52 protein-coding genes and 2 tRNA genes (2 of these 54 cut by a window edge) are annotated in these 57,220 nt (G+C 59.1%); 23 read left to right on the top strand and 31 right to left on the bottom strand.

From position 1 onward, the window contains the following. Positions 1-541, top strand: the final stretch of a protein-coding gene (gene acnD / locus ACN0RV_RS00545; protein ID WP_417344617.1) for a Fe/S-dependent 2-methylisocitrate dehydratase AcnD. It extends 2,072 nt beyond the left edge of the window; the window shows 541 of its 2,613 coding nt (coding positions 2,073-2,613); the start codon falls outside the window, past its left edge; its stop codon occupies positions 539-541. A 58-nt stretch (positions 542-599) separates the two neighbouring features. Continuing rightward, a complete protein-coding gene (gene prpF / locus ACN0RV_RS00540; protein WP_417344615.1) occupies positions 600-1,790 on the top strand; it encodes a 2-methylaconitate cis-trans isomerase PrpF in 1,191 nt (396 codons plus the stop codon). A gap of 338 nt (positions 1,791-2,128) precedes the next feature. Here prpF and ACN0RV_RS00535 read toward each other — a convergent pair whose 3' ends face one another. The 7 genes from ACN0RV_RS00535 to ACN0RV_RS00505 all read right to left on the bottom strand — a co-directional run bounded on the left by ACN0RV_RS00535 (position 2,129) and on the right by ACN0RV_RS00505 (position 10,087). Next, positions 2,129-2,749: a cupin domain-containing protein gene (locus ACN0RV_RS00535; protein ID WP_417344613.1), complete on the bottom strand. Its 621-nt coding sequence runs from the start codon at positions 2,747-2,749 to the stop codon at positions 2,129-2,131. Positions 2,750-2,903: 154 nt separating this feature from the next. Beyond that, positions 2,904-3,962: a porin gene (locus ACN0RV_RS00530; protein ID WP_417344611.1), complete on the bottom strand. Its 1,059-nt coding sequence runs from the start codon at positions 3,960-3,962 to the stop codon at positions 2,904-2,906. A gap of 134 nt (positions 3,963-4,096) precedes the next feature. Further along, positions 4,097-5,059 (bottom strand): formate dehydrogenase subunit gamma, encoded by a 963-nt coding sequence (locus ACN0RV_RS00525; RefSeq protein WP_417344609.1) that lies wholly within the window; start codon positions 5,057-5,059, stop codon positions 4,097-4,099. Positions 5,060-5,117: 58 nt separating this feature from the next. Next, positions 5,118-5,711 (bottom strand): TorD/DmsD family molecular chaperone, encoded by a 594-nt coding sequence (locus ACN0RV_RS00520; protein ID WP_417344607.1) that lies wholly within the window; start codon positions 5,709-5,711, stop codon positions 5,118-5,120. After that, the gene (locus ACN0RV_RS00515; protein WP_028107974.1) at positions 5,708-6,256 is read right to left on the bottom strand and encodes a 4Fe-4S dicluster domain-containing protein; all 549 of its coding nucleotides are present in this window, start codon (positions 6,254-6,256) and stop codon (positions 5,708-5,710) included. Before ACN0RV_RS00515 ends, ACN0RV_RS00520 begins: the two co-directional genes overlap by 4 nt. 10 nt (positions 6,257-6,266) lie before the next feature. Next, complete coding sequence (locus ACN0RV_RS00510; RefSeq protein ID WP_417345373.1) at positions 6,267-8,471, bottom strand: molybdopterin-containing oxidoreductase family protein; 2,205 nt, start codon at positions 8,469-8,471, stop codon at positions 6,267-6,269. A gap of 653 nt (positions 8,472-9,124) precedes the next feature. Then, on the bottom strand, positions 9,125-10,087 hold the full coding sequence (locus ACN0RV_RS00505) for a LysR family transcriptional regulator (protein WP_417344605.1): 963 nt from the start codon (positions 10,085-10,087) through the stop codon (positions 9,125-9,127). A gap of 471 nt (positions 10,088-10,558) precedes the next feature. Between ACN0RV_RS00505 and ACN0RV_RS00500 the strand changes: the two genes are divergently transcribed. Next, entirely contained in the window at positions 10,559-11,536 is a 978-nt protein-coding gene (locus ACN0RV_RS00500) for a LysR family transcriptional regulator (RefSeq protein ID WP_417344603.1), read from the top strand. A gap of 90 nt (positions 11,537-11,626) precedes the next feature. Then, positions 11,627-12,313: a pseudouridine synthase gene (locus ACN0RV_RS00495; RefSeq protein ID WP_417344601.1), complete on the top strand. Its 687-nt coding sequence runs from the start codon at positions 11,627-11,629 to the stop codon at positions 12,311-12,313. A gap of 49 nt (positions 12,314-12,362) precedes the next feature. On the opposite strand, the gene ACN0RV_RS00490 is transcribed toward ACN0RV_RS00495, so the two are convergent. Together ACN0RV_RS00490 and ACN0RV_RS00485 are read right to left on the bottom strand one after the other, a co-directional pair. Continuing rightward, the gene (locus ACN0RV_RS00490) at positions 12,363-13,496 is read right to left on the bottom strand and encodes a glycerate kinase (RefSeq protein ID WP_417344600.1); all 1,134 of its coding nucleotides are present in this window, start codon (positions 13,494-13,496) and stop codon (positions 12,363-12,365) included. A 280-nt stretch (positions 13,497-13,776) separates the two neighbouring features. Then, positions 13,777-14,388 (bottom strand): TetR/AcrR family transcriptional regulator, encoded by a 612-nt coding sequence (locus ACN0RV_RS00485; protein ID WP_417344598.1) that lies wholly within the window; start codon positions 14,386-14,388, stop codon positions 13,777-13,779. Positions 14,389-14,498: 110 nt separating this feature from the next. Between ACN0RV_RS00485 and ACN0RV_RS00480 the strand changes: the two genes are divergently transcribed. Further along, a complete protein-coding gene (locus ACN0RV_RS00480; protein WP_417344596.1) occupies positions 14,499-15,566 on the top strand; it encodes an MBL fold metallo-hydrolase in 1,068 nt (355 codons plus the stop codon). A 126-nt stretch (positions 15,567-15,692) separates the two neighbouring features. Here ACN0RV_RS00480 and ACN0RV_RS00475 read toward each other — a convergent pair whose 3' ends face one another. Both ACN0RV_RS00475 and ACN0RV_RS00470 read right to left on the bottom strand, forming a co-directional pair. Then, positions 15,693-16,547 carry an isopenicillin N synthase family dioxygenase gene (locus ACN0RV_RS00475; RefSeq protein WP_417344594.1) on the bottom strand — a complete coding sequence of 285 codons (855 nt, stop codon included), beginning with the start codon at positions 16,545-16,547 and terminating at the stop codon, positions 15,693-15,695. A 208-nt stretch (positions 16,548-16,755) separates the two neighbouring features. Next, positions 16,756-17,526 carry a TetR/AcrR family transcriptional regulator gene (locus tag ACN0RV_RS00470; RefSeq protein WP_028107985.1) on the bottom strand — a complete coding sequence of 257 codons (771 nt, stop codon included), beginning with the start codon at positions 17,524-17,526 and terminating at the stop codon, positions 16,756-16,758. 228 nt (positions 17,527-17,754) lie between these two features. Here ACN0RV_RS00470 and ACN0RV_RS00465 point away from each other — a divergent pair, with 228 nt between their 5' ends. The 7 genes from ACN0RV_RS00465 to ACN0RV_RS00435 all read left to right on the top strand — a co-directional run bounded on the left by ACN0RV_RS00465 (position 17,755) and on the right by ACN0RV_RS00435 (position 25,438). After that, a complete protein-coding gene (locus ACN0RV_RS00465; RefSeq protein ID WP_417344592.1) occupies positions 17,755-19,260 on the top strand; it encodes a flavocytochrome c in 1,506 nt (501 codons plus the stop codon). A 5-nt stretch (positions 19,261-19,265) separates the two neighbouring features. Beyond that, entirely contained in the window at positions 19,266-19,616 is a 351-nt protein-coding gene (locus ACN0RV_RS00460) for a cytochrome c3 family protein (RefSeq protein ID WP_417344590.1), read from the top strand. Positions 19,617-19,640: 24 nt separating this feature from the next. Beyond that, positions 19,641-20,378, top strand: a complete 738-nt coding sequence (locus ACN0RV_RS00455) for a cupin domain-containing protein (RefSeq protein WP_417344588.1) — start codon at positions 19,641-19,643, stop codon at positions 20,376-20,378. Positions 20,379-20,448: 70 nt separating this feature from the next. Further along, positions 20,449-20,925, top strand: a complete 477-nt coding sequence (locus ACN0RV_RS00450) for a DUF3299 domain-containing protein (RefSeq protein ID WP_417344586.1) — start codon at positions 20,449-20,451, stop codon at positions 20,923-20,925. Positions 20,926-21,039: 114 nt separating this feature from the next. Then, on the top strand, positions 21,040-22,122 hold the full coding sequence (locus ACN0RV_RS00445; RefSeq protein ID WP_417344584.1) for a hypothetical protein: 1,083 nt from the start codon (positions 21,040-21,042) through the stop codon (positions 22,120-22,122). Positions 22,123-22,304: 182 nt separating this feature from the next. Further along, positions 22,305-24,632 (top strand): alkaline phosphatase D family protein, encoded by a 2,328-nt coding sequence (locus ACN0RV_RS00440; protein ID WP_417344583.1) that lies wholly within the window; start codon positions 22,305-22,307, stop codon positions 24,630-24,632. 170 nt (positions 24,633-24,802) lie between these two features. Then, the gene (locus tag ACN0RV_RS00435) at positions 24,803-25,438 is read left to right on the top strand and encodes a GntR family transcriptional regulator (protein WP_417344581.1); all 636 of its coding nucleotides are present in this window, start codon (positions 24,803-24,805) and stop codon (positions 25,436-25,438) included. Here ACN0RV_RS00435 and ACN0RV_RS00430 read toward each other — a convergent pair whose 3' ends face one another. The 3 genes from ACN0RV_RS00430 to ACN0RV_RS00420 form a co-directional block, all read right to left on the bottom strand. After that, the gene (locus ACN0RV_RS00430) at positions 25,439-25,912 is read right to left on the bottom strand and encodes a cupin domain-containing protein (protein WP_417344579.1); all 474 of its coding nucleotides are present in this window, start codon (positions 25,910-25,912) and stop codon (positions 25,439-25,441) included. It lies immediately after the preceding gene. 50 nt (positions 25,913-25,962) lie between these two features. Beyond that, a complete protein-coding gene (locus tag ACN0RV_RS00425; RefSeq protein ID WP_417344577.1) occupies positions 25,963-26,778 on the bottom strand; it encodes a hypothetical protein in 816 nt (271 codons plus the stop codon). A gap of 245 nt (positions 26,779-27,023) precedes the next feature. Beyond that, positions 27,024-27,584, bottom strand: coding sequence for an ABC transporter ATP-binding protein (locus ACN0RV_RS00420; protein WP_417344575.1), 561 nt, complete (start codon positions 27,582-27,584; stop codon positions 27,024-27,026). 166 nt (positions 27,585-27,750) lie between these two features. Here ACN0RV_RS00420 and ACN0RV_RS00415 point away from each other — a divergent pair, with 166 nt between their 5' ends. Further along, a complete protein-coding gene (locus tag ACN0RV_RS00415; RefSeq protein ID WP_417344573.1) occupies positions 27,751-28,485 on the top strand; it encodes a hypothetical protein in 735 nt (244 codons plus the stop codon). Positions 28,486-28,544: 59 nt separating this feature from the next. Here the strand turns inward: ACN0RV_RS00415 and ACN0RV_RS00410 are convergent, their stop codons facing one another. From ACN0RV_RS00410 to ACN0RV_RS00355, 12 genes are all read right to left on the bottom strand, one after another. Continuing rightward, positions 28,545-29,543, bottom strand: coding sequence for a formate dehydrogenase subunit gamma (locus ACN0RV_RS00410; protein WP_417344572.1), 999 nt, complete (start codon positions 29,541-29,543; stop codon positions 28,545-28,547). Positions 29,544-29,610: 67 nt separating this feature from the next. Next, entirely contained in the window at positions 29,611-30,204 is a 594-nt protein-coding gene (fdh3B, locus tag ACN0RV_RS00405) for a formate dehydrogenase FDH3 subunit beta (protein WP_417344570.1), read from the bottom strand. A gap of 23 nt (positions 30,205-30,227) precedes the next feature. Continuing rightward, positions 30,228-33,098, bottom strand: coding sequence for a formate dehydrogenase subunit alpha (locus ACN0RV_RS00400; protein ID WP_286340863.1), 2,871 nt, complete (start codon positions 33,096-33,098; stop codon positions 30,228-30,230). 12 nt (positions 33,099-33,110) lie between these two features. Continuing rightward, positions 33,111-33,308, bottom strand: a complete 198-nt coding sequence (locus tag ACN0RV_RS00395) for a twin-arginine translocation signal domain-containing protein (protein WP_417344568.1) — start codon at positions 33,306-33,308, stop codon at positions 33,111-33,113. Between the two features lie 997 nt (positions 33,309-34,305). Then, a complete protein-coding gene (locus tag ACN0RV_RS00390; protein ID WP_417345371.1) occupies positions 34,306-35,232 on the bottom strand; it encodes a formate dehydrogenase subunit gamma in 927 nt (308 codons plus the stop codon). Positions 35,233-35,356: 124 nt separating this feature from the next. Next, complete coding sequence (gene fdh3B, locus ACN0RV_RS00385; RefSeq protein ID WP_028108000.1) at positions 35,357-35,935, bottom strand: formate dehydrogenase FDH3 subunit beta; 579 nt, start codon at positions 35,933-35,935, stop codon at positions 35,357-35,359. Between the two features lie 9 nt (positions 35,936-35,944). After that, positions 35,945-38,806 carry a formate dehydrogenase subunit alpha gene (locus ACN0RV_RS00380; RefSeq protein ID WP_417344566.1) on the bottom strand — a complete coding sequence of 954 codons (2,862 nt, stop codon included), beginning with the start codon at positions 38,804-38,806 and terminating at the stop codon, positions 35,945-35,947. Positions 38,807-38,819: 13 nt separating this feature from the next. Further along, the gene (locus ACN0RV_RS00375) at positions 38,820-39,014 is read right to left on the bottom strand and encodes a formate dehydrogenase (protein ID WP_417344564.1); all 195 of its coding nucleotides are present in this window, start codon (positions 39,012-39,014) and stop codon (positions 38,820-38,822) included. 117 nt (positions 39,015-39,131) lie between these two features. Then, on the bottom strand, positions 39,132-39,761 hold the full coding sequence (locus ACN0RV_RS00370) for a TorD/DmsD family molecular chaperone (protein WP_417344562.1): 630 nt from the start codon (positions 39,759-39,761) through the stop codon (positions 39,132-39,134). Between the two features lie 12 nt (positions 39,762-39,773). Then, positions 39,774-41,474 carry a 4Fe-4S binding protein gene (locus tag ACN0RV_RS00365; RefSeq protein WP_417344560.1) on the bottom strand — a complete coding sequence of 567 codons (1,701 nt, stop codon included), beginning with the start codon at positions 41,472-41,474 and terminating at the stop codon, positions 39,774-39,776. A 109-nt stretch (positions 41,475-41,583) separates the two neighbouring features. Continuing rightward, the gene (locus tag ACN0RV_RS00360; RefSeq protein ID WP_417344558.1) at positions 41,584-42,180 is read right to left on the bottom strand and encodes a DUF3306 domain-containing protein; all 597 of its coding nucleotides are present in this window, start codon (positions 42,178-42,180) and stop codon (positions 41,584-41,586) included. Further along, entirely contained in the window at positions 42,167-42,634 is a 468-nt protein-coding gene (locus ACN0RV_RS00355) for a DUF3305 domain-containing protein (protein ID WP_286340873.1), read from the bottom strand. Before ACN0RV_RS00355 ends, ACN0RV_RS00360 begins: the two co-directional genes overlap by 14 nt. Before the next feature lie 277 nt (positions 42,635-42,911). Between ACN0RV_RS00355 and ACN0RV_RS00350 the strand changes: the two genes are divergently transcribed. Then, positions 42,912-43,727 (top strand): formate dehydrogenase accessory sulfurtransferase FdhD, encoded by an 816-nt coding sequence (locus tag ACN0RV_RS00350; RefSeq protein ID WP_286340874.1) that lies wholly within the window; start codon positions 42,912-42,914, stop codon positions 43,725-43,727. Continuing rightward, a complete protein-coding gene (locus ACN0RV_RS00345) occupies positions 43,724-44,629 on the top strand; it encodes a substrate-binding domain-containing protein (RefSeq protein ID WP_417344556.1) in 906 nt (301 codons plus the stop codon). The genes ACN0RV_RS00350 and ACN0RV_RS00345 overlap by 4 nt, the downstream gene beginning before the upstream one ends. 52 nt (positions 44,630-44,681) lie before the next feature. Here ACN0RV_RS00345 and ACN0RV_RS00340 read toward each other — a convergent pair whose 3' ends face one another. Both ACN0RV_RS00340 and ACN0RV_RS00335 read right to left on the bottom strand, forming a co-directional pair. Continuing rightward, a complete protein-coding gene (locus ACN0RV_RS00340; RefSeq protein WP_417345370.1) occupies positions 44,682-46,691 on the bottom strand; it encodes a cache domain-containing protein in 2,010 nt (669 codons plus the stop codon). Positions 46,692-46,771: 80 nt separating this feature from the next. Continuing rightward, on the bottom strand, positions 46,772-48,148 hold the full coding sequence (locus ACN0RV_RS00335; protein ID WP_417344554.1) for a sigma-54-dependent transcriptional regulator: 1,377 nt from the start codon (positions 48,146-48,148) through the stop codon (positions 46,772-46,774). 206 nt (positions 48,149-48,354) lie between these two features. On the opposite strand from ACN0RV_RS00335, the gene ACN0RV_RS00330 reads away from it, so the two are divergent. Genes ACN0RV_RS00330 through moaA form a run of 6 tightly spaced genes read left to right on the top strand, consistent with a single transcriptional unit; the run spans position 48,355 to position 53,934 of the window. Further along, positions 48,355-49,152 carry a substrate-binding domain-containing protein gene (locus ACN0RV_RS00330; protein WP_417344552.1) on the top strand — a complete coding sequence of 266 codons (798 nt, stop codon included), beginning with the start codon at positions 48,355-48,357 and terminating at the stop codon, positions 49,150-49,152. 5 nt (positions 49,153-49,157) lie between these two features. Further along, the gene (locus ACN0RV_RS00325) at positions 49,158-49,865 is read left to right on the top strand and encodes an ABC transporter permease (protein WP_417344550.1); all 708 of its coding nucleotides are present in this window, start codon (positions 49,158-49,160) and stop codon (positions 49,863-49,865) included. Further along, a complete protein-coding gene (locus tag ACN0RV_RS00320; protein ID WP_417344548.1) occupies positions 49,858-50,538 on the top strand; it encodes an ABC transporter ATP-binding protein in 681 nt (226 codons plus the stop codon). The genes ACN0RV_RS00325 and ACN0RV_RS00320 overlap by 8 nt, the downstream gene beginning before the upstream one ends. Further along, positions 50,522-51,133, top strand: coding sequence for a molybdenum cofactor guanylyltransferase MobA (gene mobA / locus ACN0RV_RS00315; RefSeq protein WP_417344546.1), 612 nt, complete (start codon positions 50,522-50,524; stop codon positions 51,131-51,133). Before ACN0RV_RS00320 ends, mobA begins: the two co-directional genes overlap by 17 nt. Before the next feature lie 2 nt (positions 51,134-51,135). Then, entirely contained in the window at positions 51,136-52,935 is a 1,800-nt protein-coding gene (locus ACN0RV_RS00310) for a bifunctional molybdopterin-guanine dinucleotide biosynthesis adaptor protein MobB/molybdopterin molybdotransferase MoeA (RefSeq protein WP_417344544.1), read from the top strand. A 12-nt stretch (positions 52,936-52,947) separates the two neighbouring features. Continuing rightward, entirely contained in the window at positions 52,948-53,934 is a 987-nt protein-coding gene (gene moaA / locus ACN0RV_RS00305) for a GTP 3',8-cyclase MoaA (protein WP_417344542.1), read from the top strand. Positions 53,935-54,083: 149 nt separating this feature from the next. Here the strand turns inward: moaA and ACN0RV_RS00300 are convergent. The 3 genes from ACN0RV_RS00300 to rep form a co-directional block, all read right to left on the bottom strand. After that, positions 54,084-54,159: transfer RNA gene (locus tag ACN0RV_RS00300), tRNA-His, on the bottom strand. A 41-nt stretch (positions 54,160-54,200) separates the two neighbouring features. Continuing rightward, a tRNA-Arg gene (locus ACN0RV_RS00295) sits at positions 54,201-54,277 on the bottom strand. A 125-nt stretch (positions 54,278-54,402) separates the two neighbouring features. Then, entirely contained in the window at positions 54,403-56,421 is a 2,019-nt protein-coding gene (gene rep, locus ACN0RV_RS00290) for a DNA helicase Rep (RefSeq protein ID WP_417344540.1), read from the bottom strand. 126 nt (positions 56,422-56,547) lie between these two features. Between rep and ubiK the strand changes: the two genes are divergently transcribed. Both ubiK and ACN0RV_RS00280 read left to right on the top strand, forming a co-directional pair. Further along, on the top strand, positions 56,548-56,808 hold the full coding sequence (gene ubiK, locus ACN0RV_RS00285) for a ubiquinone biosynthesis accessory factor UbiK (RefSeq protein WP_417344538.1): 261 nt from the start codon (positions 56,548-56,550) through the stop codon (positions 56,806-56,808). A gap of 67 nt (positions 56,809-56,875) precedes the next feature. Continuing rightward, positions 56,876-57,220: the 5' portion of a GNAT family N-acetyltransferase gene (locus ACN0RV_RS00280; protein WP_417344536.1), read on the top strand. It continues 66 nt past the right edge of the window; 345 of the gene's 411 nt are visible here — the first part of the coding sequence; it begins with the start codon at positions 56,876-56,878; its stop codon lies beyond the right edge, outside the window.

The following is a 57,220-nucleotide window of genomic DNA, read 5'->3' as shown; positions in this document are numbered from 1 at the left end:
CTTCGCCAACCCCAAGCTGCTCAATGAGATGGTCCGGGATGAGCAGGGTGAGATCCGTCAGGGCTCCCTGGCTCGCATCGAGCCCGAGGGTCGGGTCACCCGCATGTGGGAGGCGATCGAAACCTACATGGATCGCAAACAGCCGCTGATCATCGTTGCCGGGGCCGACTACGGTCAGGGCTCCAGTCGCGACTGGGCCGCCAAAGGGGTACGCCTGGCCGGGGTTGAGGCGATCGTCGCCGAGGGGTTCGAGCGCATCCACCGCACCAACCTGGTGGGGATGGGTGTACTGCCCCTGGAGTTCAAGCCGGGCACCACCCGACTGACCCTGGGGCTGGACGGCAGCGAGACCTACGACGTCATCGGCGAGCGCACTCCGGAGGCCACCTTGGCCCTGCTGATCCACCGAGCTGACGGCGAAACCCTGGAGGTTCCGGTGACCTGTCGCCTGGACACCGCCGAAGAGGTCTCCGTCTATGAGGCGGGCGGCGTACTGCAACGTTTCGCCAAAGACTTCCTAGCCTCGGAAGCGGCCAGCTAGATCCAATCAGAGCAAGCTATGGGGCGTGGCCTGCCGCGCCCCGGTATAAGGAGAAACCATGGCGTTTCCACCGCAAATCAGAATCCCCGCCACCTACATGCGCGGCGGCACCAGCAAGGGGGTGTTCTTCAGCCTCAGCGACCTGCCGGAAGCCGCCCAGCAACCAGGGCCGGCCCGGGACGCCCTGCTGCTGAGGGTGATCGGCAGCCCGGATCCCTATGGCAAACACACCGACGGCATGGGCGGCGCCACCTCCAGCACCAGTAAGACGGTGATCCTGGCCAGCAGCACCCAGACGGACCACGACGTGGACTACCTGTTCGGTCAAGTGGCCATCGATAAGCCCTTTATCGACTGGAGTGGCAACTGCGGCAACCTCACCGCCGCGGTAGGGGCCTTTGCCATCAGCAATGGTCTGGTGAACTCGAGCCGCATTCCGGACAACGGCATCGCCACAGTGCGGATCTGGCAGGCCAACATCCACAAGACCATCATCGCCCAGGTGCCCATCACCGGGGGGCAGGTGCAGGAGACCGGCGACTTTGAGCTGGATGGGGTCACCTTCCCCGCCGCCGAGGTGGAGGTCAGCTTCCTCGATCCCGCCGACGGCGACGGGGCGATGTTCCCCACCGGCAACCTGGTGGATACCCTGGAGGTACCCGAGTCTCTGGTCGCCGGGGGCAAGCTGGAAGCGACCCTGATCAACGCCGGCATCCCCACCCTGTTTCTCAATGCCGAGGCTCTGGGTTACGACGGCACCGAGCTGCAGGAGGCGATCAACGCCGATCCCGCCGCCCTGGAGCGTTTCGAGGCGCTGCGCGCCATCGGCGCCGTCAGGATGGGGCTGATCAAGGAGGCAAGCGAAGCGGCTGGTCGCCAGCACACTCCCAAGATCGCCTTCGTCGCCCCACCGAAAAGCTACACCGCCTCCAGCGGCAAGGGGATCGACGCCGACAGCATCGACCTCAATGTGCGGGCACTGTCCATGGGCAAGCTGCACCACGCCATGATGGGCACCGCCGCCGTGGCCATTGGCACCGCCGCTGCCATCCCGGGCACCCTGGTGAACCTGGCCGCCGGTGGCGGCGAGCGCAGCTTCGTGCGCTTCGGCCACCCCTCGGGCACCCTCAAGGTGGGCGCCGAGGCCAGCCAGCAGAACGGTCAGTGGCGGGTGGACTCCGCCATCATGAGCCGCAGCGCCCGGGTGCTGATGGAGGGCTGGGTGCGAGTCCCAGGCGACACCCTGTAACCCTTTCCTTTCCAATTTCCGCCCGGCAACCGCCGGGCATTTTTTGTCCAATCGGGTGGCATGCCAGGCTGGAACAAGGGAGGCGTAATGGCCATCCGCCGGCATTCAGGAACGCCGTGACAGAAAATAAAAAGTCCTATAAATCAAATAATTGAACGATAATGACTGGCCTCCCCATGCCACTACCAATAGACTGATGGCAGCAATTTACCGAGACAATACGACGAGCGGGTTATGGATAAGAGCAAACTGATGATGTTCATTGCTGGAGCGCTGTTTGGCGCCCTAGTGTATCTGGCCATCTAAGGCAACCAAAAGCCGCAAGCGCCCCCCATCGTTTAAAAATGCCCAGCCTTCAGCCACACCAGAGTGGGCTGTTCGGCGCGCAAGGGCGGACACAGTCCGGCGGGGAAGCGACACCAGTACCCCGTCGAGATGCGATGCTCTGGTGCCTCCAGCAGGCCATCCACTAGGAAAAATTCACAGGAGAAGGGCTGCGCCGGCAAGCCCTCGCCGGGGTTCAACCTGAACCAGCTGACCCGTTCTGAGCCGTGGCGGTGAAGTTCACGTGAGGGCGCCCCCAACAGGCCGGGAATCACCAGGGACTGGCCATCATCGTCGGCGAACTGACAGAGTTTCACCAGGAGCACACAGCCAGATTCACTGGCCGGAGCATGGCCACTGCCGGGCGGATTCCTCAGGTAGCTGCCAGCGCCGAAGTGGCCGCTTTCATCACTGAAGACCCCCTCCAGCACCAGCAACTCTTCGCCGGCCGGATGGCCGTGATTGGGAAAGGCACTGCCTGGGTCATAGCGCACGATGCTGGTGACATGGCCCCGCTCTTCCGCTACACACTCCAGCCGTTTTCGCCATACCCCGGGGGCGGGCGAGGCCTGCCAGGCCAGGGCATGGGTGTCGATCACCAGAGGCTTGTCGAAAGCCATGTTCAGCGGCTGCATCCCTCTCTCCTTAGCGAAGGCCGATCCCTTAAGTATCGTCCCGGGACGCCCTGGGATCAAAAAAGGCAGCCCGAAGGCTGCCTGAAACACAAGGATGTTAAAAAGGAGAGGACCCGCCGGGGAAACGGGCCATCCCAAGGGTGAGCGGATGGGCTCAGAAGTTCCAACCGAGGTCGAAGTCGTAACGCATACCCACGGCGATGGAGGTGTCCTTGTCGGCGTTGTCGAAGTCCTTCACCAGGTACTCGACGTGCAGACGCAGGTTGCCGGCAGGCTGCCACTCCAGGGTGGTGTTGTAGCCATCGTAGTCGCCACTGGCCACTTTCTTGCCGTCTTCAAACTTGAAGTAACCCAGCTTCACCTTGTAATCGTCGGCGAAGGGGTAGGCCAGGGCAGTATCGATGGTGCTGCCACTGCGATCGGCACCGCCGTCCAGGTTGTAATCCTTGTCCTGGTAGGCTGCGGCCAGGTAGAGACCGTTGTCGAAGCTGTACGCCACGACACCGCCCAGGGTCTTGTCATCACCAATCACCTGGTTGCTGTCATCCAGGCGGTCTGCGGCGACATAACCCAGGCCCAGGTGCAGGCCATCCAGGTCATAACCCAGACCCAGGTTCACCAGATCGGCGTTGTCATCACCCTTGTCACCGCTGATCTGAGCGCCTGCCATCAGGGTGACACCCTGATGCTGCAGCTTGTAGGTGACGAAGTTATCGACGAAGAAGGGGCTCTCCGCGTCATAGGCGTAAGGGCTGTTGGCGTGGTTGAAGATGTCCACGTACTCAGCCACCAGGGTGTACTGGGCAGGACGCTGCTTACCCACGCCCAGCTGGCCGTAGGGAGTCGACAGAGCCACGTAGGCCTGACGGGCCTTGCCAAAGTCACCGTTGTTGGAGATGTCGACGCTCCACTCACCCTGGGCGATGGCCACCCAGCCATTGCTCAGCTCGGTGGTGGCCTTGATGCCAACGCGAGACAGGGCGTCACGCACGTCCCACTTGGAGTCATCACCAGAGTCCAGGTAGTTGAAGGTGGGGCGCAGGCTGCCGTACAGGTTGAAGGTGGTGCCTTCGGCGACCTGTGGGCCCTGCTGCTCCAGCTGCTGGACACGCTCGGACAGGACGCGCACCTGCTCTTCCAGGGAATCGGCGGCCAGGGCATTGAAGGACAGGGCGGCAACGGCGCCGGCAATCAGAGTCATCTTGGTGTTCATTGTCGTAATTCTCATTCCGTTAGGTACTACGGGGCCGCACCTGCTCGCGGGGAGAGGTGAACGGCACGGATTCAATGAATCGGCCCCGGATGGGGCCGGGAGAGACCGGGGACGCTGGCGTCCCCGGCATCAAGTTAGGACTTGCTTACCTGCTTGAACCACAGGTTGTGGTGTTGCTTGGCCCAGTTCTCATCACACTTACCGGTAACCATGCACTCCATACCACCTTCGGACATAACGGTGGCCATGAAGATGTGCACCACGGCGAAGGCGCCGATGATGGCCGCGCTCACCAGGTGCAGCACCAGGCTCAGGTTGGCACCGTCTTTGGTCTCAACCAGGCTGGGGAACATCATCACCAGACCGGAACCCACAATCAGGGCACCGCAGATGGCGAAAGTCCAGAACCACAGCTTCTCACCGGCGTTGGCAAAGCCTGCGTCAGGGTGCTGGCCCTTGAAGGGACCGAAGTTCAGGTAACCACCGGCCTTGGCAAACCAGGCAGCGTCACAGGACTCGGGCAGCTGCTTGGGCAGCCACTTCAGGACCATCACCGCCCAACCGATGATGAAGGGCCAGGCCATCATGTCGTGCAGGGAGACGGAGGTGTTGATCACGCCGACCCAGTGGCTGACGCCCATGTTGGGTTCCAGCAGGAAGCGACCGGCGCCCATGATCAGGCCGGTGATGATCAGGAACAGACAGGCGATGCCGCCCAGCCAGTGGACGAAGATGTCCATGCCGCTCCAACGATCCACCTTGTTGCCGGAGAAACCGCCGTGCAGCTTGGACTTGCCGTTGATCATCACGAACAGAGTCAGCAGGGCGATCATGCCGAAGAAGGAGTAGGTCAGAATGTCGGCCCAGTAGGAGGCGGGGGACAGGGTCTGCAGGTAACCTTCGTTGACGGCGGTATTCACCACGGGCAGCTCGGGAGACACAGGCATGCCGCGCAGCTCAGGAATGTCACCGGCGATGGTCACTTCCTGAATGGGTTGCCACTGCTGAGGTTGCAGCTCGGCCTTCTCTGCGGCCACGGCCTGGCCGGCAAACGCCGCCACCAGCACCATCTGAAGTAAAGCAATAAAACGTTTCATCTCATATCCTTAGGAGCCAAACCGGCGCCTTACAGGCGGGGACATCCGTCCCCGGAAATTAATGAGTTATTCGGGATGACAGGAACTCACTCAGAGCCGTCGCGTACAGGCGCCAGAACTCCAGCTCGGCATGCTCACACATGCCGTCGGTGAAGGCCTGGTACCAGGTGCCCAGGTGCTTGTCGAGGAACTCCCCGGCCAGCGCCTTGAGCTCGGCGACGGTGTCGTCGTTACCCTGTTTTTGGTGCTCATGGGCCAGAGCCTCCAGGCAGTAGAGGAACTCCAGCTCATTGCCGATGTAATCCGCCGGCTCGCTCAACTTCTCGTCGATCACCAGGCCGATGTGCTGATAGAAATCAGCCACGGCCACGGTCTCGTCGGTGTTGATCTGCCGACCGCTGGCGCGGTGAACGGACTCATAGGGTGGCACCAGCAGGCGAGTCGGTCCGATACACATCCGGTTGAAGTCACACTCCAACTCCATGGGCGCCTGCAGATGGCGGCGCGCCTCGGACAACAACGCGTCGTTGTTCTCACCGGCTTCGAGGTAAGCAATCAGGCGCTCGAGCGACTCCTTGCTGGAGGGGTCAAACACCATGCCCTTGAAGGCGTGATACGCCGAAGCAATGGGACCAAACTCGCCGTTCATCATGCCCGCTCCTTAATAATCACCATGTTTGGCTTGGTTACGCAGTCACCGTAGCCCACACCCTGCTTGCTGGCAGAGGCTTTCTGATCCAGCACCTGGTTGACGTTGTCAGACTTCAGGCACTGTACCGGGCAACCGTCGACACAGGCGGGGTTCTTGCCCTGGTCGATAAGCTCGATGCACATGTTACACTTGGCCGCTTTGCCGTCGGTATCCACCATGGCCACCGCGTCGTAGGGGCAAGCAGACACACACAGGCCACAGCCGGTGCACTTCTCGCGATCCAGCACCACCAGGCCATCGTGACGCACGGTGTAGGCCTTGGCGGGGCAGACCATCAGACAGGCGGGGTTGCCGCAATGCATGCAGGAGTGGCTCAGCCATACGTCGACGATGCCGTCACCCTTCTGCACTTCGTAGCGGTCCACTTTACGGAAACGCACGTTTTCAGGCAGTTCGTTGTGAATCTGGCACGCAATGGTACAGGCGCCACAACCCACACAGTTCTCTTGTCTGAAGACAAATCCACGTTGATGTTTGTTTTCCATCGATTACTCCTTACGCCTTGCTCAGGCCTACACGGGTTGAGTGATAGGCAGAGCAACCGCCCATATCGGTCAACTTGTCGGTGGTCAGGTTGTTGGTACAACTGTTGAGGCCCTGAGGGTCCATACGACGCCAGTTGTTCTTGGGAGCCATGATGGTTCCTGGGATAACCTGGCTGGTAACCTGGGCCACGAAGTAGGCCTCACCACGATGGTTGTTCAGGCGGATCCGGTCGTTGTTCTTGATGCCGTATTTCTCGGCATCGGCCGGGCTGATCTTGGCGAAGTAAGCCGGGAAGTTACGGATATACTTCACGTTGTAGAAGGAGCTGTTGGCACGCTGCGGGATCGCAGGGGACAGCAGACGGAAAGGCAGATCCCGCTCTTCAGGAATCATCTCATCCTCTGGCAGACCCAGGTCGATCACAGGATCGAAGCCAGCCTTCTTCATGTAGTCGGAGTAGAGTTCAATCTTGCCGGACTCGGTGAAGTACTTGCCGTCGCCGAAGAATGGCTTAGGCACGTTCACCTTAACGAATTTCTCTTTGGCGATCTTTTCGTAGGTGATGCCTTCATAGGCGTAATCATCGGTGTCCAGGAAGTCGCGCAGGATCTGCTCGTGATCCACCTTGAACTCGGGATCGTCGTAGCCCATGTGCTGAGCCAGCTCTTTGAAGAAGGTCCAGTTGTCCTTGGACTCGCCCACAGGCTCAATCACCTTCTCACAGATCTGCTGGTAGTAGCAGTTGTAGTCAGGGCAGTAATCGTCAGACTCAAACTGAGTCGCGGCAGGCACGATGATGTCAGCCAGCTCAGCGGTATCGGTCATGATGAAGTCGTGAACCACCAGGAACAGATCCTCACGCATGGCGCCGAGGCGACAGGCGTTGGAATCCGGAGCAACCGCAACGAAGTTACCGTTGTAGTTGATCAGCGCGTGAATCGGCTTGCTGGGCTTGCCATACGCGGTGGGGTTGGTGGGGTGAATCGCCTTGGCGATCTCAGTCATGTTGATGTGCTGAGCGGTCTTGTAGTTGGTCCGCAGGTGGGACGCAGTACCCTTGGCGTAGTTCATGCCGTCATCGGCCTGAACGTTGTCGTACACGAAGCCGTTACCGATCTCACCGAAGTTACCGGTGATGGCGTGCATCATGGCGATGGCACGGGACATACGGGCACCGTTGAAGTTACGCTGCATGCCGTAGCCCAGGCGCAGTACGGACTTGGGAGACTCGCCGTACACCTTGGCAAACTCGAACATCTTCTCGCGAGGCACACCGGTGATCTGCTCGACTTCGTCGTAGCTGATCTCGTTCAGGCGAGCCACCAGCTCGTCGTAACCCAGGGTGCTCTTCTTGATGAAGTCGTGATCGACCAGATCCTTCTCCACCAGGTACTTCATGATACCGGCCGCCAGATGGGTATCGGTAGACGGCCTGGGCTGCAGCCAGATGTCCGCCTGAGAAGCGATAGGAGTACGGATGGGGTTAACCACCAGCAGCTTGGCACCATTGTCCATGGCACGGTGGATGTACTTGATGCCGTGTACGTTGGTGGCGGTTTCGTTCTGACCCCAGGCGATGTAACAGTCGGTCAGAGGGTTGTCCTCTGGATCCGGCCCACGCCAGGTACCGGTGACGGACTTCAGGCCCTCGTAGGCTGCGAATACACACACCAGACGATCCAGCTGAGAAGAGCCCAGCTTGTGGAAGAAACGACATGGGCCGCCGTACTTGCCAATCATGCCTTCGTGACCGGAGTAGGAGTAGGGCAATACCGCTTCTGGACCGTGCTCGGCGATCACCTGCTTCAGACGGGTGGAGATTTCGGCGTAGGCCTCGTCCCAGGTGATGCGTTTCCACTTACCTTCACCCTTCTTACCCACACGCTTCATGGGGTGCAGAATACGGTCTGCGGCATAGGTGTACTGTACGTAGGTATGGCCCTTCACACAGGGAGAAGTACCGGTCTTTTCCTGCTCTTCCGCACCACTTACGTAGGTCATGCGACCGTTCTGTACACGGAACTTGAGCAGACAGCGGTCCGCACAGTTACGGGCACAGGTATGGTACTTCACTTCACCATTACGCTTGTCCAGCAGGCCGTTATGAGAGCCAGGCTGTTTCGCATTGGCCACGCCAGGGGCCAGTCCAGACAAGGAGGTAAAAACCGATGTAGCACCGACTCCTTTCAGGAACTTACGTCTATCGAGTTTCATCATCTTACTACCAACCTTTTTAACTTTTTATGCAAGGTCAAATCATCGTCAACTTGTTATTTAACACTTGATAAAAGCTGATTAAAAAGACGGCCCGGGGCAAAACAACATTGCTTTAGGACAACTGAGGGTCATGCTTTAGCAGGGAATGAGAGAGATGAGTCTCACCACCAGGCCTTATTTGCACCAACTTTTTAATTGCAGCTAAATATCAAACACAAAACAGGTAAACGATTTAAATGTTGTACTGGCAAATCAAGTTAAATCCCTTTCGAGTCAGTGGGCACGTCAACGCAACCCCCACACCTCTTCCAGAATTCCATTCCTTACCAGTACGTCAGGGTCAGGGCCTGCAGCGGGTCACTCCTGCTTGGAGCTATCGCCAGACTCAACACCCTGAAACCACCCCTTGAGTCACCATCCTGCTGATGCCTCAAAGAGCTTGATAACTAACTTAAAAAACTGTTAGTTATCGGGTTCTTTTTCGGTCAAAGCCCAATTTATACAGGGCTCAGATCCGGGTTCTCAATATTCACCCCCCAATTGAGAACCATTCAAATTTAGATTCAGCGGAAAATTAGGGCATACCCTCCCCGGACGACCTCGATTTTAGGGGTCGCCTGGGGAAAGCAAATTATTGATTTTGCCTAAAATTATCGCTCAGAGGCTTTTCGCCACTCTTTCTCGAGTCCGTAAATTAACTTGGATTTAACCCAGTTAAATGACGCAGAGTTATTAATGTCGCCATAGAGAATGTAGTTACCAATATCTCTCTCGGTTCTGCGTCGTTCACGTACTCTTCTTGCCAATTCATCCGGAAGTTTCACGTAATCCACGTGGGGTACCATATCCACAAACTGCCGGGTAAACTGGTTGCAACTTAATGTAATGCTATTGGAATCCGCCAGCATTCTCATTGCCGTGGCCACACTGTCAGTGTATCCGGCCACTTCCATTTCATGGCCCACCTCCCGGCACAAATTCACCAGCAGAGGACAGGTCAAATCGTTATAGTTATCCAGCTCAAGCAGTGGATAACGGGCAATATCTGCCAGGTTGGGCTCCTTGGACAGAATAGGGTGGCGGTGGTTGGCGAGAATATAGAGATCGCCGGTTTCCGCAAACATATCCCAATTCAGATTTTTACCTTCAAAGCCCTCATACACCACCATAAAATCGATATCGCCATTGGCCACTTCCACAGTGCAGTCATGGCTCAGAGTGCGAATCTCAAACTTCAGATTGGGCGCCTCGGGGAGAATATGGTCATTGACCACCTTCTGCACCGCATAGACAAACTCATCGTAGGCCAGGATGGTGAACTGACCGCCGGATTCCTCGGGAGTAAACACCGAGTAGTGCTGCTCAATCTGCTGATACTGGTCCACCAGCTTCTTTGCCAGGGGGATCAGCTGATTTGTCTTTTCTGTGGGGATCAGGCCACAGGAGCGACGGACAAACAGGGAATCCTTGAAGATGTCCCGCAAGCCCTTTAGCGTCCGGCTCACCGCCGACGCCGTCATGCCCAACTCGTTGGCAGCCTGGTGACCCTGACCGTGTTTATACACCGCCAGCAGGACCTTGAGTTGGTTGTAGTTCAGTTGATCCAGTTTCATAACACTCAGTTTCGCGAAAAGTGGGTGTGCGGTGATGGTCCCCCTTTCAGTGCTGGTTGACTATTACACAGATCACATTACCGGGGGGCCAAATTTGAAGAACTTGAGTTCTCACCTAACTTTCAAAATTCGATATTTCCTAATTTTTACTTCGGCAATCCAGATGTGATGAAGCTCACTCGAAATCGGCGCAATTTTGTGCTCGAAGTATTGATGGAGACTAAATGAAAACTTTAGCCTTGGTTAATTCAGACGAGGGAAATATAAAGCAAATACTCAAAAGATATACATCCCGGCAACATATCCACCAGTGAGACATTCTTGTATTGGTAAAAATTCATTTTTACGTATATGCAAATTCGGGTCAGGTTAACAGTTTTCAGATCGCAGCTTTTCACCCTGTGATCTTGGGCATAGTGGCTCAGCCTCAAGCCCATCACAATCAGGTAAAACAACCTTGGGAGAGCCTCCGTGGATATAGAACGCCTCGACTACCGTTCCCTGATCGTCTTTGAGTCTGTGGCCCGCCACCTCAACGCCGGTCTGGCCGCCAATGAGCTGGGCATGAGCAGCTCCACCGTCAGTCGCCATATGGGTAACCTGAGGGAGGTGTTTGAGGATGTGCTGTTTATCCGTCGCAGCCAGGGGTTTGTGCCCACCGACAAGGCGCTGGAGATTCTACCTACTGTACAGCGCCTGATACAGAGCTATGGCGAGCTGAGGCACTCTCACACCCGGTTTGATCCCAGTACCGCCAAAGAACACTTCACCATCTATGCCTACAACGAGTTTACCTATGCCACCAACAGGGCGGTGCACGAGGTGATCCTTCCCCAGGCACCGCAACTCAGCTTCGAGGTACGCACCCTGTCGTCTGACTGCAGCCGAGCCATTGAGAATGGCGACATCGACTTTGCCGTGGTCTATGAAAATTTCAACGGCAATAAGCTGGTGGGCGAACTGTTCGCGCCGGTCGAGGAGATGTACCTGGTGGCGCGGGAGGGGCATCCGGTATTCCACGACGAGCTCACTCTGGAGAGCCTGTGCCGCTTCCCCTATTTCGAGCTGGACAACTATGACGATGTCCCCTGTCCGCTGCTGGCCCAAGTAGCCGCCCAGCGGGGACTCTCTCTCAAGGTCGCAGGCTATACCGACAACCTGGCGGCCCTGAGTCGTCACCTGCTGGATACCGGCGCCATCGCCCTAAGCTGCTGCGCCTTTACCCGGGACTACATGAAACTGGTCAAACGGATGCGCACCTGTCGCCTGCCTGACCAGTTGACCCAATCCATGTTCAGTCAGGTAGAGGTCGATCGAACCATAGGCAACTACCTGGTCTACTCCAGCATCAATCAGTCTGCCTGTCACGACTGGGTCAAACAGGAGCTGCTTAACTCCCTGAGCGCTCAGTGGTACGAGGCGCTGGAAAACGGACCTAAGCCCCTGTGATTGAGCAATAACTGAACGCTCAAAAGCAGGGGTGGCGTTGAGCATTAGCAACGGGGGATAATGGGGCACGTTGTTTTACCAAGGTCCCCAATGAGACTGGACAAATACCTCTGCAGCGCCACCGAGCTGACCCGCTCCCTGGCAAAGAAGTTGCTGCACCGCGGCGAGGTCACCTGCGATGGCGAAGTGATCAAGGACCCGGGTTTTAAAGTGGCAGAGCACCATGTTATCTGCATCGATGGTGAGCCGGTTACTCCAATGGGAGAGCGCTATCTGATGCTGCACAAGCCAGATAACTGTGTCAGCTCCCATGTGGACGATGGCCATCCCTCGGTGCTGATCTACATCGACCAGCCCCGCCGGGAAGAGCTGAAGATCGTCGGTCGGTTGGATGCAGACACCACAGGGTTGTTGCTGCTCACCTCGGACGGAAAGTGGTCCCACCGCATCACCTCTCCCAACAGCCGTTGCCCCAAACGCTATCGGGTCACCCTGGCGGATCCCATCGATCAACACCAGCTCGATGCCCTGAACAGCGGTGTTCTTCTGCATGGTGAGTCCGAGCCCGTATCCGGACAGGCGGAGCAGATAGACAGCCACAGCCTGTGGCTGACCATAGGGGAGGGGAAATACCATCAGGTGAAGCGGATGTGCGCCGCGGTGGGCAACAAGGTGGTGGACCTGCACCGTCACAGCATCGGAGAGCTGACTCTGGACTCAGGGCTGGCCCCGGGGGAGTGGCGAGCACTCACCCAGGAGGAGATCGCCCTGTTCTAAGCGGCGACGACCACAAAAAACAAACAGGGCGCCCAGAGGGCGTCCTGTTTCATCTGGCCATCTGCCAGATGGTCGCCAGATTGCGGGCAGTTAGAGTCAGGTTCTCTGCCCCCGTGGCCAGGGCATGCTCCAGGGTGGTAACACCTGGTACAACACTGAACAGGGCACCGATTCCCTCCCGGTGCACCAACTCGCATCCCGGCCCCAGGGATCCGGCCAGAGCCACTACGGGCACCCCTGCTCTCTTCGCCAGCCGGGCCACGCCCACCGGGGTTTTACCGTGGACAGATTGACCGTCGATGCAGCCCTCTCCAGTGATCACCAGATCGGCGCCTTGCAATGCCTGCTCCAGCCCCACCGCTTCCATGACAATCTCAATCCCAGGCTTCAGATGGGCCTTGAGCAATCCCGCCAGGGCGGCCCCCAGCCCCCCGGCGGCGCCGGCACCCGGGATATCGGCCACGTCGACCCCATGCTGCTGTGCAATCACCCGGGCATAGTGGCCCAGATTGGCATCCAGGTGCGCCACCATCGCCTCAGAGGCCCCCTTTTGTGGACCAAACACCGCGGACGCTCCCTTCGGGCCGCACAGGGGGTTATCCACATCACAGGCAACCTCCAGGGATACCTGACTGAGGCGGGGATCCAGCCCGGAGAGATCCAGGCTGGCCAATTTGTCCAGGGCGCCCCCCCCCGCAGGCAGAGCAACACCGTTCTCATCCAGCAGCCTGGCCCCAAGGGCCTGCATCATGCCGGCGCCGCCATCATTGGTGGCACTACCGCCTATGCCTATGATGATCTTCGCCACCCCTTGATCCAGGGCCGCAAGAATCAGCTCTCCTGTGCCAAAGGTGGAGGTCAGCAAGGGGTTGCGCGCCTCCCTAGGAACCAGGTGCAATCCAGATGCCTGAGCCATCTCCACCACCGCTGTGGTGCCATCCCCCAGCAGACCAAAATCGGCCTGGACCCGGTTACCCAGGGGAGCAGTGACGTCAAGTGAGACCCTGTCACCCTTTGTTGCATCCAGCAGGGCCTGCACCGTTCCCTCGCCACCATCGGCCATGGGCAGTTTCACCATTTCGGCGTCGGCATCCACCTGATGCCAGCCAGCCTCGATGGCACTGGCGGCCTCCATAGCGGTGAGGCTCTCTTTAAAGGAGTCGGGGGCAATCACTATCTTCATGGCTGTCTACTCTGGCAAGGGCAAAGAGGTCAGCATAGACCGGGGCACACGCTCCCGGCCAGTCCCGCTTGTCCGGAGTGAGGTCCAGCATCAACTCCATGCATCAACGAATTGAAGTGCGCTATAAGGACAGCGAAAATGGAACCGTATAACGATGAGGGCGCTCTTGTGGTCGACAAAGGTTGAACAGTAAGTGACGACTCACAAACCCAAAGCTTAACGAGAGTCGTGCTGCGCCCTTCGAGTCAGCTTCATGCAAAGGTGGAACTGGAGCTGGCGCTTACTTCTGATAATGACTGAGAAACATGGCGGCGGACTCCGCCGCCAGATGTTGCCGCTGAAGCTGGTCCAGCGGCGGCGCCGATTTCATCACCTGGGGCCAGAACCCACACCCCTTGATCAGGCCGTGCAACTGCTCAATGGCAAAGCGCACATTCAACGGTTTTAGCCGGCCATCGGCCTCGGCCGCCATCAGCCAGCGCTGCAATCCGGTCTCCACCTCAGCAAATTTTTCCATCTCCGCCTGCATCTGCTCCGGATGAAACAGGAGGTGGCTGAACGCCACCCGCATCATGTCCAGGTTGATGGGATCGCTCATCATCGTCAGCTCCTCCTCCAGCAATGCCTGCAGTTGGGGAGCCAGAGGCAGATCCGCCTGATAACTGACGCTTCCCTGAGTCAGGGCCTGCTGCCACATCTCCCGAAGCAGATACATCACCAGGGCCTCTTTACTGGGAAAGTGGTTGTAAACGGTGCGCTTGGAGACCTGGGCCAGAGCCGCCACCTTGTCCATGCTGGTGCTCTGAACCCCATGCTCGGTAAAGGCCTGACGGGCGGCGTCGATGATCGCCTCTCTCTTGATTTCGCTACGGGTTCTCTTCACTTCACTCATGGCTTGATGCTGCCTCTAGCTGGATAACACCCAGAATTTTACACTTGTCGGTTTACTTTTAAAGGACAGAAAGTAAACTACACCGAATAGTTTACTTATTTGGTGACCCAATGAAGACAGTGATCACCCTGCTGATAGGAGCTCTTGTGATGACCAGCTGTGCCCTGAACCGTGACGCCTGGCGTCAGCCCAAGTTCACCAACACCGACGTCGACATCCGCAACAGTGCGGGCCAGATCTGGGAGATCACCAAGGCCTACTTCCGCGATCAACGGGAAGCCGCCACACCCAAGCAACCGATTCCCCTGCGCCCCATCCCTTTGCAGGAGCTTGAGCAGGCCGGTCCCAGGGTCTATCGCCTGGGTCACTCCACCGTATTGATGCAGCTGGATGACCACTGGCTGCTCACCGATCCTGTGTTCAGCGACCGCGCCTCACCGGTACAGTGGGCCGGCCCCAAGCGATTCCACCCCAGTCCGCTGGCGATGGAGGATCTGCCGCGCATCAAAGCCGTGGTGATCAGCCACGACCACTATGATCATCTGGATAAGGCCTCCATCCAGGCCCTGGACAGTAAGGTGGAATGGTTTGTCACGCCTCTGAGGGTTGGCAACCACCTGCGTGACTGGGGGATCAGCGACGATAAGATCATCGAACTGAAATGGTGGCAGGAGGTCAATCTGGATGGACTCAGCCTGACCGCCACCCCCACCCAGCATTTCTCCGGTCGAGGACTGCTGGACCGGGATCGCACCCTGTGGGCCAGTTGGGTACTGGCCGGCGTGGATGCTCGGATCTACTTCAGCGGCGACTCAGGTTACTTCAGTGGCTTCAAGGAGATTGGCGAGCGCCTGGGCCCCTTCGATCTGACCCTGATAGAAGCCGGCGCTTACAACGATCTCTGGAGCGAGGTGCACATGCTGCCGGAGGAGAGCCTGCAGGCTCACCTGGACCTGCGGGGCAAGGCGATGCTGCCGATTCACAACGGTACCTTCGACCTGGCGTTGCACGAATGGTATGAACCCCTGGAACGCATTCATCAACTGGCCCGCCAGCATCAGGTCAACCTGGTGACCCCGATCTTCGGGGAGGCGGTCTCCCTGAAGGAGCGCTTCAGCAGCCAGAGCTGGTGGCCTTCACCCCAGACCCAGGCCGTGCTGGCCCAGGCAACAGAGTAGGATCGATGTCATGAACAACACCGCTCCTCTCTCTCAGGGCTGCTGACCGGCGTCCATTTTCCTACCGGCAAATAAAAAAAGCCGCTGACCTGGGTCAGCGGCTTAAACCATCATCATGAATTTTGGCTAGATAACGCCAAGTTCACGCAATCGTTCCATCAGGTAGCTATGAGCCGTATGTCGCTCCGACAACACCACCTCAGATCTGGGGTGGATAAAGAGCGGCAATGACACCCGGGACCGGTTGAAGTCCATCCCCTCAGGGTTGATCACCCTGTGGGTGGTGGAGGGGAAATACCCCTGAGACGCTTCCTGCAACATGTCACCTATGTTGATGATCAGGTTGCCGAAGTCACAGGGAACATCCAGCCACTGGCCATCTTTTCCCTGCACCTGAAGCCCGGGCTCATTGGCCGCTGGTAAGATGGTGATCAGGTTGATGTCCTCGTGGGCGGCGGCACGAATGGCGCCGGGCTCCTCCTCGCCGGTCATGGGCGGATAGTGCAACACGCGCAGAAGGGACTGCTCACTGCCCTTGATCATATTGGACAGGGGTTCGCGGTAGTGCTCGGCCACGTCGGCAGGTGTATGCCGCTCAATCCACTCCAATAGGGTGGTGGCAAACGCCAGCGTGGTGTCGTAGTACTCCTGCAGTTCCTCCTTCAACTGGGTGGGACATTGACCCCAAGGGTAATAGTGATAGTACTCCTTGATGTCCCGCTTATCTGACCCCTTGGCGCTCTCCGCCACCTCCGCAGCAAAGAACCCATCCTGGGCCTCCGGATTGAAAGCAAACTTGTGCTTCTCCTCGGTACCAAAAAAGGTCAGCCAGTTGTCGTAGATGCCTTGAACCCTCTGCTGCGACAGCGGATGATTCTTCAGCACTCCAAACCCGGTATCCCGTAAAGACTTCACAAAACGCTCGGCGGCGTCCTCGCTGTGAAAGTCCACGGCTTCCAGGCGCGTTACCTGTGTATCCATATTGACCCCTTTGCCCTGCTTGGCAGGTGCGTTTTTATCATCTTCCGTTGATGCGCATTGGCGCGGCGCCATTGTAGCCTTGGGAGAAAGCGTGATCCAGCGCAAAATGTTTCACAAAAGGTGAGCAGGGCACGGCGCGTGGGTAACCACTTGGATAATAGGGACATGTGAGACCTGCACTACAAGGTGCAGGTCAAATCGGGGGGAGTTATAGCTTGGGAAGTTGACGTACATCGTTATAACCGTGAAACTTCAGGCAACGCTCACAGTTTTTATTCGGCTTGTAATGTTTATCAAAAAATAGCTCAATTTTATTGGCTAGATTCTCAAACTTGGTTTCAGTGGCCACCTCATTCCACTTATATCGATTCATCATCTCCGCCAAATGTCGATAATAAGTTGGGTTCTTTTCGGTTAAATATTTGCTTTCCATAAGTTGACTTTCGTAAGAGGAAAGACTGCCGGCCATAAAGAAATAGATCGCCTGAGTTAATTCCATCACCTGGGCTTCGGTCGCCTGCAAAGCGCCGCTCTGCTGAGCCTGCTCTATGTGCAGATGCACCCGACTCCAGAACAGGTTTACCCTCTCCCGCAACAGGGCAATCTTCTCATCGCTGGCCATCTGCCAGAACATGGAGTTGATGGACACCACTCGCAGAATATTGAAGGTCTGACTGCGAGACACCGAGATCAAGGAGAACACCGCCGGCACGGCCGCCCGCTCAAGCTCGGTCAACTCAGGGTGTTGCTCCAGGAACAGCGGCATGTAGTTGGAGGTGCAGTTACGCAGGAACAGGCACACCAGCACATCCTCCTTGGATTGGAAGAACTTATACAGGGTGTGGTTGGAGCAGGAGGCCTCCTTGGCCATCTGGGCAAAGCGGAAGGAGACCACACCATGCTCGTCAACCAGGCTTTCGGCCACATTCAACAGCTCATTACAGCGCATGATATCCAGATTGGTTTTGGGGCAGTGCATGGTCACCTCATCACTGATTAATTTCAGGCGCCGTTACTTTGTCATAAGGGATGACTGATTTTCGCTACCCAGCCCACAATTTTTATTTCAAAAAAACCACCAGAAACTTTTTCTGAGACGCCCTCACGAAAACTTTTTTCACCGAAATACCACTGTGATCTCGCGCTTATTTTTGCCTCTCTTACCAGGGATAAAGTAATTCCACATTCACTGCGCGAGATAAACACTATGCATAACAGACGTTCGTTTATGAAGCTCGGCGCCGGCATGGCCGCCGGCGCCATGATGCCCATGGTGGCATCCGCCAAATGCGGCGATGAGCCCACCCAATGGGACTCCGAGCACGAAGTCATCATCATCGGTTCCGGCTTTGCCGGACTGGCCGCCGCTGTTGAGGCGATGCGCAAAGGCGCCAAGGATGTGGTGGTCTTCGAAAAGATGGGGGTCTACGGCGGCAACAGCACCCTGAACGCCGGCCAGGCCTGCTTCGCCGGTACCGAACTGCAGAAAAAACTGGGCATCAAGGACAGCGCCGAGCTGATGGTGAAAGACCAGCTGAAGTCCGGCCGCGGTATCGCCAGCGAAACTCTGCTGCGACACAGTGCCGAACTGGGCCCCTACATCTACCAGATGACCAAGGACTGTGGCTGCGTCTACCGTGACCACATCATCACCACAGGTGGCACCAGCGCCACCCGCAGCCACCAGGTCATTGAGCGTTCCGGTTCCGGCTTCATCCGTCCCATGCTGAAAACCGCTCGTGAAATGGGCGTGAAGACTCACATCCGCCACAAGTTTGAGCACCTGATCCGTGACGCAAAAGGTCGTGTGATCGGCATTAAAATCCGCAAGGGTTACCACTTCGGTCACGAAGACAGCGGTGAGATGATCAACGTTAAAGCCAACCGCGGCGTGATCATTGCCACCGGTGGCTTTGGCTACAACATCAACTTCCGCATGGCACAGGATCCGACCCTGACCTCCGAAGTGGGCTGCACCAACGCCAAGGGCGCTACCGGCGATGGCCTCATCGAGATGCTGGCTGCGGGCGCGACCCCAGTGCACCTGGCTCACATCCAATCCGGCCCCTGGGCCTCTCCAGATGAAGGTGGCTTCGGTTACGGTGCAGGCTTCTCCCTGTACAACTTCCCCCACTCCATCGCCATTGACCGCAACACCGGCCAACGTTTCATGAACGAGATCGCCGACCGTAAGACCCGTGCCGACCTGGAGCTGCAGCGTCGCGACCAGGATGGCAAACCCAACCCTGCCCTGCTGATTGCACCCAAGCACGAGGCCAAGAAAGACCCCTCCATGCACAACGTACTCAAGTACAACGTCGCCTGGGAATTTGACTCTGTGGAAGCCATTGCCAAGCACTTCAATGTGCCCCTGGCACCACTGAAGCAGCAGATTGCCGACTGGAACAGCTTCGTAGAAAACGGCGAAGACACTCAGTTTGGTAAGCGCATGGACGCCGGTCGCGGCATCAAGCTGACCGCCCCCTTCATCGTTCAGCGTCTGTGGCCCAAGGTGCACTACTGCCAGGGTGGCATCCAGATCAATACCAAGGCCGAAGTACTGGCCGCCAAGACTGGCAAGCCTATCCCGGGCCTGTACGCCGCTGGTGAGGTCACCGGTGGTATCCACGGAGTGAGCCGACTCGGTGGCTGCTCTACCCCTGAATGTATGGCGTTCGGCGTGACCGCTGCCCGCTCAATCATGGAGGCCTAATCGCCATGAAATCCACTGTAACTCTGTTTGCCGTCACCCTGGCCCTGACCCTGAGCTTTGGCGCCGCCGCCCAGAACAAGCGCGACTACCACGTGGACGTCTACGACGCCGGTTGTAAGACCTGCCACGACCAGGGCATGAAGCGATTCCCCTCCGATGAGGCCTGTTTGCAGTGCCACAGCATGGACGAGGTTGCCCAACAGACCGAGCGCCACGGTGAGGAAGCCCGTCAAAACCCTCACGACAGCATGCACTACGGCAAGGAAGCGCCTTGTCAGGAGTGCCACGGCGAGCACACCGCGAAGAAAGCGCTGTGCCAGGAATGCCACAACTTCGACTATCCGAAGTTCAAATAACAACAACCTTCCGAGGAAACGATGATGAAAAAACTCACTCTCACTCTTGCTGCTCTGATGGTCAGCGGTGTCGTATGCGCCGCCGACAAACCAGCAGATCAACCCTGGCACAACGAGAAGCCTCTGCCTTACACCCCCTATGCACCCACCAAGCTGATGCCTCAGGTGTGTAAGCAGAAGCAGGCCCTGGCCTACCTGGAGGAGCTGAAGTCCGGCAAGAAGGACATCTACACCGTTAAGTCCAATGACCACGGCGGTAAGGGTGCCAACGACTCTGGCTGGCTGACCTGGACCATCGACAACCCAGACAAGCTGATCCCCTGCCCCAAAGGCGGCGCCTCTGCCACCGAAGTGGGCATGTGCTGGAAAGAGCTGAACGACGAGCCTACCGTGATCGGTCTGGTGCGCGTGGCCCCAGGTACCGCCATCCCCCACTACCACCGGGAAATGGAGTGCTACTACGGTCTGAGCGGCGAGGGTCTGACCTGGTCCCAGGGTCGTATGCAGCACTTCCAGCCTGGTGATTACATCGAAATCCCCTCCAAGGCGATGCACTACACCCCCAACACCTATGACGATCAGGATCTGATCTACATGTACTGGTTCCCTCAGGATGGCAAGTTCTCCACCTTCAAGTACCAGTGGCCTCAGGATGTTGGCCCAGGTGAAACCCTGATGTTCGACTTCATCCCCTACACCCAGTCTCACGCCGTACGTGAAGGCCGTGGTGGCTATGGCTTCGATGCGGTTCGTCCTCAATAAGGGACTCACCCTTTAGTTATCTCCAGGTTTATGGCCGGCGCAAGCCGGCCATCTTTTCCAGGTAAGCACCATGAAACTGACTCCACTGCTACTGCTGGCCGCCCTGCTCGCCCTGCCAACCCAGGCGCAACCCCGTTCCCTGCTGTGGCCCGAACTGGCTGGCAGCAACACCGACGCCCAATCGGTGTTTGATCGCATCAATCCGGCCCTGGACGGCAAGCAGGTCGTGATCCCCGGCTTTGTTATCGAGAACAGTGTGGCCGCCGCCCTCCCCGGCCACGGCCACGAACACGTCGACGCCCAGGCCTCCTCGGCGCCCACCATCACCGTTCTCAGCCCTCAGCCGGAGATCTGTCTGCACAAGCCGCCACCACCGGCCAACCAGCTGATCCAGGTGAAGCTCAAGCCAGACGTCACCCTGGAGGCGGAACAGGGCAAACCTGTCTACCTCATCGGTGAACTGCAGGTGGATAAGCACCTCTCGGGCCTGTTCAGCACCGCCTACACCCTGTGGGTCTCCGCGGTGGAGCCCTATCCGGTGCCATGACAAGCGTGGCTCTTTGGCTAACGGCTAATGTGCCCCGTCGCAGCCGGAGCAGATGGCCATCCCCGAAGACAAGCACGCCCCAGCCTGGATTTTCCAAGTCAGGAATTGAATAAAATGAATAAGATGAAATTGGTCAGCCTGCTGGCATTGACCCAGTTTACCCTCACCCCACAGGTGCACGCAGCGTCCGCCGATGACAGCATGAACTTCGGTGGCTTCCTGCGCGCCAACTACGGCTGGAAGGACTACAGCGACGCCTCCAAGGACAAGGGCGGTGATTTCGCCTTCGACGCCCTTTCCCTCACCTTTGACGGGATGATCGACGGCGTGGGCCTGAGCGCCGACTATCGCATCGCCAACGGCCTCAACTATGTCAAACGCGCCTACGGCTACATGAATTTCGGGGACACCACCCAGGTTCAGGTGGGCATCGTCAAGGTGCCGTTCGGCAAGCAGGGCTTTGTCTCCAACTCCTACTGGTTCAGCACCAACTACTACCTGGGCTTCGAAGACGACTACGATGCCGGTGTGAAGATGATGTACGACCGTGATCAGTGGCACCTGGATCTGGCCTACTTCGCCAGCGCCGAGTACGGCCCCGGCACCGCCGATCGCTACGCCGCCGACATCATCGGCGACAACGAAGAGAGCAATCAGGTCAATGCGCGCCTGGTGTACACCCTGCCTCTGGACCAGGGTCACCTGAAGCTGGGTGCCTCCCTTGAGGCAGGCCAGCTGTATCACGCCGAACTGTCCGACAACGGCGATCGCCAGGCCTACGCAGTGCACGCCGATCTGCAGCTGGGCCCCTGGAACCTGCAGGCCCAGATCACCGACTACAACATCGACACTGCCGACAAGGCGGATACCGTCACAGTTGGCGTAGTGGGTGCCCGCTACGACATCGCCGCCGAAGCGACCGGTTATAACCTCAATCTGGCCCGTCACTTTGACACCAGCTGGGGTGGCTTCACCGTCTACAACGACTATGGTCTGGTCTCACCGGACGGCAAGGGTCAGGACGACTCCATACAGAACGTGTTCGGTGTGTCGGTGAACCGCGGTCCCATCTGGGCCTACTTCGACTACATTGTCGGCGACAACATGACCTTTGCCGGCGGCCCGGGTGTTGGCCTGTCCAACCCGGATTCCCCCACCGACAGCCGCTTCAATATCAACGTCGGTTACTACTTCTAACCCCCGCAGTGGGCGACGCCTCTCTTTTGGTCGCCCGCTCTTTTGTGGTCATACCTGTTCACACTTCTGCAAGAATCTGTTATCAACATAGGGTGCTCACCCCTGAGCCCGCAGCCTTACAGGATGTACAACCCATTGGGTTGATGAGGCAAAGATAACGACAACAAAGCAAGGATGACTCGATGAGCTTTACCCGCCGCCGCTTTCTGCACACCCTGGTGGTTTCCGCCGGGGCCATGACCCTCTCCAGCCTCACCGGCTGCTCCAACGACAACCCGGAAGACAAGGCCGTGGTGCTGCCGGAAATCATGCCGGAGTACTTTCCTCAGTCGGTGATGTCCGGCGATCCCCGTCCCGACTCGGTGATCCTCTGGACCCGGGCCGTGGACGGCGACGGGGATCTGTCCCTGACCCTGCAGCTCTCCACCGACCCCAGTTTCCAGGAGGTGATGGTGGAGGAGGCCTTTACCGCCGCCGCGGCCAACGGACATTGTCTGAAAGTACGGGTAACCGACCTATCCCCCTACAGCCACTACTACTACCGTTTCCTCTATGAGAAAGAGGGCAAGCTGATCAGCTCCCGCATCGGCCGCACCAAGACCGCACCGGCCACCGATGCCGACGTGGAGGTAAAGTTCGGATTTGCCTGCTGCCAGGACTACCTGGGCCGTTACTACAACACCTACCTGTCACTGCTGGCCCGGGATGACCTGGACTTCATGATGCACCTGGGGGACTACATCTATGAGACCAGCGGTGACGCCAGTTTCCAGGCCACCGACGGCGAGCGCCAGTTCGAGTTCCGCGACGGCGACGGTGCACTGACCATAGGCACGGGTGACAGCACCTTCCAGGCCGCAGCCAGCGTGGACAACTACCGCCAGCTGTATGAAGTCTACCGGGCCGATCCGGTTTTGCAGGAGCTGCATGAACGCTACCCCCTGGTGGCGATTTGGGATGACCACGAGTTCTCCGATGACAGTTGGCAGACCAACGCCACCTACCTCGGCGGTGCCGGCAACGAGGAGCAAACAAGCCGCAAACGCAATGCCGAGCAAGTTTACTTCGAATTCATGCCGATAGACCACACCGCCCCCCATGGCGACAGCGGCAGCGGTGCCCTGGAGGTCAACGAAGAGCAGCTGTTCCCCAACACCAAGATCTATCGCGACCTGAGATTCGGACAGCACCTGCACCTGGCGATGACCGACTACCGCACCTTCCGCCCGGATCACCTGATCCCTGAAGATGCCTTCCCGGCCACCGTGGTAATGGACAGTGACACCCTGACCGCCTTCCTCGGAGCCCAGGGAATGCCTCAGGCAGCCATCGATGCCACCCTGGCCCAGATGAGTCCGGTGGTGGACATCGACACCGATGCCCTGGCTCCCTATAAAACCGCCTTCGTGGAGATCTTCACCGGCCTCTACACCCAGGAGCTGATGACCCGGCTGGGGCTGGATCAGCAGAGTGCCCTCGCCGAGGCCGGCGCTCGCGCCACCGCCGCCATCACCGGCAAGCTGACCTCCAGTTACCTTAACCTGGTGCTGGTTCAGGCCCAGGCCACCCTGCCCGACGGCCATCCGCTCAAGGCACTGCCCCCGCTTCCGGAAACCGGCGTGGACACCGGTCTGGCCTACTACACCCTGGGCAAGACCACCCTGTTCTCAGATCTGGGCGCCCGCTACCTGGTGATTCGGGAGACCTTCGACCTCTACGCCGGCTACCTGGAGTTCATGGCCCAGCAGCAGGGCAGCAGCGTCCAGACCCCCTATGACCAGGCCCAATTCAGCTGGCTGCAGGGCGTGCTGACTCAGTCTGACGCCACCCACAAGGTGATGGCCAGCTCAGTCTCCTTCGCGCCGCTGTTGGCGGATCTCTCCCCCAACCGGGCCGACAGCGGTGTGGCGGATCTGGAAGCGGTGCTGGACTCTGATCTGGTGCCTGCCGCCCTGAAGCAGCGCTTCTACCTGAACGTGGACCACTGGGACGGATTCCCTCAGTTCAAAGGCAGCCTGGTCAATGACCTGCTCAGCGCCACAGGCACCCTGACCGTCTCTGGAGATATCCACGCCAGCTTCGTCACCCAACACCCGGCCAATCCCAATACCGGCCTGGCCTCGGTGGACTTCACCACCTCCTCGGTCAGCTCCGGCACCTTCGGCAGTTTCCTGGACGATGGTCTCAACGGACTGCTGGCCCAGTTGGGGGACGTTCCGCCCGAGGTGAGCCAGCTGAAGTACTTCTTCGACACCATCGCCCTGACCGCCAGCAAGCGTGACGACGTCAGCTCCAAGTTGGTCTTCTCCCGCATGTGGGAGCATGGGGTGAGTGTGGCCACCGCCTCCGCCAAGGGTTTCGCCGTGGAGTACTTCAACGTCCCCACGGTGTGGGATGGGGTCAACATGACCAAGACCTCCTTCTACGACAACCGCGCCGCCTTCCTGGCCAATGTCCGCACTCACAGGTTCCACTGGGACGGCAGCGAACTGCAGATGCTGCCCGCCTGATTTAAGCTGGGCTCTGTGATCAGGCCGACTCTCCGGGGTCGGCCTTTTTATTGAAACGCTCATGATATTCTGCTGATATATTGATAATCATATCAATTCACTCAACACTCCTGCCGGCCTAAAGGGTGATCGCCACAGCCCAGCGGCATAGACTCAGAATTGGATCCACAATGGAAAAAGAGGCCTCACTGACGGAAGTCGCCTACTTCGAACTGGAGAGGATGATCACCTTTCAATCTCTGAAGCCAGGCGCCATGTACTCGGAGAAGCAGCTGGCCGAGATGGTGGATGCGGGACGTACTCCGGTGCGGGAAGCGCTACAGAAGCTGGCCTGGGAACAGATGGTGATCATCCACCCTCGCCGGGGCATTCAGATCCCCGAAGTGACGGTGGAAAGTCAGTTGAAACTGCTGGAGATCCGCCGTGCACTGGAAGCCCTGTGCGCCGAGCTTGCGGCCCAGCGCAGCACCCCTGAGCAGAAACGTCAGATGCTGGAATTGGCTGACGCCATCGTCGAGTGTGCCCACCGCCACGACGATCAGACCTTCTTTACCCTGTTGCGTCGGGCGCATGAACTGCTGGTGGAGGGCTCCCGCAACGAGTATATCCGTCAGGCGATGCTGCCCCTGCAGGGCCTCTCCCGCCGTTTCTGGTTTATCCACAAGGGGCCGGACAGCGAGCACCCCGCCACCCTGCATGCGGAGGTGATGAAGGCGGTCGCGTCAGGAGATGCCAAGGCCGCGGCTAACGCCGCCACCCAGGTGATCGACTACCTGCACAGCGTCGCCCTGGCCAGACTCACCTGATCAGCGGGTCAGCTTCTCGATGATGGCCCGGTGCTGCGGGTAGCGGGCCAGCAGATCCTCGCGCTCAAACAGCTCAAAGTCCCCGAAGGTAAAACCAGGAGAGACCATGCAACCCACCAGGGAGTAACCGGGGTTGTTCATGGCCGAACCGAAGATCGTCCCTTTGGGCACCAGCACCTGGGGCCGCTCACCGGCAGCCAGATCCATTCCCAACTGCACCTCTTCAAGCCGCCCATCCGGGTGAATCATGCTGATGGTCATCGACTGACCGCCGTGGAAGTACCACATCTCATCGGCGGTCAGTCGATGGAAGTGGGACACCTCGCCGCACTTGAGCAAGAAATAGATGCTGGTCCACAGGGCACGCTGCTCATCGAAGGCGGTGTCAGAAGCGAAACTGGGAGCGTAGTAGCCGCCCTCCACATGGGGCTGGAGGTTCAGGGAGTGAATCAGGTCATCGGCGTTATGCGTCATGGGATCTCATCGGGCAATCGGGAAAGGGAACAGCTTAGCGGCCAGGGCGGTCAGATCAAGGCGAGAAAAGTGCAGCAGAGGAGCATCAGCAGATACCCCAGGCGCAGCCGCGCCATAAGCTGCCCTTCAAACTGGGGGGCAACATAATTGCCGTAGGCAAGCCAGGACACCAGTCCCTTGCGATGGCTGACATAGGCGGTCACCCAGAAGTAGGTTGCCGTAACGGAGAGCACTGCCGCCAACCCCAGGGTCAAGGAATCAAACTCCACCCGGCTCAGCCAGGTCAGGGCAAACAAGCTGAATATCAGCGCCGAACTCAGCCTGAACCACACCTGGGAACTCATGGCCGCCAGCAGCAACCGGCCGTAGATACCGGGACGAGGCAATACCAGACCAGCGAAACGAATGCGGCTCCACAGGGGCAGCAAGAACCCCAGGGTGGCCAGCAGTGCCAGGGTGATGGCGTAGATGGCCAGGGACCAGGGGGTCACCCATTCGTTCGGCAGCTTCAAAAAGGCGGCGGCCGCCACCACGATGAAGGGCAACAAGTAGGGGGACGCGGCCCTCAGGTGGTTCAACATAGAGCGTGCTCGACCATCCACATAGCTCAGATAGCCCAACTCCTCTCTGTTCCACCATAGCCAGTAGAACAGCGACGGCAGCAAGGCAATCAACAGAAACAGGGAGGCTCCCAGGGGACGGGCCAACGTCTTGGTGGTGTCGAACATCAGATAACCGGGAAGAGGCGCAAACAGCAGCATCAGGGGCACCATCAGGTTGACCAGCCCCAGCAACAGATAGTTAAACCAGGGATGGGAAGCTCGATAGAGGGCCACCTTTCGACGGTGCAGTTGACCATAGTTCATAAGGGGATGTTGACCTATGTTGATTATTTTTGCGCCAACACTTGGCTGTTATGGGTTTAAAGCACTTGGTGATTGCTTCAGAGGATGATGAACTCGGGTAACGCGCGGTGCCCGATGGGGCTGGCCTGACAACCACCACTCTGCGTTGTTCGATCTTGACGTAGAACCACTATGCCTGTGATCGAACGCCTTGATTGGTGGCCGTCACTCTCAGCCAAATCCTAATCGCCATAGGCCAACACCCCCTAAAGACACACCTCGGTATCCACCGCCAGCCGTCGCTGGTGGTCCACCAGTATCATCGGCCTGGCATCGGCCAGTATCGCTTGCTCCACCACAGGAAGGGCTGCCGCATCCAGGCCGTTAAAGGGTTCATCCAACAGCAGCCAGCGGGATTCCATGGTCAGTGCCCGAAGCAGAGAGGCCTTCTTCTCGGTGCCGGTAGAGAGGCTGGCATAGGTCTTACGCATATGGGGCTCCAGCCCCAGTTCGGCGATCAGGCTGGTTTGCAGCCCGGAGTCCACCGGATTATACCTGGCTTCGAAGGCCAGCACTTCGGCCAGGGTCAGCAACCCGGGTGGCACCAAGCCGTCGGAGGCCAGTACTGCTTCCCTGCCTGCCCCTGGGGCAAACACCACCTTGCCACTGTCGGGGGCCACCGCACCGGCGATGATCTTCAGTAGCAGGGTCTTACCTCGGCCATTGGGACCGCTGAGCAGGGTACGGCGGCTGTCAAACCGGGCACTGAAACTGTCCAGCACCAGGCGGCCAGCAAACCCCTTGCTGAGAGCATGACACTCGAGCATGGCATCCTTAAATAAATCAAGTGACTTAGAAGCAGAGTAACACCACCACAAGACGGTAATAGAAGGGAAGTTGTAAGTAAGTCTGAATGACACTAATTGACCCGACCAGTGGGCCTTATTAACATCATAAACTTCAGATAAATAAGCTTAAATGGAGTTAAGCACGATGAGATTTTTTCTTCTTTTCGGCCTGTTGATCACCTCTGCCCTCCCCCTGTGTCACTCAACGGAGTTCAATGGCCCACTTAAGGTTTATATTGAAGGCGACCAGTTGTACTACGATGGTGAACTGACCCAGCAGGGACTAAACACAATACTGCGTGTCAGCACCAATGCCGAAGAGCCACTCCGATGGTTGGTGGTCCGCTCCGGCGGAGGTGAAATAGGCGTTTCCATGGACATAGCAAACTGGATACTGGATAGAAAGCTCAACATTAAGGTGGTGGATGGCTGCATGTCTTCCTGTGCTAACTACCTGTTTGCCGCCGGCAACAAGAAGGTTATTGAACCCGGAGCAGTTGTTGCTTGGCACGGCTCCGCCATTCAGAAAGCGTTTGAGTTCGCCCAGGCCATCGAGAAAGCACTTGCTGACATCACAGACCCGGACGAAAAAGCCAGGATGAGAAAGATAAGCTGGGAAAAAACCAACTCTTACATGAATGCCATGAAGGCAAAACAGGCCAGCTTCTTTGACAGAGCAGGAGTAGACCCCATGGTTACCATCATCGGTCAGGAACCAGAATATCGAGTAGAAAACTTCTGGGCTCTCTCTGTAAAAGATATGGCGCATTATGGCCTTAACGATGTTGAGGCTGCAGCCAACTACCCGAGCACCGATCTCAGCCGTTTCCGCGAGATGGGGCGAGCCGTGGAATTTATTAAACTCAATCACACCCAATAAAGAAAGCCCCGCCAGCCTAAGCTGTGCGGGGCTTGGTTTTCCCTTCCGAGGAAAGCGGTTTAGGCCGATTCGGACTTGTACTGCAAAGTGCCGTTGGCCTTGATCTCGTCATACCACACATTGTGGTGTTGCTTGGCCCAGTTCTCATCACAGTAACCGGACTTCATGCACTCCATGCCGCCTTCAGACATCACGGTGGCCATGAAGATGTGCACGATGGAGAAGGCACAGATGATGATGGCAGAAGCGCCGTGAGCGACGATCGCCAGCAGGCTCAGGGTACGGCTGGGCTCGAATACTGTCGGGAACAGCAAGATGGCGCCAGAGGCAACAATCGCCGCACCAAACAGTACGAAGGTCCAGAACCACATCTTCTCACCGGCGTTGGCAAAGCCAGCGTCCGGGTGCTTGCCCTTGAAGGGGCCAAAGTTGATGTAGCCGCCCACCACCATGAACCAGTCCAGGTCGTACTTGGCCGGGATCTGGTTCTTGGCCCATTTGATGGTCATCAGCAACCAACCAAACATGAACGGAATCGCCATGTAGTCGTGAATAGGCTTGGCCGCCGCCATGATGGCTGCGAAGGTGCCCTGACCCAGGGTTGGCTCAAAGAAGTGACGACCGGCCATCAGCAACAGACCGGTGATGATCAGCAGCAGACAGGGGATGGCACCCAGCCAGTGAATGGCCACGTCCGCCTTGGACCAGCGGAACACCATCTTGCCTGAGTAACCGTCGTGCAACTTGGAGATGCCGTTAACCAGCACGAACAGCACAAACACGCCGATCATGCCGAACAAAGCCAGCATCATGCCGGGAGCCAGATACTGCTCACGCACCGGAATGATGCGCTCGTCATAGGTGTTAATGGGCTTGGCGTGGAACGGGCTCTGGGAGGTGGTGTACCCCTCCTGACCCTGTTGCAGCGCCTGCCATACCACCTCAGTCTGGTTACCCGCCTGTTGGGCTACGGTACCGGGATCATCGGCCGCAAACCCCATCAGCGGCAGCATCAGAGCCACCAGCATCAGCAGAGGTCGTAACAGAGTTTTAGACATAAGTTTCTCCATGGAGAAAAGGGGCGACTGGCGGCGTCCCGTCCAGCGCCCCTTGGGCCGATGCTAGTTAGGCACCAGTCTTGGTGTTAAACACGAAGGCCTGGTTGCCGCCGCGGCTCACCACACGCTCACGGAAGATGGAGGACACAGTGTCCGCATCACCCGCCAGCAGCGCTTTGGTGGAGCACAGCTCGGCGCACATGGGCAGCTTGCCCTCTGCCAGACGGTTGGCACCGTAGAGCTCGCGCTCCTTGGCACTGCCCGCTTCGGTGTCGGGGCCACCGGCGCAGAAGGTGCACTTGTCCATCTTGCCCTTGGAACCGAAGGTAGACTGCTTCGGGAACTGAGGGGCGCCGAATGGGCAGGCATACAAGCAGTAGCCACAACCGATGCAGCGCTCCTTGTCGTGCAGCACGATGCCGTCGTCGGTCTTGGAGAACACATTCACAGGACAAACGGCCATACAGGGCGCGTCAGCACAGTGCATGCAGGCTACAGACAGGGACGCCTCCTTGCCAACCTGACCATCGTTGATGGTCACTACGCGGCGGCGGGAGATGCCCCATTCCAGGGCACTGTCGTTCTCGTTCTTACAAGCGGTGACGCAGCCGTTACATTCGATGCAGCGCTTGGTGTCACACATGAATTTCATGGTTGCCATTGAGCTAATCTCCTCTAACGGCCTTAAGCTTTAACGATCTGACACAGGGACACTTTGGTTTCCTGCATCTGAGTCACCGGGTCATAACCGTAGGTCATGGCGGTGTTGGCAGATTCACCTACCACATAGGGCTTGGTGCTCACGCCACCGCTCTCCGGATACTGCAGCTCTTCGCCTTCGAAGACACCGGCGAAGTGGTAAGGCATGAAACACTCACCCTCGATCACACGCTCGGTGACCATCGCCTGCATGGTCAGTACTGCACCTTCAGGGGACTTGAGCTTGATCTTATCGCCATCGCGGATACCGCGGTCGGCAGCGTCGGCAGGGTTGATCTCAACGAACATCTCCTGCTGCAGCTCGGCCAGCCATGGGTTGGAGCGGGTCTCTTCACCACCACCCTCGTACTCAACCAGACGACCTGTGGTCACCACCAGCGGGAACTTCTTATCCAGGTCCTCTTTGATGACCTTCTGCTGGATGGACTTGTACAGGGTCGGCAGACGGTGAACCTGGCGATCGTCGTACGTGGGGTACTTGGCGATCAGGTCACGACGTGGGGTGTACAGAGGCTCGCGGTGTACCGGAATCTCATCGGGGAAGGTCCACACACGTACACGGGCCTTGGCGTTACCGTAAGGGATACAGCCATGCTTCATGGCAACACGCTGGATACCACCGGAGATGTCGGTCTTCCAGTTCTTGCCTTCGGCGTGCTTCTTCTCTTCGGCGGTCAGCTCATCCCACCAACCCAGCTGCTTGAGCATGTCGGCGGTGAACTCTGGGTGACCGTCACCCAGCTCGTTACCCTTGGAGCCTGGGTCTTCAGCCAGGATGTTGACACCGTTGTGCTCAACACCGAAGCGCGCACGGAAGTTACCGCCACCCTTCATGATGTGCTTGGAGGTGTCATACAGGATGTGGGTACCTGGGTGCTTAACTTCAGCAGTACCCCAGCAAGGCCAAGGCAGACCGTAGGTTTCGCCCTTGGCTGGGCCACCTGGTGCAGCCAGATCTTCCCAAGAGAAGGTGCCCCAGTTTTCCTGGTGGGTCTTCAGACGCTCAGGAGACTGACCGGTCATACCGATGGTCCACATGCCGCGGTTCCACTCGCGGGTGATGTCTTCCACGTTAGGCTGGTTGTTCTGAACGGAGATGCGCTTGGTGTACTGCTCCGCGAAGCCCAGCTTCTTGGCCAGCAGGTACATGATCTCGTGGTCAGGCTTGGACTCAAACGCAGGCTCAACCACCTGGGTACGCCACTGGATGGAGCGGTTGGACGCAGTTACGGAACCATAGGTCTCGAACTGAGTCGCCGCAGGCAGCAGGTAGACACCGTCTTTACGCTGGTGCATCACACCGGCCATGGTTGGATAGGGATCCACAACCACAACGGCGTCCATCTTGTTCAGGGCTTCACGAACTTCGCGACCACGGGTCTCGGTGTTCACGGACTGACCCCAGAAGAAGGCCATGCGAACGTTGTCTTTCTGACCCAGTTTCTTGGCATCTTCCAGAACGCCGTCGTGCCAGCGTGAACATGGGATACCCGGGGTGTTCATGGGCACCTTGCCCAGGTACTCACCCTGGTCGAACTGGCCTTTCACCCAGTCGTAGTCCAGATCCCAAACGTTGGCCCAGTGCTTCCAGGAACCGGTCTTCAGACCATAGTAGCCAGGCAGGGTGTCGAACAGCAGGCCGATATCGGTGGCGCCCTGTACGTTGTCGTGACCACGGAAGATGTTGGCGCCGCCGCCGGAGGTACCCATGTTACCCAGGGCCAGCTGCAGGATGCAGTAAGCACGGGTGTTGGCGTTACCTACGGTGTGCTGGGTACCACCCATACACCATACGATGGTGCCGGGACGGTGCTCAGCCAGAGTCTTGGCTACACGCTTCATCTGCTCACCGGTTACGCCGGTGATGTTCTCTACTTCGGCAGGGTGGTAGTTCTTCACCTCATCACGGATCATCTCCATGCCGTATACGCGGCGACGGATGAAATCAGGATCTTCCCAACCATTCTCGAAGATGTGCCACAGCAGGCCGTAGATGAAGGGGATGTCGGTACCAGGACGGATGTGCACGTACTCGTCGGCGTGGGCCGCAGTACGGGTGAATCTTGGGTCGACAACGATCATCTTGGCGCCGCGCTCTTTACCGGTCAGGATGTGCTGCATCGCGACAGGGTGCGCTTCGGCAGGGTTGGAGCCGATGAAGATCATGCTCTTACAATTGTGCATATCGTTGTAAGAGTTGGTCATCGCACCGTAACCCCAGGTGTTGGCTACGCCGGCTACCGTGGTGGAGTGACAGATACGGGCAGAGTGGTCGATGTTGTTGGTGCCCCACATGGCCGCAAACTTACGGTACATGTAACATTGTTCGTTGGAGAACTTGGCGGAGCCCATGAAGAACAGGGCGTCTGGACCAGACTCTTCACGAATCTTCAGCATCAGGTCACCGATCTCATTGATCGCCTGATCCCAGGACAGTTTCTTCCACTTACCGCCTTCCAGCTTCATGGGGTACTTAACCCGCTTCTCGCTGTGGCCGTGGTGACGGATGGAGGCACCCTTGGCGCAGTGGCCGCCGCGGTTGATGGGGTGGTCGAAGGCAGGCTCCTGACCGGTCCATACACCGTTCTGTACTTCGGCGTAGATACCACAACCCACAGAGCAGTGGGAACAGATGGTACGCTTCACTTCGATAGGGGCGCTGGGATCAACGCTTTGAGACGCTTCAGCCTTACGGATCATGCCGGCACCCAGCATGGACGCAGCGGCGATGCCTCCGGTGGTCACACCGGCATTCTTCAGGAATTGACGACGGTTAAGGCCCAGTCCGACCTTCTTCTCGGCCGCCACAACCTTGGATTGACGTTCCAGTTTCATCGAAAACCTCACTTATTGGCCGCGCAGGCTGGCGTAGTAGCTGCGGACATGGTCGGTTTCACGGTAGGCCTTATCGGACTCCGCGCGCTTCTCTTCGGTGGCAGCGACCGCCTGGGTGCTGGTTACCGCTACCGCTGCGCCTGCAGCGACGGTGCCCATTCCCAGGTTCTTCAGAAACGCTCGGCGCGCCTGCTGGGTTTTGTTGGTCATTTGTTACCTCTTTCTAGGTAGGCGGGGCTGAATGAGATCAGGCTCCTCGGTCCGTGAGAACCAGTCACTGCGCCATCACGCTCCAACCCATTTTTTGAGTTTGCTCACATTAGCACCGCCGATTATGCCAGCACCCAAGAGGGAAAACGTGATTCAAATCAACTTTGGTTCGCTCTGATTTTCCGAGAAAAATCATACGCATTGGGACATATTGACCGCGAATGTTATCAACTTGTGATCATTGGGTCAGAGTGGGACAAGTGGGGGATATCCCCGCTATAGGTATGGTTATGTCAGCGGGCTTTGAGTCAGACTTTTTCCGCCAGCAAGTGAAAAATAATCCCCGAAAAGGGGTAAAAAAAGTGGCCTGGATCGAACTGTTTGCTCAATTTTTGCACAGCAATTCCCCCCTGAGCTGAGGTGACCGCAACAGAATTCGGAAGGTTGAACGACCTTTCCCTCCCCTATTCAAGCTGCAAAAGGAAAAGGCCCCTTTTGGGGCCTTTAAATCAGTGCCATGGCACACAGAAAATCAAGAGCGGTACTCGATGGAGCCCTCCGCCTTTATTTCGTCGACCGGAACACGTTGCTGGTGCTGCTCAGCACCGCGCTCACAGTCGCGTTTACAACAGCGGTACTCGATGGAGCCCTCCGCCTTTATTTCGTCGACCGGAACACGTTGCTGGTGCTGCTCAGCACCGCGCTCACAGTCGCGTTTACAACAGCGGTACTCGATAGAGCCCTCCGCCTTGATTGCGTCGACCGGAACACGTTGCTGGTGCTGCTCAGCACCGCGCTCACAGTCGCGTTTTCAGGAGCGGTACTCGATGGAACCCTCCGCCTTGATTTCGTCGACCGGAACACATTGCTGGTGCTGCTCAGCACCGCGCTCACAGTAACGTTTTCAGGAGCGGTACTCTATGGAGCCCTCCGCTTTGATTTCGTCGACCGGAACACATTGCTGGTGCTGCTCAGCACCGCGCTCACAGTAACGTTTTCAGGAGCGGTACTCTATGGAGCCCTCCGCTTTGATTTCGTCGTACCAGACATTGTGGTGCTGCTTGGCCCAGTTCTCGTCACAGTAGCCAGAGACCATGCACTCCATCCCCCCTTCCGACATCACAGTGGCCATGAAGATGTGCACCACGGTAAAGCCGGTCAGGATGATGGCACTGAGGCCGTGGAGAGTGATCGCCAATAGACTGCCACTGCGGGTCGGCTCAACCAGGTCCGGGAACAACATCACCACACCCGAACCGATGATGATCAGCCCGAAGAGGGTGAAACACCAGAACCACAACTTCTCGCCGGCGTTGGAGAACCCCGCATCCGGGTGAGCATCCTTGAAAGGCCCGAAGTTGAGGTAGCCGCCCACTGTGGTGAACCACTTGAGGTCATAACCGGCGGGAACGTTGTGCTTCATCCAGCGCAACATCGCCAGTATGGCGCCGATGGCAAAGGGTATCGCCATATAGTCGTGGATCGGCTTGGCCATGGCGGCCATGGCGGCCACCGCATCCGGCCCCAACCAGGCACCAAACACATAGCGGCCTGCCAACAGCATCAGCCCGGTGATGATCAGCAGCAAGCAGGGGATCGCCATCAGCCAGTGGATGAAAACGTCAGTCTTGGGCCAACGTTTCACCATGACATTGGAGAACCCGGCACTGAGCCGCGAGGGACCGTTCACCAACACGAACAGGGCAAAGATCACGAACACCCCAAACAGTGCCGCCGCCAATGCAGGCGCGGTGGTATCACTGCGGGTGGACACCAACGAAGGATCGTAGGCGTTGATCAGTTGCCCGGCGAAAGGCCCCTGGGCGGTGGTGCGCCCGGACTCACCGGCACGAACCTGGGTCCACAGGGGATCCGGCTCATTGGCCGCTTGTGCAGCCTGCAGCTCCGCCGCCTGAGCCGCCATCAGCGCCCTGCCCGCCTGCTCCTCGGCATCGGGTGTGGAGGCATACGCCCCCGCACTCAATACCAGGGCAAGCAGAGGCCAGCACAACAGGCGCAACAGATTATTGCTTCTCATTGCGACCTCCTTAGCTGTCCCAGCCCGCTTCCGATGCTCCTCGAACTGCCACCCTTTGGCGGAAGATCTCGGAGATGGTCTCGGCATCACCGGCCAACAGTGACTTGGTGGAGCACACCTCGGCGCAGAAGGGCAGCTTGCCCTCGGCGATGCGGTTGACACCATAGAGCTCCAGTTCCTTGGCCGAACCAGGCTCGGCGTCGGGGCCACCGGCGCAATAGGTGCACTTGTCCATCTTGCCCTTGGAGCCGAACACCGACTGCTTCGGGAACTGCGGCGCGCCAAAGGGGCAGGCGTAGAAGCAGTATCCGCAACCGATGCACTTATCCTTGGAGTGACGGACGATGCCGTCGGCGGTGCGCTCGAAGCAGTCCGCCGGACACACCGCCATGCAGGGGGCGTCTGAGCAGTGCATGCAGGCCACCGAGATGGAGGCCTCCTTGCCTACCTGACCATCATTGATGGTCACCACCCGACGACGCTGGATGCCCCACTCCAGGGCGGAGTCGTTCTTACTCTTACAGGCGACCACACAACCGTTACACTCGATGCAGCGTTTGGTGTCGCAGAGGAATTTCATCGTTGCCATGGAGCCTCCTTATGCCCTGTTGATCTGGCAGATGGACACCTTGGTTTCCTGCATCTGGGTCACCGGATCATAACCATAGGTCATGGCGGTGTTGGCAGACTCACCCTGGATATAGGGCACTGTGCCCTCAGGGTATCTTGGAACCAGACTTTCGCCTTCGAAGATGCCGGCGAAGTGATAGGGCATGAAGCACTCACCCGGTATCACCCGCTCGGTGATCATGGCGACAATCTCAATCACAGGGCCTTCCGGGCTGTGCAGGGTCACCGCATCCCCCTCCCTGATGCCGCGGTCCGCCGCATCCGCCGGGTTCATCTCGACGAACATGGTCTGCTGCAGTTCCGCCAGCCAGGGGTTGGAACGGGTTTCCTCACCACCACCCTCGTACTCAACCAGTCGTCCGGTAGTCACGATCAACGGGAACTTCTTGTCCAGATTTTCGCGAATCACCTTCTCCTGAATCGACTTGTACAGGGTAGGCAGACGGTGCACCTGGCGGTCATCCAGGTTGGGGTACTTCAGCGCCAGATCCCGTCTTGGGGTATACAGGGGCTCACGGTGGATAGGCACGGGATCCGGGAAGGTCCATACCTTGCATCGGGCCCTGGCGTTGCCGTAGGGGATACAACCATGGGCCATGGCCACTCGCTGAATGCCACCGGAAAGGTCGGTCTTCCAGTTGCGTCCTTCGGCCGCCTGCTGCTCCTCGGTGGTCAGCTCGCTCCACCAGCCCAACTGCTTGAGCATCTGGTCGTTGAACTCAGGGTGGCCGCCACCCAACTCGTTGCCCTTGGAACCCGGGTCGTTAGCCAGCAGGTTCTGTCCCTCATACTCCACACCGAAACGGGCACGGAAGTTACCGCCCCCCTCCATGATGTGCTTGGAGGTGTCGTAGAGGATGTGGGAACCCGGATGTCCAAGCTCCGGAGTGCCCCAACAGGGCCAGGGCAGGCCATAGGTTTCGCCCTTGGCGGGACCGCCGCGAGCAGACAGGTCTTCGAACTCGAAGGTGCCCCAGTTCATCTGGTGCATCTTCAGTCGCTCTGGCGACTGGCCGGTCATGCCGATGGTCCACATGCCCCGGTTCCACTCCCGGGTCACGTCTTCCACCAGAGGCTCGTTGTTGTTGACCTTGATGTTCTTACAGAACTGGTCGCCGAAACCCAGCTTCTTGGCCAGCAGATACATGATCTCCTGATCGGGCTTGGACTCGAATACCGGTTCTACTACCTTGTCGCGCCACTGAATGGAACGATTGGAGGCGGTCACCGAACCATAAGTCTCGAACTGGGTGCAGGCTGGCAACAGGAACACATTGTCCTTACGGGTATGCATTACCGCCGCCATGGTGGGATAGGGATCCACCACCACCACCGCATCCATCTTATCGAGGGCCTTACGCACATCTCGTCCGCGGGTCTCGGTGTTCACCGACTGTCCCCAGTAGAAAGCCATGCGGATGTTGTCTTTCTGACCCAGCTTAGCCGGATCCTCCATCACGCCGTCGTGCCAACGGGAACAGGGGATGCCCGGGGTGGTCATCGGTTTCTTACCCAGGTATTCGCCCTGATCGAAGCGGCTCTTCACCCAGTCATAATCCAGTTCCCATACCCTGGACCAGTGCTTCCAAGCCCCTTCGGAGAGGCCGTAGTAGCCGGGGAGGTTGTCAAACAGCAGCCCCAGGTCGGTGGCGCCCTGTACGTTGTCATGACCGCGGAAGATGTTGGCGCCGCCGCCGGAGGTGCCCATGTTGCCCAGAGCCAGCTGCAGGATGCAGTAAGCACGGGTATTGGCGTTACCGACAGTGTGCTGGGTTCCCCCCATGCACCAGACAATGGTGCCGGGACGGTGCTCGGCCAGGGTCTTGGCCACGCGCTTCATCTGTTCACCGGTGACCCCGGTGATGTCCGCCACCTCGTCCGGCGGATAGTTCTTCACCTCGGCCTTGATCTCGTCCATGGCCCAGACCCGGCGATCGATGAAATCCTGGTCCTCCCAGCCATTTTCGAAGATGTGCCACAGCAGGCCATAGATGAAGGGGATGTCGGTACCCGGGCGGATGTGCACGTACTCATCGGCGTGGGCCGCGGTACGGGTGAACCTGGGATCGACCACGATCATCTTGGCGCCGCGCTCTTTACCCACCAGCACGTGCTGTAGGGAGACCGGGTGCGCTTCGGCGGGGTTGGAGCCGATAAACAGCATGCTCTTACAGTGATGCATGTCGTTGTAAGAGTTGGTCATCGCCCCGTAGCCCCAGGTGTTGGCCACACCGGCTACCGTGGTGGAGTGACAGATCCGCGCCGAGTGATCGATGTTGTTGGTGCCCCACATGGCGGCGAACTTGCGGTAAAGATAACATTGCTCGTTGGAGAACTTGGCGCTGCCCATAAAGAACAGGGCATCCGGGCCGGACTCCTGACGGATCTTGAGCATCAGATCCCCCACCTGGTTAATCGCTTCCTCCCAGGTGAGTTTCTTCCATTTTCCTCCCTCCAGCTTCATGGGGTATTTCACCCGCTTTTCACTGTGGGTGTGGTGAACCACAGAGGCGCCCTTGGCGCAGTGGGCACCCCGATTGATGGGGTGGTCAAAGGCGGGTTCATGACCGGTCCAGACGCCGCTGCTGACCTCGGCATAGATACCGCAGCCCACAGAGCAGTGGGTGCAGATGGTCCGCTTGGTTTCCACCGGTCCTTTGGCCGTGGTGACCGCCTGAGCTTTACGGATCATGCCGGAGCCCAGCATGGAGGCCGCGGCGATGCCACCGGAGGCGATACCCGCCTGCTTAAGGAACTGACGTCGATTCAGCCCCAGCGAGACCGACTCGCAAGCGGGAGCGTCGGCGTGAAGTTTGCGCATCAGTTTCATACTCGAGCCTCCCTCAGTCCTTTAGGGTCTGGTAGTAGGTTTGAACATGAGCCGTCACCCTGAACCGGGTGTCGGATTGCGCTTCTTGGGTAGGAGACGACGTCAGTGCCGCCTTGGCGCTGCCACTGGCCAGTGCCAGGGTGCCCGCTCCCAGGCCGAAAGCCTTAAGCAGGGCGCGCCGCTGTTGCTGGGTTTGCCTGTCTTTCATAACACCTCCAAGGTGTTAATGGATTAAGGTGGGGCGACATCAGGCTGCCCCACCGCCGGGTACTCCGGACTTCAGGGAGTGGCTAGAAGTGTAGACCAGCCACGCCCACCGTTTCGGTTAGATACTGCCCTCCTGAACCGGGGTATCCAGGGTCAGGGCGGCAAACTCATCCGCTTCCTGGGTAAAGAACTGTTCCGCCAGGTGGGCTACCGCCGCGTAGAAAGCGGCCGCCTTGGCGTTGGCCAGATCGCTCCAGAGGCGACCCGCCCAGGGCTTCAGATGTTTGTTCCAGAAGCTCAACTGCACGTGCTGGGGGGTCTCCAGCAGCAGCACCGCCATCACTTCGCAGATGGCGGCGATGTGATCCTCCGGTTCCTTCACCTGCTCCTCCCGGGCAAAACCCAGACGGGCCAGGTCCTGACGCAGCTGCACCAGTTGGGTGTCCATCAGGGTGCCGGTCATGTACCAGCTGGCGTAAGGGATCACCTCGCCATGGCCCAGGCCGATAAACAGGTCGGTGTACTCCTGAGTGACGCTTTCGACGCTGTAGGTCTGGGCGGCCAGCTTCAGACCGCTCCAGGCACGCACCATCTCGCCATCTTCGTCGCTGCTCACCTCAAGCTGGCTGAGGAACTCCATCAGATCCTGGGAGGGGGCGCTGCGCAGCAGGGCCGCCAGCAACTGGTAGATGTCGGCGCGGAACTGTTGCAACTCAGGCACCACTCGATTTTGCTGTTGTTCTGTCATGATTACCTCTGTTTAAACGCGCAGTTGCTTCTCAGGATCGTTCAGGATGTCTTCAAACATGTCTTTGACCCTACAGTCTTCACACATCTGAATACGCTTGATGGCATCGCCGGCGAAGGCGGTGTGGTTCTGCATCTGGGCGGTGATCTTGTTGATCACCGCGGCGGTGGCAAACGCCTTGCCACAGCGGATACATTCAAAAGGTGGCTCCTCATGCAGTACCCGGGGTTGCTGACGCACCTCCCGGTCCAGGGTCACCTGGCTGGTGAGGGTAATGGCCTTTTCAGGACAGGCCTGCTCACACAGACCGCACTGGACACAGGACTGCTCGGTAAAGTTGAGGGCCGGCATGTCACCGCCGTCGGTCAGGGCGCGGGGCGGACACAGGGCGGAGCAGCTCTGACACAGGGTGCACTTGTCGGTGTCCACCACCACCTTGCCGTAGGGCAGGTGTGGAATGGTCAGGGTGTCCTGGTTGTCTGCGGCACAGCCATTGAGGTGATCCAGACCGTTGTAGAAGGCATCGCGCTTGGCCAAGCTGGCCGGGTAAGCGGCGATGGCCAGTTCGGGCCACTGGGCAGACTCAGCCACCTTGGCCGCCAGCTGCGGCAGTTGCTCCACACTCATCAGCTCGATACGGCCGGGCAGATCGATGGCTTCCAACAGTTGGGCGGCCAGTGCCTGTTCCCGGGTCATCAGCGCCATCAGGGTGGGCGGGGTCACGTCGGTGGTCAACACCACCACCTGGCGTGCGCCCCAGGCCAGGGCGGAGAACCAGCTGTCTGTAGCGGCAACGGCGATCTCCTCCAGGGCGACGGGCAGCACCTCTCCTGGCAGCGCCTGCGCCTGCATCTGCTTCAGTGCCTCTTCGCCGGCACTGGCGTCATGGAGCAGCACCACAGGACGGGTGTCCGCCAACTCGACGTAACGGGTGATCAGTCGCTTCAGGTAATCCTGCAGGGTGGCCGGTGCTGGCTGGTCATAGCTGATGGCGCCAGTAGGGCAGGCGTTGGCACAGCTGCCTGCACCGTGACAGAGGTTGTGATCCACCACGATCTGGTTGTCGACGCTGGCGATGGCATCGGCAGGGCAGAAGTTCAGGCAGCGGGTGCAGCCATTGATGCCACTGCCATGGTGAGCACAGATGTCCGCATTGATCTTCACATAGCGGGGCTTGGAAAACTCCCCCACCAGTTCAGGCAGTTGGGACAGGGCCGCCGCCAGCTTGTTGGCATCGTCACCCACGTGGAAGTAGCCCGGAGGCAACAGCTCCAGAGTCAGGCTGGGGCTCTGCCCCAGGTCCAGCACCAGATCGTAGTGGGGACGGCGTACCGCAGCGGGCGCCAGTTCCAGCTCCTTGTCACTCTCCTTGATGAAAGCCTGGTACTGACCCAGGAAGCCTTTCACGCGAACCTGCTTGCTGTAGTAGCTGGGCAGGCTCTCGGTGCGCTCCACCGCATCCATCACCCTGGCCAGGTGGTCTTCATCCTGGCTGGTGATGGGGTCGGTGGCCACCAGAGTCACGGAGGCCATGCCGTCGAGGTCGGCGGCAGCCAGGCGAATGGCGTCCTCCGGCCCGAGAATCAGAAGGTGGCCGGCGGTAGTGTAGGTAACCGTTTGCGGGATCAGGTTCTCCAGCATCTGGACCTGAGCCAGCGCCTGTTCGGCGTATTGGGTATTGCTCACTGTGCGTTCCTGTTTCTTTGTTGCCATCGCCACCCTGTGTCTGTGCCGGGTGGTCGTGACTATGGATTCTTTTTTATTCCGTTGATCAGCAAAGGCTGTACCAACAACTCACCTCAGAGGCTGACTTCAAACCCGGTCAGCTCTGCTGAGTTGGGTCATCCTGTTCGACCTCTGGGTCAAGATGTCCCTGCTCCCCGTCGGCACCGGGTAATTCTGGCTGGTTTTCTTCGCCTTCGCCGGATTCCTGCTCGGCCTTCGCCAGGGCTTCACGGCGACGCTCCTCCTCCAGCGCCTTATCCAGATGCCGGAACACCTGAGTGGCCACCTCTTTGGCCACCTGAGCACTGAGCTTGGGCTGATCGCTGTAATCCAGGGCGTACTCCGCCATGCCGTCGGTGATGTTGTATTGAGGCTGACTCCACAAGGCCCGCAAGGCATCACGCTTCTTGGTGGGGTCGACCCCCTCCTTCAGAAACGCGGCGAAACTGCCCCCCTCCTCGATGGCATCCGGGTCCGGCAGCGCTTCGGCCTCCTCTTCGGAGCTGGCTTCCGTCTCCTCAGACGAAACCTCTTCGTCGGCCGCCTCTTCCGCCTCCCGGGCCAGAGCCTGCTCTTTGGCGGCCTGCTCTTCCGCTGCCTGTTCCTGGGCCAGGCGCTCCTCCTCCTGCTCCTCCTTGACCTTGGTCAGTCGCTGTTGCCAACGTGAGAGCAGGCCAGGCTTAGGGTCGGTCATGGCGTTTCTCCCGGCGCTCTTTCATCTCTCCGCGCACATCGATGTGCTTGCGGCGATGGGCGCAGATCTGCTGCTCACCGTGTCGGGTAATAAAGGCTTCAATCCAACACCCCACCGCCTTGGGCAGCGGATAGGTAAACACCGGCTGATCGCTCTCCAGGCAGCCGGCGGCGATATTCTGGTTGGCGGTCACCAGCATGGGGATGGGCTGGCCCGATTCATCTTCGTCGCACACCACAAACAGCAGAGGATTATCCAGGTCCAGGTTGAGGCGGTAGTTGGCACGCTCATCCAGGTGCAGCTCCAGTCCCACCAGGGTGGCACCCTCGACCTGCTCGGCATCGCCGGGAAGCAGCGCATCCACAGACCAGCGGGTCTCGCTCCAGCGGCCCATGGTGACCTGTTCGGATTTCAGCTTGACCTGAAGCGGCCAGATGTTTTCGGTTCGTTGCATCGGTTCCTCGCCCTGTGATGGCTGTTCCGCACTTAAGTGTGCTCCAGAGGCTGCAAAAAACGTTCCAACGCAAAATGGGGGCGAATGCGTGAGAATGATCACATCCCCACAGTCTGAAAGGACATTTTGTCCCAACCGGGTCAGAGTGTTGGGTCAAACTGGTCAAAATGGGGTGACCCCATTCACAGAGTTGGGCCCCCCAAGCCCCTAAATGCTGGAACAGTTTTTGCTAACAAATCACTAGAGTTTGTAGATCCCCTTGAACAGAAGAACCTCTATGCCCCAATTCAGTCGAACCGACACCGATGCCCCGTTGACCAAGACGGTGGAGGCCATCGATGCCACCGGCCAGCGCCTGGAGAAGCAGATCGCCTGTGAGCGGCCCCTGACCCTCTACCTCAACTGGCAACCCATAGTGACCCTGATGACCCTGGGCGCCCGGCCCGAGAAGCTGGCCCTGGGTTACCTTAAGAACCAGGGCTTCATCAGCGACGTGGACAAGGTGGAGTCGGTAATCGTCGACTGGTCCGTCAGCTCCGCCGCGGTGATCACCAGCGAGTCCATCGAGGGGCTGCAGGAGAAGCTGAGCGAAAAGACCGTGACCTCGGGATGCGGCCAGGGCTCGGTGTTTGGCAGCTTCATGGCCGATGTGGACAACATCCGCCTAAAGGTGCCCAGCCTGAAGCAATCCACCATCTACGGTCTGCTGAAGAATCTCGGTGAGTACAACGAAACCTACAAGAACGCGGGAGCCGTGCACGGTTGCGGTGTCTGCCAGCAGACCGAGATCCTCTCCTTCGTAGAGGACATCGGCCGCCATAACGCCGTAGACACCCTGGCGGGGGAGCTGTTTCTCAAGCGCCAGTCCGGCGACGACCTGATCTTCTACACCACAGGCCGTCTGACCTCGGAGATGGTGATCAAGGTGGCGAAGATGGGCATTCCAGTGCTGGTCTCCCGCTCCGGCATTACCGAGATGGGGCTGGAGCTGGCACAGAAGCTGGGCATCACCCTGGTCTCCCGGGCCAAGGGGCGCCACTTCCTGGTCTACAACGGCGCTGAAACCATAGAATTCGATGAGGTCCCTGCATGACGACGGAACGCGAAAACCTGTTTATGAACGCCAAGGAGGTTGCCGAGTATCTCGACCTGAACGAGAAAAAGGTGTACGCCATGGCCAACGAGCAGCAGTTGCCCGGCACCAAGGTGACCGGCAAATGGCTGTTCCCCAAGCCAATGATCGATCGCTGGGTGATGGAGTCCTGCCACTTTGGCATGCTCTCCGACCGACTGATCATCACCGGCAGCGACGACCCCTTGCTGCAGTGGGTGATCAACCGCCTGGGGCGCCGCATCGAGTCCGCCGGGCTGGTGAACTACTGCTCCACCGGCTCCAAGCTGGGCCTGAACCAACTGGCCCGGGGCCATGCGGATGTCTGCGCCATGCACTGGGGAGACGAGGCGGAGCGGGACCTGCGCCACACCGCCCTGCTCAAGCGCCACCCTCAGTTCAAACAGTGGGTCATGGTCCACGCCTGCAGCCGGGACTATGGCCTGATGATGCGCAGTGACCATCAGCACCTGTGCCACGACTTGGGCGAGACTCTGGCCCTGCGCTACCGCTGGGTTGCCCGCCAGGAGGGTGCCGGCGCCCGTCACCACTTCGACAACTGGCTCACCAAGATGCACCGCACCACCACAGACATCAATGTGGTCAGCACCGCTTATAGTGAGCGTGAACTGGCGGGCATGATCGCCCGCAACGAGGCGGAATTTGGCATGGGCTGCCAGGGGATCGCCGGTGAGTTTGGCCTGGCGTTTGTGCCCCTGGGCAAGGAATCCTTCGACCTGGTGATGCCCCAGGGGGTTTACTTCCGCTACCTGCTGCAACAGCTGTTTGAGCTGATGCAGACCCCGGATACCCTGGCCTTCGCCCAGCGCCTGGGTGGTTACGACCTCTCCGGCTGTGGCCGCATCATCTGGAGTCCGAGCTAAGGCTGAACCGATCTGAAAAGGGCGCCCTGTGGGCGCCCTTTTTGTTTATCCGCTATTGCAGTCCTCGAAGGCTGATGGACTGAGTCTCCTCCTCCTCCGAAGGCGCCTCCTTGGGCAAATTGATGGTGAAAGTGGTCCCGACCCCCTTGGTGGAGTCCACCTCAATCTGGCCTCCGAAGCGGCGGATGATGCCGTAGGAGAGGGCCAGCCCCAGACCTGTCCCCGTCTTGCGGGTGGTAAAGAAGGGATCGAAAATTCTGGGCAGCAGCTCAGGGTCGATGCCGCAGCCATCGTCGGACACCGCCATCTGCACCCCTTTCACCCGACCCTCTTCATCCAACCAGTCACGAGTGCTCACCCGAATCTGCCCGCGCTCCTCCATGGCATGACTGGCGTTGATTACCAGGTTGATCAGCACCTGCAGCAGTTGCTGCCGGTTGACCACCACCTCGGCGCTGGCCTGAGTATCCAGGGCCACATCGATGGCCCGCTTCTCGATGGAGTGGCGCACCAGCACCCGCATCTCGTCGACGATGGGGTTGATGGGCTGGCGCTCCAAGGGAGCGTCGAAGTCACCGGGACGGGCGTATTGCAGCAGGGACTGGATGATCGCCTTGATGCGCTGCACCTGTTGCAGCACCAGCTCGATCTCCTCCTCCACATCTTCGGCCCGGTCTCCCAGTTCGAATTTCATCAGCTCCATGTTGCCCAGGATCACTGCGGTGGGGTTGTTGATCTCATGGGCGATGCCGGCAGTGAGCTCACCCAGGGCCACCAGCTTTTCGTTGGTGACCATCTGTGCCCGGGTCTCCTCGAGCAGCTGCAGGTTCTCCTTCAGCTCCCGGGTACGCAGCTTGAGGCTGCGGGTGCGCTCCTCCACCTTAAACTCCAGCTGCTCCGCCGCCGCCTTAATCTGACGGTTTCGCTGCTGCAGCAGATCCAGCATACGGTCAAATTGTCGCGCCAGCTGAGACAGTTCGTTGTCCGGGTCCAGCCCCAGGTTGCCGATGCGTCGCTCCTTGCCCTCCTGCATGTCCCGAACCACGGTATGGATGCGGTCCAGGGGTTTCAGCAGGCCGGTGGCCCCCTTGTACACCGCAAGGCCGGAGAGGGAGAGCACCACCATCAGGATGAAACCCAGTTCCAGGATGTTCAGCAGATAGTTGTGAATAAAGGGGGCTTCGGTAAAGCCGGTGTAGAGCATGCCGATGCGCTTGCCATCCACATCGTAGAGTGGGGCATAGGCCGAGATGTACCAGTCGTCGTACACGAAGGCACGATCGATCCACACCTGGCCCTTATCCAGCACCTTCATCCGCACCTGGTCTGAAACCAGGGAGCCGATGGCCCGCTGTTCGCCTTCTCGGCTACCGGGCACGTTGGTGCTGATACGCACACTGTCCAGGAACAGGGTCACGGTGCCTATGGCATCCTGAGGCAGGGTGCCAGGGGCGTAAAGCAGGTCCCGGATGTTGTCCACCAGGGTCTGGTTGCGGTTGAGCAGCACCCCGCCATCCAGGTAGCCCACCACTTCACCACTGGTGGCCTTCACCTTGAGCAGGGTGCGCATCACCATGCCACGGCTCTCCATGCCACCTGTACTGGAGGCGGACATGGGGGTGGACAAGATGGGCATCTCGGCACGACGGGCCAGTACCGGCCCGAGGGAGGCCAGCTCCGGCTTCTGCAACACCTGGATGCCTGAGCGAGCCCGTTCACCATCGGCAGGCACCAGCTTGGACAGCCTTGGGTCCAGCAACACCTGTTCCAGGGTCAGCAGCCGCAGGAAGTCCAGGCTGAGGTCCTCCCGACTCTTCTCCAGCAGCCGGTTGATGGCCACATTATGGGAATCCTGGGCGGAAAGCAGGCTCTTTAGCTGCCAGGCGCTCTGTACCTGGGAGATCACCTGCTCCTGATCGTTGAGCTGTTCGAGGATCACCCCCTGGGCCACCCCCAGGTCGGCACGCACCTTCATGAACAGCTGGCTGCCGGTGTAGGAGACGTTCCAGTAGATGGTGATGAACACCAGGCTGGCCAGAGTCAGCAACACAGGCAGCAACATCAGCACCAGCAGGCGATAACGCACCGTGCTGGTCAACAGGCGAACGTCTCCTTCGAAACGCTTACGCCAATAGGAGAAGATCACTCCTGCAGGCCCCACTCTTTGAATTTACGGTCCAGGGTTTTGCGAGACACGCCCAGCACCCGCGCAGCGGCAGACTTGTTGCCCTGTTGGCTGTCCACCACCTGCATCACGTGCATGCGTTCCACCTCTTTCAGCGGCATCTCATCCGGGTAGCCGGACTGAGTGACGTCAGCCTGAGGGTTCTCCGGGGCGATCTGCTGGCGCCAGTACTCCACCGGCGGCTTACCCAGGAGCAGGCAGCGCTCCACCAGGTTGCGCAGCTCACGGATGTTGCCCGGCCAGTCATGGCGGGTCATCAGTTCCAGATCCTCATGGCTCCAGCTGACCTCCTTGAGGCCCAGCTCAGACGACAGTTGCCGGGTAAAGTGGTGCACCAGCTCGACGATGTCATCCTGGCGCTCACGCAGGGCCGGGATGCGCACATTCAAGACATTAAGACGATAATAGAGGTCACGGCGGAAACGCCCCTCCTTCACCTCATCCATCAGCTCGCGGTTGGTGGCGGCAATCACCCGCACATCCACCGGGGTCTCCTTTTCGGATCCCACGGGGCGAATGGCGCGCTGCTCCAGCACCCGAAGCAGGGCGGTCTGCATCTGCAGGGGCATCTCACCAATCTCATCCAGGAAGATGGTGCCGCCACTGGCAAAGCTGAACAGCCCCTCACGGGCACTGCGGGCACCGGTGAAGGCGCCGGCCACGTGACCAAAGAGTTCGCTCTCCAGCAGCTCCGGGGCGATGGCACCGCAGTTCACCGGCACAAAAGGGCCACTGCGGCCTGACTTCTTGTGCAGCAGGCGGGCCACCAGCTCCTTACCTGTACCGGACTCCCCCTCAATCAACACCACGGAGTTGGTCGGGGCCACCCGGTCAATCACCTCTTTCACCTGGGTCATGGCATCGCTGACCCCGATCAGAGTGTCGTCACCGATCTGGCTCTGTTTCACCTCCCGCTTCAGCAGCAGGTTCTCCCGGCGCAGCAGTCGTCGTTCCAGGCAGCGGTCAACGGCCTGCATCATCTGCTCCAGATGGAAGGGCTTCATGATGAAATCGGCGGCACCGGCCCTCAAGGCGCGGATGGCGGTCTCCATATCGGCATAGCCAGTCATAAAGATGATGTCGGAGCGGCGGCTGCCCGGATCCAGGGCTTCGTTCCATTCGATGCCGTCTCGGCCCGGCAGGCGAATGTCCACCACCAGCAGATCGAAATGACATCGGCTTCGCAGTCGTTCGGCGTCTTCGACACTGCCGGCGGTTTCCACCAGGGCGAAGCGCTTGGAAAGGGCCTTTTTCAGGAAAGAGCGCATGCCGGGTTCATCGTCGACGATCAGAACCGACAGGGCTGGGGTTTGTAGCACATCATCGTTGTTCATGGCGCAGCATTGTCCGATTGATATGGAGCCAATTTGTCCCAGGCTAGGCCATTTTGGCCGTGCCCGCTAAAAGGGTGTGTCATTTTGACCTAGTTGACCAGCAAAATCCTGTGAGACAGGTCAAGGTTTTCGAGGAATCCAAGTTGGCATCTAAATTGCTGTTCATATAAAAGAATTTGCCATACCCAAAAAAAACGGAGAATCAGATGAAGCGCATAGTCACCGGCCTGTTGGCCCTGACCCTAAGTTTTGGCGCCTTTGCGGCCAAGGATGTCAAACTGGCCACCACCACCAGCACCGACAACTCCGGCCTGCTGGCCTACCTGCTGCCCGCCTTTGAGCAGGACAGCGGCTACCACATTCAGGTGATCGCCACAGGTACCGGCAAGGCCCTGCGCCATGGTCGTAACGGCGACGTGGATCTGGTGATGACCCACGCCCCAGGCGCCGAAGCCAAGTTTGTGGACGACGGCTTTGGTCGCATGCCACGTCAGGTCATGGCCAACGACTTCATTATCCTGGGCCCCGACAGCGATCCCGCTGACCTGAAACACGCCAAAGGCATCGCCGATGCCATGAAGCGCATCCACGACACCAACGCCATCTTCGTATCCCGTGGCGATGAGTCCGGCACCCACATGAAGGAGCTGAACCTGTGGAAGAAGGCCAAGGTCTCCAATGAGTACGCCGGTTATCGCGCCATCGGCCAAGGCATGGGCCCTGCCCTGCTGACCGCCAACGAAATGCAGGGTTACCTGCTGGCTGACCGCGGCACCTACCTGGCCTTTATGCACAAACTGAAGCTGAAAGTGCTGTTTGAGGGCGACGCGACCCTGCAAAACCCCTATCAGGTGATTCTGATCAATGACAAGAAGTACCCAGATCTGAATCATGACGGCGCCAAAGCCTTCTCCGACTGGCTGATCAGCGACAAAGGTCAGAAGATGATCGATGATTTTCGCATCAAGGGTCAGCCGCTGTTTAAAGCGACCTACAAAAAGTAGTGTGAATGAGTAGCACCCTAGACACCCTGCAGCAGGCGGTTGGCCTGCTGCTCAGCTTTGATCACAAGGTGTGGAGCATCATCCTGGTCTCCTTCACTGTCTCGGTCAAAGCCCTGGGCCTGAGTCTGATACCCGCCATCATGGCGGGTTTTGTGCTTGCTCAGGGACGCTTTCCCGGACGCCACACCTTTATCGCCCTGTTCCAGACTCTGCAGGCGATCCCCACCGTGGTGGTGGGCCTGATGGTCTACCTTCTGCTGTTCCGCCAGGGCCCCATGGGCGATCTCCGCTGGCTGTTCACCCAGAATGCCATGGTGATGGGTCAGATCATGCTGGCCACGCCGGTACTGGTCTCCACTAGTTACGCCGCCTTCGCCGGCGGCGACTGGCGTGCCTGGGAAACCGCCCGAACCCTGGGTGCGTCCAAACTGCGGGCGTTTCTGACCCTGTGTCATGAACTCAGAGTGCCACTGATGGTGGCCATCATCGCCGCTTTCAGCCGTATCATTACCGAGGTGGGCAGTTCCATGCTGGTGGGGGGAAACATTCAGAACCTGACCCGCAACATGCCCACCGCCATCGCCCTGGAAACCAGCAAAGGGGAGTTCGCGCAAGCGGCTGCCCTGGGTATGGTACTGGTGTTCCTGGCGCTGTTGCTGAACTTCTCTCTGAGCGCGTTGCGCGGAAAACAGGAGCATCGTCATCGTGGTTAAGGTCTCCCTTATTGATCCTCTGATCGCCGTGGAAGGGCGAACCCTGCTGCAGGCGGAGGAGATCAGCATCGAAGCTGGGCAGAGCATCTGGCTGCGCGGCGCCAACGGCGCTGGCAAAACCACCCTACTCAAGACCCTGGCCGGACTGCGCAAGCCCGACGGCGGCGAGCGCAGGGTCGATGGCGCGCCGGGCCCCTGGTGGCGCCTCAAGGTGGGTGCGGGTCAGATCATCTATCTGCATCAGACCCCCTACCTGTTCGACGGCAGTGTCCGTCAAAACCTGGCTTACAGCCTCAGCCTGCTGCCGATGAACCGCAGCGACAAAGAGGCCAGAATCGATGAAGCGCTGCGCGCCGCCGAACTGACTCACCTGGTGGATCGCCCCGCCCAGGTGCTGTCAGGGGGCGAGCGTCAGCGTCTTGCCCTGGCCCGGGCCTGGGTGGTGCGTCCGGCGATCCTGCTCCTGGATGAACCCACCGCCAACCTGGACCAGCACTCCATAGAGGTGGTGGCCGCCATGGTGACTCAGTTGCAGAAGCGAGGCTGCGGCATTATGGTCACCAGCCACCAGACCACAGAGGTGACCAAGCTGTGCCACGACGTATGGCAGATTCACAATGGCCACCTGTTTCATACTGTCAGCGAGGAACACCCCCGTGCCAGCTACCAATAACAACATCACCCTGGCCGTGCTGGCCGGGGGCCGGGCCCGCCGCATGGATGGCGAAGACAAAGGCCTGGTGACCGTGGCAGGGAAGCCGATGATCAGCCACGTTCTGCAGCGCTTCGCAGCGGACGCCGCCCAGACTCTGATCATCGCCAACCGTAATCAGGACGCCTATGGCGAGCTGGGTCACCCCGTATTCAGCGACGAACTGGAGGGGTTCCAGGGCCCCATGGCAGGCATGCGCACTGCCTTGCGTCATTGCGACTCTCCCTATCTGCTGGTGCTGCCCTGTGATGTGCCCATGCTCCCCGGTGACCTGCTTCACAAAATGTTGGATCAGTTGCAGAGAGAGGATGCGCAGATCGCCGTTGCCTGCGACGATGAGCGCGAACACTCCGTTATCCTACTGATGAAGTCGGATTTAGGCCCCTCCATCGACGAGTTTCTGGCCAACGGTGATAGGAAAATTCTGCTTTGGTACAACCAAAAGCGCCTGACCAAGGTCATCTTCCCCGGTCAGGCCGAGGCCTTTGCCAATATCAATACTGCCGAGCAGCGGGACGAGCTGGAACAGCGGCTGCTGGCGAATAAGGATCTGTAACTATGAATGTCGACCAAATTCTGGCGGATTGCCGGGTGCCGGTACTGGGCATCTGCGCCTACAGTGGCACCGGAAAAACCACGCTGCTGAAAAAGCTGATCCCAGAGCTCAATCGTCGTGGCAAGAAGCTGGCCGTGATCAAACACGCCCACCACAACTTCGACGTCGACATTCCCGGCAAGGACTCCTACGAGCTGCGCAAATCCGGCGCCGAACAGATGCTGGTGGCCTCCCACATCCGCCGCGCCCTGATGGCGGAAAAGGTCACCGACGGCGACCCCGACCTGAAAGAGCTGCTGGGGATGATCGATCAGACCCGGGTGGACATGATTCTGGTGGAAGGGTTCAAGAAACTGCCCCTGCCCAAGCTGGAGCTGCACCGCGCCGAGGTCGGCAAGCCCTTCGTCTTTACCCAGGATGACGCCATCCGCGGCATCGCCGTAGACGCCGACACCCAGTTGCCAGAGGATTTGGCCCTGCCGGTGCTGGACATCAACGACGTCGATGCCATTGCCGACTTTATCGAACAGTTTGCCGCCGACTGGAAACCGGTTGGCTACGCCCCTCTGGGCACCTGCGGCTGTGACGACGTGGAACGCAAGCAGCTCTCCGTCGCCCAGGGCCAGGCGCGCATCCTTGGCGAAGTGAAGCCGGTCACCACCACCGAAGCCACTCCGCTGTTGCAGGCGCAGAACCGGGTACTGGGCACAGACATCGCCTCTCCGGTCAATGTCCCACAGCACACCAACTCCGCCATGGATGGGTATGCCATCCGTAACGACGGCCAGCATGACAGCTTCACCGTGGTGGCCGAAGTATTGGCCGGTCACGGCTATGACGCCGAGGTTCAGTCCGGTGAAGCGGTGAAGATCATGACCGGCGCCCCACTGCCTGCCGGCGTGGATACCGTCATCATGCGCGAGCTGGCCACCCAGGAGGGAGACCAGGTCCGCTTCGACGGTGACATCGAAACCGGACAGAACATCCGTCAGGCCGGCGAAGACATTGCCGTTGGCGCCACCGCCCTGACTGCTGGCAACCACATCGGTCCTGCCGAGCTGGGCCTGCTGGCCTCCCTGGGCCTGGGTGAACTGCCGGTCTACCGCAAGCCTAAGGTGGCGGTGTTCTCCACCGGCGACGAAGTGTGTCAGCCCGGCGAGCCCCTGAAGCCCAACTGCATCTTCGACTCCAACCGCTTCACCATCCAGGGGATGCTGGCCAAGCTGGGCTGCGAAGTGGTGGACCTGGGCATTCTGGAAGACACCGAAGAAGCGATGGCCGACGCGCTGCAGGCCGCCAGCGAGCAGGCGGACGTAGTGATCACCTCTGGTGGTGTCTCCGTTGGCGACGCCGACTTCATCAAGCCGGTGATGGAGCGCCTGGGTCACATCGACTTCTGGAAGATCGCCATGCGCCCCGGTCGTCCTTTGGCATTCGGCAAGATCAAGGACACCCTGCTGTTCGGTCTGCCCGGCAACCCGGTGGCGGTGATGGTCTCCTTTATGCAGTTTGTCCAGCCCGCCCTGCGCAAGATGATGGGCGAGCCCAACTGGAAACCGCAGATGATGCGCGCCACCGCTGGTGAGCCGATGCGCTCCAAGCAGGGCCGCACCGAGTTCCAGCGCGGCATCATGCAACTGAACAACCTGGGTGAATTGACGGTGACCACCACCGGCGCCCAGGGCTCAGGGATCCTGAGCTCAATGGTTCAAGGCAACTGCCTGATTATTATTGAAGAGTGCCAGGGCAACGTCAGCGCTGGCGAGACGGTTTGGGTTCAGCCCTTCGCCGATCTGCTGTAACGGGAGCAACCCATGAGCCTGATGGACGGCTTTGGCCGTAAGATCGATTACCTGCGGCTGTCGGTCACCGACCGCTGCGACTTCCGCTGCGTCTACTGCATGGACGAGAACCCCAAGTTCCTCAAGCGGGATGATGTTCTGACCCTGGAGGAGCTGAGCGTTATCGCCCAGGCCTTCACCGAACTGGGCGTCGAGCGGATTCGCCTCACCGGTGGAGAGCCCCTGGTGCGCACCGACCTGAGTGTGCTGGTGCGCAAGTTGTCCAAGCTGCCGGGTCTGAAGGACCTGTCCATGACCACCAATGGCTCGCGACTGACCAAGTTCGCCCAGGTGATGTCTGGCAATGGCCTGCAGCGCCTCAACATCAGCCTGGATACCCTGGACCCAGACCGTTTCGCCGAGGTCACCCGCAAGGGCAACCTGGAGCGAGTGTTGGCCGGCATCGACGCCGCCCGGGATGCCGATTTCGAGCGCATCAAGATCAACGCCGTGGTGATGAAGGGTAAGAATGACCATGAGGTGCTGGATCTGGTGAACTTTGCCCGGGAGAAGGGCGTCGACATCAGCTTTATCGAGGAGATGCCCCTGGGCGCCTTCGACGGTGAGCGCCGGGAGCAGACCCTGTGTACCTCGGAAGAGGTTCGTGGCTTCATCGAACCCACCTACCCACTGATCCCCACCTCGGAGCGTACCGGTGGTCCAGCCCGCTACTACAAGATGGCGGACAGCGACATTCGCGTGGGCTTCATCTCGCCACACAGCCACAACTTCTGCCACGAATGTAACCGGGTACGGGTAACGGTGAAGGGTGAGCTGCTGCTGTGCCTGGGTAACGAGAACTCCGTGGATCTGAAACAGATTCTGCGAGACAACGACGGCAGTGTCGAAGCGGTGAAGCAGGCGATCATCACCGCCATGAGGGTGAAGCCGGAGAAGCACCTGTTCGGTCACGAAGAGGGCACCCAGATCCTGCGTTTTATGAGCCTGACCGGCGGCTAACGCCGTTGACCGTCAGAAAGCCTCGCCATGGAGCGGGGCTTTTTTATGGGCGCGAGTCAGTGGGGGCAAAGCCTGGACGAAAAAGGAGGATTTCTCGGGGGCCAGAAACAGAAAAAGCCGCTGATAAACAGCGGCTTCTCTATGAATAATGGGGTGGCTGATGGGATTTGAACCCACGACAACCGGAATCACAATCCGGGACTCTACCAACTGAGCTACAGCCACCACAGAGTCTTTTGTGTCAAACCAAATCCCCTGGCGGAAAATGGCGCGCCCAGGAGGATTCGAACCCCCGGCCTCACCCTCCGGAGGGGTGCGCTCTATCCAGCTGAGCTATGGGCGCTTCCTTTGACGGCGGCTATGTTACGGTGAACACCGGCACAGGTCCAACGTTTTTTCCAAAAATACCGCTCGACCGACCAAAAAATAGCTAAAGCGGCGGTTTTTGTCACCAGCGATCGCGAAAAGTCACTGTTTGTTCTTCAGCATCGCCCGCAAAGCGGCGATATTGGCCTTGCCAGACTGCTGGCGCTGGGCCTCCGTCTGGCGCTTTCTGCCCTTGTCCCAGTCGAGATCATCCTGGGGCAACTCCGCCAGGAATCGGCTGGGTTCACAGCGGATCTGCTCACCGAACTGGCGACGCTCCCGGCACAGGGTAAAGATCAGCTCCTTCTGGGCCCGGGTGATCCCCACGTAGGCCAGGCGGCGCTCCTCCTCGACGTTGTTTTCGTCCAGGCTGCTCTGATGAGGCAGCAGCCCCTCCTCCATGCCGACCATAAACACATAATGGAACTCCAGCCCCTTGGAGGCGTGAAACGTCATCAGTTGCACCTGATCCGCCTCCTCCTCCTCGGAGTTGCGCTCCATCATGTCCCTCAGGGTCAGCTTGGTCACCACCTGAGGCAGGGTCATGGGCTCTTCGAGATCGTCTCCCTCCAGCATGTCGGTGATCCAGCGATAGAGCTCGGACACGTTCTTCATCCGCATCTCCGCCGCCTTGGGGCTGGGGGAGGTGTCGTAGAGGAAGTCTTCGTAGTTGATCTCCCGCACCAGATCCTTGAGCGCCGCCAGGGTGTCGCCGCGCATCGCCCGGTCCGCCAACTCCACCACCCAGCGGGTGAACACCATCACCGACTCGGCGGCGGACTTGGGTAGGTGCTGCTCCAGATCCGGCTCGAACGCGGCGGCAAACAGACTCAGCTGTCGCTGGTTGGCCAGACGTCCGAGGCGCTCCAGGGTGGCCGGCCCCATGCCGCGCTTGGGCACGTTGCAGATGCGCAGGAAAGCGTTGTCATCGTCGCCATTCACCAGCAGTCGCAGGTAGGCCATGATGTCCTTGATCTCCGCCCGGGAGAAGAAGGAGGTGCCGCCGGACAGCTTGTAGGGGATGCGGTTGGTCATCAGCGCCTTTTCAAACAGCCGCGCCTGATGGTTACCCCGGTAGAGGATGGCGTACTCTTTATAGTCGGTGCGGTTCACAAAGCGGTGACGAATCAGCTCGGCCACCACCCTCTCCGCCTCGTGGTCCTCGTTATTGGCACTGAGCACCCGCAGGGGATCCCCATAACCCAGCTCGGAGAACAGCCGCTTGTCATAGACATGGGGGTTATTGGCGATCAGGATATTGGCCGCCTTGAGAATCCGCTGACTGGAGCGGTAGTTCTGCTCCAGCTTGATCAGCCTGAGCTTGGGGAAGTCCTGACCCAGCAGCACCAGGTTCTGAGGCTTGGCGCCCCGCCAGGAGTAGATGGACTGATCGTCGTCCCCCACCACGGTGAAGCGGGCCCGTTGTCCCACCAACAACTTCACCAGCTGGTACTGACTGGTGTTGGTGTCCTGGTATTCGTCCACCAGCAGATAGCGGATGCGATTCTGCCAGCGCTCACGCACCTCTTCACTGCTGGCCAGCAGCAGGGTGGGGATCATGATGAGATCATCAAAATCCAGGGCGTTGTAGGCGGTCAGGTGTTCACGATAACGACCATAGAGCTGGGCGAACAGGATGGCTTGCGGATCCCGCGCCAGCTGCAGCGCCTTGTCCGGCAATACCAGATCGTTCTTCCAGTTGCTGATGGCATTGATCAGCGCATTCAGCTGATCCTTATCCCCCTCCAGCTCATTCTCGGTGAGCTCCTTGAGCAGGGCCAGGCTGTCCTGGTCATCGAACAGGGTAAAATTGGGCTTGAGCCCCAGAGACTTGTGCTCCCGGCGAACGATCTCCAGTCCCAGGGTGTGAAAGGTGGAGACCCACAGGCCCCGGGCTTCTTTCTTGCCCAGGGTTTGGGACACCCGCTCGCGCATCTCACGGGCGGCCTTATTGGTAAAGGTCACCGCCGCGATATGTCGCGCCTGATATTCACACTGCTGCACCAGATAGGCGATCTTGTTGGTGATCACCCGGGTCTTGCCGCTGCCGGCTCCGGCCAGTACCAAGCAGGGGCCGGACACATACTCTACGGCCTCCTGCTGACCAGGATTCAGTCTCATTATTTCTCCCGTCTCAATTAGGAGCGCTATTCTACCGGAAATGGCGGCCTGGTGCGCCTATGATGAGACTCCCCCTGTGGGCGAATTCTTTGTTACCATAAATCCAAGCATTACGGAGTAGATACCATGATTAACACGGACAAGCTGGAACAGATCGCCAAGCAGATGAACGACGCCCTGCCCCCCGGGCTGAAGAGTGCAGCGGAAGATTTTGAATCCAAAGCCAAGACCATTCTGCAGAGCCAGCTGGCCAAACTGGATATGGTCAGCCGGGAAGAGTTCGACCGCCAGAGTGCGGTGCTGGCCAAAACCCGCCAGATGGTGGAGCAGCTGGAAGCTCGACTGGCGGAGCTGGAAGCCAAGCAGGAACCCGGCGCTGAAGAGTGATCCCAAGCGCCAGTGGCAGCGGGGCGAGTTCCTGCTGAGCACTGACCGGGCCAGACTGGATCGGACCATGGTGCACCGCTACCTGAGCGAAGAGGCCTACTGGTCTCCCGGCATCCCGCGGGCTCTGGTGGACACAGGCATCGACAACGCCCTGTGCTTTGGCCTGTATCATGGCGAGCGGCAGGTGGGCTTCGCCCGACTGATCACCGATTACGCCACCTTTGGCTACCTGGCAGACCTCTTTATCCTTCGAGAATTTCGAGGTCAGGGGCTGGCGAAATGGCTGCTGGACTCTCTGTTCGAGATGGAGGAAACCCAGCGGCTGAGACGCATCATGCTGGCCACTGTCGATGCCCATGAGCTCTATCGCCCTGTCGGGTTTGGCCCCAGTGCCCATCCAGAGAGGCTGATG

It is taken from the genome of Ferrimonas sp., assembly GCF_048263965.1.
Taxonomy (GTDB): Bacteria; Pseudomonadota; Gammaproteobacteria; order Enterobacterales; family Shewanellaceae; genus Ferrimonas.
The sequence above is the reverse complement of the archived record's forward strand: the minus strand, read 5'-3'. Positions and strand labels throughout refer to the sequence as shown.

Excerpts from the sequence above, each read along its gene's own strand:
- fdh3B (WP_417344570.1), bottom strand. The coding sequence starts at position 30,204 with ATGGCAACCATGAAATTCATGTGTGACACCAAGCGCTGCATCGAATGT.
- ACN0RV_RS00410 (WP_417344572.1), bottom strand. The coding sequence starts at position 29,543 with ATGTCTAAAACTCTGTTACGACCTCTGCTGATGCTGGTGGCTCTGATG.
- ACN0RV_RS00390 (WP_417345371.1), bottom strand. The coding sequence starts at position 35,232 with ATGGCGGCTCAGGCGGCGGAGCTGCAGGCTGCACAAGCGGCCAATGAG.
- ACN0RV_RS00310 (WP_417344544.1), top strand. The coding sequence starts at position 51,136 with ATGAATGTCGACCAAATTCTGGCGGATTGCCGGGTGCCGGTACTGGGC.
- ACN0RV_RS00370 (WP_417344562.1), bottom strand. The coding sequence starts at position 39,761 with ATGACAGAACAACAGCAAAATCGAGTGGTGCCTGAGTTGCAACAGTTC.
- ACN0RV_RS00495 (WP_417344601.1), top strand. The coding sequence starts at position 11,627 with ATGAGACTGGACAAATACCTCTGCAGCGCCACCGAGCTGACCCGCTCC.
- fdh3B (WP_028108000.1), bottom strand. The coding sequence starts at position 35,935 with ATGGCAACGATGAAATTCCTCTGCGACACCAAACGCTGCATCGAGTGT.
- ACN0RV_RS00325 (WP_417344550.1), top strand. The coding sequence starts at position 49,158 with ATGAGTAGCACCCTAGACACCCTGCAGCAGGCGGTTGGCCTGCTGCTC.
- ubiK (WP_417344538.1), top strand. The coding sequence starts at position 56,548 with ATGATTAACACGGACAAGCTGGAACAGATCGCCAAGCAGATGAACGAC.
- ACN0RV_RS00335 (WP_417344554.1), bottom strand. The coding sequence starts at position 48,148 with ATGAACAACGATGATGTGCTACAAACCCCAGCCCTGTCGGTTCTGATC.
- rep (WP_417344540.1), bottom strand. The coding sequence starts at position 56,421 with ATGAGACTGAATCCTGGTCAGCAGGAGGCCGTAGAGTATGTGTCCGGC.
- ACN0RV_RS00415 (WP_417344573.1), top strand. The coding sequence starts at position 27,751 with ATGAGATTTTTTCTTCTTTTCGGCCTGTTGATCACCTCTGCCCTCCCC.
- ACN0RV_RS00345 (WP_417344556.1), top strand. The coding sequence starts at position 43,724 with ATGACGACGGAACGCGAAAACCTGTTTATGAACGCCAAGGAGGTTGCC.
- ACN0RV_RS00400 (WP_286340863.1), bottom strand. The coding sequence starts at position 33,098 with ATGAAACTGGAACGTCAATCCAAGGTTGTGGCGGCCGAGAAGAAGGTC.
- ACN0RV_RS00430 (WP_417344579.1), bottom strand. The coding sequence starts at position 25,912 with ATGACGCATAACGCCGATGACCTGATTCACTCCCTGAACCTCCAGCCC.
- ACN0RV_RS00470 (WP_028107985.1), bottom strand. The coding sequence starts at position 17,526 with ATGCACTGCCCCAAAACCAATCTGGATATCATGCGCTGTAATGAGCTG.
- ACN0RV_RS00505 (WP_417344605.1), bottom strand. The coding sequence starts at position 10,087 with ATGAAACTGGATCAACTGAACTACAACCAACTCAAGGTCCTGCTGGCG.
- ACN0RV_RS00360 (WP_417344558.1), bottom strand. The coding sequence starts at position 42,180 with ATGACCGACCCTAAGCCTGGCCTGCTCTCACGTTGGCAACAGCGACTG.
- ACN0RV_RS00485 (WP_417344598.1), bottom strand. The coding sequence starts at position 14,388 with ATGAGTGAAGTGAAGAGAACCCGTAGCGAAATCAAGAGAGAGGCGATC.
- ACN0RV_RS00535 (WP_417344613.1), bottom strand. The coding sequence starts at position 2,749 with ATGCAGCCGCTGAACATGGCTTTCGACAAGCCTCTGGTGATCGACACC.
- ACN0RV_RS00395 (WP_417344568.1), bottom strand. The coding sequence starts at position 33,308 with ATGACCAACAAAACCCAGCAGGCGCGCCGAGCGTTTCTGAAGAACCTG.
- ACN0RV_RS00465 (WP_417344592.1), top strand. The coding sequence starts at position 17,755 with ATGCATAACAGACGTTCGTTTATGAAGCTCGGCGCCGGCATGGCCGCC.
- ACN0RV_RS00435 (WP_417344581.1), top strand. The coding sequence starts at position 24,803 with ATGGAAAAAGAGGCCTCACTGACGGAAGTCGCCTACTTCGAACTGGAG.
- ACN0RV_RS00455 (WP_417344588.1), top strand. The coding sequence starts at position 19,641 with ATGAAAAAACTCACTCTCACTCTTGCTGCTCTGATGGTCAGCGGTGTC.
- ACN0RV_RS00460 (WP_417344590.1), top strand. The coding sequence starts at position 19,266 with ATGAAATCCACTGTAACTCTGTTTGCCGTCACCCTGGCCCTGACCCTG.
- ACN0RV_RS00375 (WP_417344564.1), bottom strand. The coding sequence starts at position 39,014 with ATGAAAGACAGGCAAACCCAGCAACAGCGGCGCGCCCTGCTTAAGGCT.
- ACN0RV_RS00445 (WP_417344584.1), top strand. The coding sequence starts at position 21,040 with ATGAATAAGATGAAATTGGTCAGCCTGCTGGCATTGACCCAGTTTACC.
- ACN0RV_RS00420 (WP_417344575.1), bottom strand. The coding sequence starts at position 27,584 with ATGCTCGAGTGTCATGCTCTCAGCAAGGGGTTTGCTGGCCGCCTGGTG.
- moaA (WP_417344542.1), top strand. The coding sequence starts at position 52,948 with ATGAGCCTGATGGACGGCTTTGGCCGTAAGATCGATTACCTGCGGCTG.
- ACN0RV_RS00440 (WP_417344583.1), top strand. The coding sequence starts at position 22,305 with ATGAGCTTTACCCGCCGCCGCTTTCTGCACACCCTGGTGGTTTCCGCC.
- ACN0RV_RS00450 (WP_417344586.1), top strand. The coding sequence starts at position 20,449 with ATGAAACTGACTCCACTGCTACTGCTGGCCGCCCTGCTCGCCCTGCCA.
- ACN0RV_RS00340 (WP_417345370.1), bottom strand. The coding sequence starts at position 46,691 with ATGTTGCTGCCTGTGTTGCTGACTCTGGCCAGCCTGGTGTTCATCACC.
- ACN0RV_RS00355 (WP_286340873.1), bottom strand. The coding sequence starts at position 42,634 with ATGCAACGAACCGAAAACATCTGGCCGCTTCAGGTCAAGCTGAAATCC.
- ACN0RV_RS00520 (WP_417344607.1), bottom strand. The coding sequence starts at position 5,711 with ATGATGAACGGCGAGTTTGGTCCCATTGCTTCGGCGTATCACGCCTTC.
- ACN0RV_RS00525 (WP_417344609.1), bottom strand. The coding sequence starts at position 5,059 with ATGAAACGTTTTATTGCTTTACTTCAGATGGTGCTGGTGGCGGCGTTT.
- ACN0RV_RS00380 (WP_417344566.1), bottom strand. The coding sequence starts at position 38,806 with ATGAAACTGATGCGCAAACTTCACGCCGACGCTCCCGCTTGCGAGTCG.
- ACN0RV_RS00475 (WP_417344594.1), bottom strand. The coding sequence starts at position 16,547 with ATGGATACACAGGTAACGCGCCTGGAAGCCGTGGACTTTCACAGCGAG.
- ACN0RV_RS00350 (WP_286340874.1), top strand. The coding sequence starts at position 42,912 with ATGCCCCAATTCAGTCGAACCGACACCGATGCCCCGTTGACCAAGACG.
- ACN0RV_RS00530 (WP_417344611.1), bottom strand. The coding sequence starts at position 3,962 with ATGAACACCAAGATGACTCTGATTGCCGGCGCCGTTGCCGCCCTGTCC.
- ACN0RV_RS00490 (WP_417344600.1), bottom strand. The coding sequence starts at position 13,496 with ATGAAGATAGTGATTGCCCCCGACTCCTTTAAAGAGAGCCTCACCGCT.
- ACN0RV_RS00510 (WP_417345373.1), bottom strand. The coding sequence starts at position 8,471 with ATGAAACTCGATAGACGTAAGTTCCTGAAAGGAGTCGGTGCTACATCG.
- ACN0RV_RS00480 (WP_417344596.1), top strand. The coding sequence starts at position 14,499 with ATGAAGACAGTGATCACCCTGCTGATAGGAGCTCTTGTGATGACCAGC.
- ACN0RV_RS00515 (WP_028107974.1), bottom strand. The coding sequence starts at position 6,256 with ATGGAAAACAAACATCAACGTGGATTTGTCTTCAGACAAGAGAACTGT.
- ACN0RV_RS00365 (WP_417344560.1), bottom strand. The coding sequence starts at position 41,474 with ATGGCAACAAAGAAACAGGAACGCACAGTGAGCAATACCCAATACGCC.
- prpF (WP_417344615.1), top strand. The coding sequence starts at position 600 with ATGGCGTTTCCACCGCAAATCAGAATCCCCGCCACCTACATGCGCGGC.
- ACN0RV_RS00425 (WP_417344577.1), bottom strand. The coding sequence starts at position 26,778 with ATGAACTATGGTCAACTGCACCGTCGAAAGGTGGCCCTCTATCGAGCT.
- ACN0RV_RS00330 (WP_417344552.1), top strand. The coding sequence starts at position 48,355 with ATGAAGCGCATAGTCACCGGCCTGTTGGCCCTGACCCTAAGTTTTGGC.